45 protein-coding genes (2 of these 45 cut by a window edge) are annotated in these 57,671 nt (G+C 48.4%); 29 read left to right on the top strand and 16 right to left on the bottom strand.

Going from position 1 to position 57,671, the window contains the following annotated elements; all coding sequences use genetic code 11:
* Positions 1-2 carry a 2-nt sliver of a DUF4912 domain-containing protein gene (locus tag NC980_RS03240; RefSeq protein WP_190379693.1) on the bottom strand. Its footprint begins 2,443 nt before the window's first position, so only 2 of the gene's 2,445 nt are visible here; the start codon is cut by the window's left edge — 2 of its three bases fall inside, at positions 1-2; its stop codon lies off the left edge, out of view.
* 278 nt (positions 3-280) lie between these two features.
* On the opposite strand from NC980_RS03240, the gene NC980_RS03235 reads away from it, so the two are divergent.
* The 4 genes from NC980_RS03235 (at position 281) to NC980_RS03220 (ending at position 4,900) form a co-directional block, all read left to right on the top strand.
* A complete protein-coding gene (locus NC980_RS03235; protein WP_242027235.1) occupies positions 281-1,759 on the top strand; it encodes a bifunctional class I SAM-dependent methyltransferase/glycosyltransferase family 2 protein in 1,479 nt (492 codons plus the stop codon).
* A gap of 90 nt (positions 1,760-1,849) precedes the next feature.
* On the top strand, positions 1,850-2,704 hold the full coding sequence (locus NC980_RS03230; protein ID WP_190379692.1) for a glycosyltransferase: 855 nt from the start codon (positions 1,850-1,852) through the stop codon (positions 2,702-2,704).
* On the top strand, positions 2,704-4,161 hold the full coding sequence (locus tag NC980_RS03225; RefSeq protein WP_190379691.1) for a nucleoside transporter C-terminal domain-containing protein: 1,458 nt from the start codon (positions 2,704-2,706) through the stop codon (positions 4,159-4,161). Before NC980_RS03230 ends, NC980_RS03225 begins: the two co-directional genes overlap by 1 nt.
* Positions 4,162-4,165: 4 nt before the next feature.
* Positions 4,166-4,900, top strand: coding sequence for a hypothetical protein (locus tag NC980_RS03220; protein ID WP_190379690.1), 735 nt, complete (start codon positions 4,166-4,168; stop codon positions 4,898-4,900).
* Position 4,901: 1 nt separating this feature from the next.
* Here NC980_RS03220 and NC980_RS03215 read toward each other — a convergent pair whose 3' ends face one another.
* Both NC980_RS03215 and NC980_RS03210 read right to left on the bottom strand, forming a co-directional pair.
* Positions 4,902-5,231, bottom strand: coding sequence for a hypothetical protein (locus tag NC980_RS03215; protein WP_190379689.1), 330 nt, complete (start codon positions 5,229-5,231; stop codon positions 4,902-4,904).
* Between the two features lie 100 nt (positions 5,232-5,331).
* On the bottom strand, positions 5,332-6,291 hold the full coding sequence (locus tag NC980_RS03210; RefSeq protein ID WP_190379688.1) for an orange carotenoid-binding protein: 960 nt from the start codon (positions 6,289-6,291) through the stop codon (positions 5,332-5,334).
* 291 nt (positions 6,292-6,582) lie between these two features.
* On the opposite strand from NC980_RS03210, the gene NC980_RS03205 reads away from it, so the two are divergent.
* The gene (locus NC980_RS03205; RefSeq protein ID WP_190379687.1) at positions 6,583-7,602 is read left to right on the top strand and encodes an ABC transporter ATP-binding protein; all 1,020 of its coding nucleotides are present in this window, start codon (positions 6,583-6,585) and stop codon (positions 7,600-7,602) included.
* 37 nt (positions 7,603-7,639) lie between these two features.
* Complete coding sequence (locus tag NC980_RS03200; protein WP_190379686.1) at positions 7,640-8,515, top strand: ABC transporter permease; 876 nt, start codon at positions 7,640-7,642, stop codon at positions 8,513-8,515.
* A gap of 169 nt (positions 8,516-8,684) precedes the next feature.
* Here the strand turns inward: NC980_RS03200 and NC980_RS03195 are convergent, their stop codons facing one another.
* Positions 8,685-8,954 carry a GlsB/YeaQ/YmgE family stress response membrane protein gene (locus tag NC980_RS03195; RefSeq protein WP_190379685.1) on the bottom strand — a complete coding sequence of 90 codons (270 nt, stop codon included), beginning with the start codon at positions 8,952-8,954 and terminating at the stop codon, positions 8,685-8,687.
* Positions 8,955-9,263: 309 nt separating this feature from the next.
* On the opposite strand from NC980_RS03195, the gene NC980_RS03190 reads away from it, so the two are divergent.
* The gene (locus NC980_RS03190; RefSeq protein ID WP_190379684.1) at positions 9,264-10,172 is read left to right on the top strand and encodes a YihY/virulence factor BrkB family protein; all 909 of its coding nucleotides are present in this window, start codon (positions 9,264-9,266) and stop codon (positions 10,170-10,172) included.
* A gap of 3 nt (positions 10,173-10,175) precedes the next feature.
* On the opposite strand, the gene NC980_RS03185 is transcribed toward NC980_RS03190, so the two are convergent.
* Both NC980_RS03185 and NC980_RS03180 read right to left on the bottom strand, forming a co-directional pair.
* On the bottom strand, positions 10,176-10,526 hold the full coding sequence (locus NC980_RS03185; RefSeq protein ID WP_190379683.1) for a resolvase: 351 nt from the start codon (positions 10,524-10,526) through the stop codon (positions 10,176-10,178).
* A 50-nt stretch (positions 10,527-10,576) separates the two neighbouring features.
* Positions 10,577-20,137, bottom strand: a complete 9,561-nt coding sequence (locus NC980_RS03180) for a Calx-beta domain-containing protein (protein ID WP_190379682.1) — start codon at positions 20,135-20,137, stop codon at positions 10,577-10,579.
* A 195-nt stretch (positions 20,138-20,332) separates the two neighbouring features.
* Here NC980_RS03180 and NC980_RS03175 point away from each other — a divergent pair, with 195 nt between their 5' ends.
* Genes NC980_RS03175 through NC980_RS03165 form a run of 3 tightly spaced genes read left to right on the top strand, consistent with a single transcriptional unit; the run spans position 20,333 to position 22,556 of the window.
* Positions 20,333-21,436 (top strand): aminoglycoside phosphotransferase family protein, encoded by a 1,104-nt coding sequence (locus NC980_RS03175; RefSeq protein WP_190379681.1) that lies wholly within the window; start codon positions 20,333-20,335, stop codon positions 21,434-21,436.
* A complete protein-coding gene (locus NC980_RS03170) occupies positions 21,433-21,966 on the top strand; it encodes a DOMON-like domain-containing protein (RefSeq protein ID WP_190379680.1) in 534 nt (177 codons plus the stop codon). The genes NC980_RS03175 and NC980_RS03170 overlap by 4 nt, the downstream gene beginning before the upstream one ends.
* Before the next feature lie 47 nt (positions 21,967-22,013).
* Complete coding sequence (locus NC980_RS03165; protein ID WP_190379679.1) at positions 22,014-22,556, top strand: peroxiredoxin family protein; 543 nt, start codon at positions 22,014-22,016, stop codon at positions 22,554-22,556.
* Here the strand turns inward: NC980_RS03165 and NC980_RS03160 are convergent.
* Both NC980_RS03160 and NC980_RS03155 read right to left on the bottom strand, forming a co-directional pair.
* On the bottom strand, positions 22,553-23,551 hold the full coding sequence (locus tag NC980_RS03160) for a DnaJ C-terminal domain-containing protein (RefSeq protein WP_190379678.1): 999 nt from the start codon (positions 23,549-23,551) through the stop codon (positions 22,553-22,555). The genes NC980_RS03165 and NC980_RS03160 overlap by 4 nt on opposite strands.
* 296 nt (positions 23,552-23,847) lie before the next feature.
* Positions 23,848-24,552 (bottom strand): DedA family protein, encoded by a 705-nt coding sequence (locus NC980_RS03155; RefSeq protein ID WP_190379677.1) that lies wholly within the window; start codon positions 24,550-24,552, stop codon positions 23,848-23,850.
* A gap of 358 nt (positions 24,553-24,910) precedes the next feature.
* Between NC980_RS03155 and NC980_RS03150 the strand changes: the two genes are divergently transcribed.
* Positions 24,911-25,300, top strand: coding sequence for an STAS domain-containing protein (locus NC980_RS03150; protein ID WP_242027234.1), 390 nt, complete (start codon positions 24,911-24,913; stop codon positions 25,298-25,300).
* Between the two features lie 82 nt (positions 25,301-25,382).
* Here NC980_RS03150 and NC980_RS03145 read toward each other — a convergent pair whose 3' ends face one another.
* From NC980_RS03145 to NC980_RS03135, 3 genes are all read right to left on the bottom strand, one after another.
* On the bottom strand, positions 25,383-25,937 hold the full coding sequence (locus NC980_RS03145; RefSeq protein WP_190379953.1) for an Npun_F5560 family protein: 555 nt from the start codon (positions 25,935-25,937) through the stop codon (positions 25,383-25,385).
* Positions 25,937-26,953 carry an NAD(P)/FAD-dependent oxidoreductase gene (locus NC980_RS03140; protein WP_190379676.1) on the bottom strand — a complete coding sequence of 339 codons (1,017 nt, stop codon included), beginning with the start codon at positions 26,951-26,953 and terminating at the stop codon, positions 25,937-25,939. Before NC980_RS03140 ends, NC980_RS03145 begins: the two co-directional genes overlap by 1 nt.
* A 168-nt stretch (positions 26,954-27,121) precedes the next feature.
* Positions 27,122-27,811, bottom strand: coding sequence for a hypothetical protein (locus NC980_RS03135; RefSeq protein WP_190379675.1), 690 nt, complete (start codon positions 27,809-27,811; stop codon positions 27,122-27,124).
* Between the two features lie 195 nt (positions 27,812-28,006).
* Between NC980_RS03135 and NC980_RS03130 the strand changes: the two genes are divergently transcribed.
* The 4 genes from NC980_RS03130 to NC980_RS03115 all read left to right on the top strand — a co-directional run bounded on the left by NC980_RS03130 (position 28,007) and on the right by NC980_RS03115 (position 31,767).
* The gene (locus NC980_RS03130) at positions 28,007-29,044 is read left to right on the top strand and encodes an FAD-dependent oxidoreductase (protein ID WP_190379674.1); all 1,038 of its coding nucleotides are present in this window, start codon (positions 28,007-28,009) and stop codon (positions 29,042-29,044) included.
* A 4-nt stretch (positions 29,045-29,048) separates the two neighbouring features.
* Positions 29,049-29,408 carry a hypothetical protein gene (locus NC980_RS03125; RefSeq protein ID WP_190379673.1) on the top strand — a complete coding sequence of 120 codons (360 nt, stop codon included), beginning with the start codon at positions 29,049-29,051 and terminating at the stop codon, positions 29,406-29,408.
* Positions 29,409-29,797: 389 nt separating this feature from the next.
* Positions 29,798-30,445 (top strand): class I SAM-dependent methyltransferase, encoded by a 648-nt coding sequence (locus NC980_RS03120; RefSeq protein ID WP_190379672.1) that lies wholly within the window; start codon positions 29,798-29,800, stop codon positions 30,443-30,445.
* 338 nt (positions 30,446-30,783) lie between these two features.
* Positions 30,784-31,767 (top strand): SH3 domain-containing protein, encoded by a 984-nt coding sequence (locus NC980_RS03115; RefSeq protein WP_190379671.1) that lies wholly within the window; start codon positions 30,784-30,786, stop codon positions 31,765-31,767.
* A gap of 95 nt (positions 31,768-31,862) precedes the next feature.
* On the opposite strand, the gene NC980_RS03110 is transcribed toward NC980_RS03115, so the two are convergent.
* The 3 genes from NC980_RS03110 to NC980_RS03100 form a co-directional block, all read right to left on the bottom strand.
* Positions 31,863-32,804, bottom strand: a complete 942-nt coding sequence (locus tag NC980_RS03110) for a peptidoglycan DD-metalloendopeptidase family protein (protein ID WP_190379670.1) — start codon at positions 32,802-32,804, stop codon at positions 31,863-31,865.
* A gap of 213 nt (positions 32,805-33,017) precedes the next feature.
* On the bottom strand, positions 33,018-33,860 hold the full coding sequence (locus tag NC980_RS03105; protein WP_242027233.1) for an inositol monophosphatase family protein: 843 nt from the start codon (positions 33,858-33,860) through the stop codon (positions 33,018-33,020).
* A 13-nt stretch (positions 33,861-33,873) separates the two neighbouring features.
* The gene (locus NC980_RS03100) at positions 33,874-34,734 is read right to left on the bottom strand and encodes a sugar kinase (protein ID WP_190379668.1); all 861 of its coding nucleotides are present in this window, start codon (positions 34,732-34,734) and stop codon (positions 33,874-33,876) included.
* A gap of 10 nt (positions 34,735-34,744) precedes the next feature.
* On the opposite strand from NC980_RS03100, the gene rsmI reads away from it, so the two are divergent.
* Both rsmI and NC980_RS03090 read left to right on the top strand, forming a co-directional pair.
* Positions 34,745-35,578, top strand: a complete 834-nt coding sequence (gene rsmI / locus NC980_RS03095) for a 16S rRNA (cytidine(1402)-2'-O)-methyltransferase (protein WP_190379667.1) — start codon at positions 34,745-34,747, stop codon at positions 35,576-35,578.
* The gene (locus tag NC980_RS03090; RefSeq protein WP_190379666.1) at positions 35,575-36,111 is read left to right on the top strand and encodes a hypothetical protein; all 537 of its coding nucleotides are present in this window, start codon (positions 35,575-35,577) and stop codon (positions 36,109-36,111) included. The genes rsmI and NC980_RS03090 overlap by 4 nt, the downstream gene beginning before the upstream one ends.
* Here the strand turns inward: NC980_RS03090 and NC980_RS03085 are convergent, their stop codons facing one another.
* A complete protein-coding gene (locus tag NC980_RS03085) occupies positions 36,112-36,984 on the bottom strand; it encodes an EamA family transporter (RefSeq protein WP_190379665.1) in 873 nt (290 codons plus the stop codon).
* Positions 36,985-37,156: 172 nt separating this feature from the next.
* Between NC980_RS03085 and NC980_RS03080 the strand changes: the two genes are divergently transcribed.
* The 4 genes from NC980_RS03080 (at position 37,157) to NC980_RS03065 (ending at position 40,690) form a co-directional block, all read left to right on the top strand.
* Positions 37,157-37,606 (top strand): DUF393 domain-containing protein, encoded by a 450-nt coding sequence (locus NC980_RS03080; protein ID WP_190379664.1) that lies wholly within the window; start codon positions 37,157-37,159, stop codon positions 37,604-37,606.
* A 189-nt stretch (positions 37,607-37,795) separates the two neighbouring features.
* Entirely contained in the window at positions 37,796-39,160 is a 1,365-nt protein-coding gene (locus NC980_RS03075) for a glycoside hydrolase 100 family protein (protein WP_190379662.1), read from the top strand.
* Between the two features lie 284 nt (positions 39,161-39,444).
* Positions 39,445-40,056, top strand: coding sequence for a hypothetical protein (locus NC980_RS03070; protein ID WP_190379661.1), 612 nt, complete (start codon positions 39,445-39,447; stop codon positions 40,054-40,056).
* A gap of 31 nt (positions 40,057-40,087) precedes the next feature.
* Positions 40,088-40,690 carry a Uma2 family endonuclease gene (locus NC980_RS03065; protein ID WP_190379660.1) on the top strand — a complete coding sequence of 201 codons (603 nt, stop codon included), beginning with the start codon at positions 40,088-40,090 and terminating at the stop codon, positions 40,688-40,690.
* Here NC980_RS03065 and NC980_RS03060 read toward each other — a convergent pair whose 3' ends face one another.
* Entirely contained in the window at positions 40,691-40,975 is a 285-nt protein-coding gene (locus tag NC980_RS03060; protein WP_190379659.1) for a DUF427 domain-containing protein, read from the bottom strand.
* A gap of 196 nt (positions 40,976-41,171) precedes the next feature.
* Here NC980_RS03060 and NC980_RS03055 point away from each other — a divergent pair, with 196 nt between their 5' ends.
* The 8 genes from NC980_RS03055 to NC980_RS03020 all read left to right on the top strand — a co-directional run.
* Positions 41,172-43,073, top strand: a complete 1,902-nt coding sequence (locus NC980_RS03055; protein ID WP_190379657.1) for an AMP-binding protein — start codon at positions 41,172-41,174, stop codon at positions 43,071-43,073.
* Positions 43,074-43,172: 99 nt separating this feature from the next.
* Complete coding sequence (locus tag NC980_RS03050; RefSeq protein WP_190379656.1) at positions 43,173-43,622, top strand: YlqD family protein; 450 nt, start codon at positions 43,173-43,175, stop codon at positions 43,620-43,622.
* Positions 43,623-43,724: 102 nt separating this feature from the next.
* A complete protein-coding gene (glpK, locus tag NC980_RS03045; RefSeq protein WP_190379655.1) occupies positions 43,725-45,191 on the top strand; it encodes a glycerol kinase GlpK in 1,467 nt (488 codons plus the stop codon).
* 129 nt (positions 45,192-45,320) lie between these two features.
* Positions 45,321-48,044: a hybrid sensor histidine kinase/response regulator gene (locus NC980_RS03040; RefSeq protein ID WP_190379654.1), complete on the top strand. Its 2,724-nt coding sequence runs from the start codon at positions 45,321-45,323 to the stop codon at positions 48,042-48,044.
* Positions 48,045-48,051: 7 nt separating this feature from the next.
* Positions 48,052-49,308: a response regulator gene (locus NC980_RS03035; RefSeq protein WP_190379653.1), complete on the top strand. Its 1,257-nt coding sequence runs from the start codon at positions 48,052-48,054 to the stop codon at positions 49,306-49,308.
* 104 nt (positions 49,309-49,412) lie between these two features.
* Positions 49,413-55,250 carry a hybrid sensor histidine kinase/response regulator gene (locus NC980_RS03030; RefSeq protein WP_190379652.1) on the top strand — a complete coding sequence of 1,946 codons (5,838 nt, stop codon included), beginning with the start codon at positions 49,413-49,415 and terminating at the stop codon, positions 55,248-55,250.
* A gap of 3 nt (positions 55,251-55,253) precedes the next feature.
* Positions 55,254-57,284 (top strand): response regulator, encoded by a 2,031-nt coding sequence (locus NC980_RS03025; RefSeq protein ID WP_190379651.1) that lies wholly within the window; start codon positions 55,254-55,256, stop codon positions 57,282-57,284.
* A gap of 15 nt (positions 57,285-57,299) precedes the next feature.
* Positions 57,300-57,671, top strand: partial view of a response regulator gene (locus tag NC980_RS03020; protein WP_190379650.1) — the 5' portion only. 72 nt of this gene lie beyond the right edge of the window; the window shows 372 of its 444 coding nt (coding positions 1-372); the start codon lies at positions 57,300-57,302; its stop codon lies beyond the right edge, outside the window.

The following is a 57,671-nucleotide window of genomic DNA, read 5'->3' as shown; positions in this document are numbered from 1 at the left end:
ATATTTCTGTGACTCTGGTAGCAAAAACTTCTTTACACCGTTGCAGTCCAAAAAGACCGATGCAACGGAATTCGGATAACGGATACGGATGGGAACGGCAGCGACAAAGCTAGTGCAACGATCGCACTTATCCCGGAGAACGAAAACAACTAATGATTACAATACGGCGAATTGTACGGATTGAAGCATCCGTTAAGACTTTATTAATCAATATGAGAGAATAGATCGACTGAAATTATCAATATGCACCATCAAAGCTGTGATCAATGAAGGAATGCGGATGACTTATTCTGTTATGAAATCGTCAGAATCGAGCGCGAAAAATGCGTTCAAAACGCAGGTGAGATCGTATTTCGATCGCATTGCTGCTGATCTCGATTCCTGGAATCAACGCAACCGCTATTACTATCAAGATCTCGATCGTTTACACCAGTTTCTGATTCCACGGGGTAGCCGTGTTTTAGAAATTGGCTGTGGAACAGGAAGCTTGCTTGCTGCGCTCGATCCAGCCGTGGGAATCGGAATTGATTTTTCTCGATCGATGGTAGAAATTGCTCAGGTAAAGTATTCACAAAAGCATCCACAGTTGCAGTTTTACTGTTTAGACGCTGAGACGCTAATGCCCGAAGAGTTGCCGGAAATGCAGTTTGATTTCATCGTGCTTTCAGGCGTATTAGGACATTTGAGTGATGTGCAGCAAGTCTTGGCAAATTTGCAGCCATTTTGCCACCGTCGCACTCGCTTGATTCTGACGTTTCATAATTTTTTGTGGCAGCCTCTATTGCACTTTGCCGAAAAAATCGGTCAGCGCCGCCCGCAGCCGCCGCAAAGCTGGCTCTCGATGACCGATGTATCAAATTTGCTTCAGATTACTGGGTATTTGCCGCTGCGATCGAGTCGTCGTTTCTTGTGTCCGAAACCGATTCCCCTGATCGCACCGTTTTGTAATCGAGTGCTGGCACATTTGCCGATTTTGAATCACTTTTGTTTGACCCATTACATTGTGGCAAAACCGCAGTTTGCGCCAGATTCAGAAGCGTATTCTTGCTCGGTGATTGTGCCTGCTCGCAATGAAGCGGGGAATATTCGAGGCGCGATCGAGCGGTTGCCGCAGTTGGGCAGTCAGACCGAGGTGATTTTTGTCGAGGGGCATTCGCGGGATGGCACCTGGGACGAGATTCAGCGCGTGGTGCAGGAAGAACATCCCCGCTTTACGATCAAGGCGTTTCAGCAGACCGGAAAGGGGAAAGCGGATGCGGTGCGGTTGGGATTTGCCAAGGCGACGGGCGATATTTTAATGATTCTGGATGCGGATTTGACGGTGCAACCTGAAGATCTGCCGCATTTTTACGAAGTGATTGCTAGCGATCGCGGGGAGTTTGTCAATGGGTCGCGCCTAGTGTATCCGCGATCGGGCAAAGCGATGCCCTGGTTGAATAACTGGGCAAATAAATTTTTCAGCTTGATGTTTTCGTTTCTGTTGGGGCAATCGATCAAAGATACGCTGTGCGGAACAAAAGTATTGCGGCGCAGTGATTACGAGAAGATTGCTGCAGGCAGAAGCTATTTTGGCGATTTTGATCCGTTTGGTGACTTCGATCTTTTATTTGGTGCTACAAAATTAGGGCTACATCTTGTCGATGTGCCTGTGCGCTATCAGCCTCGAAGCTACGGAGAATCAAATATTGCTCACGTTCGAGAAGGGCTAATTCTATTCCGAATGTGTCTTTACGCTTCTCGAAAGATTAAGTTTTTTTAGGAGTTTGGCACTCGTCCGCCTGCTCTGAATCCTGTATGGTAATTGAAGTTTGCTTTCTCGGTGTATGGCGTGACGATTAGGGAAAATCGAATGAAGAAACCTTGGAACTCGATCGAGAGTTGGGTGCAACTCAAGAGCCAACGCCAGCCCCGTTCCCAAGCGACAGCCAGCCAAGCTCAAACCTGGCAAAAACCGACTTCCACCCGCTTGAATGCGATCGGGCAAGTTTCGATTATTCTCCCGGTTTATAACGAGCAAGCTTGTATCCGTCACACCTTTGAAGCAATTCTGCGCTACCTAGAAACCCATCCGAACTTTACGTTTATTTTCGTGAATGACGGGTCAAGCGATCGCACCAAGGAAATTATTACGGCGGGAATTCATCTTGCAAAAACGCGGCAGATTCAGTTGCTTTCTTACTACCCGAATGCGGGAAAAGGTTACGCCATTCGGCGCGGTGTCGAGTATGCCGATGGCGATTTGATTTGTTTTCTAGACAGTGATCTGGCGTATTCTTTAGCACATTTGGATCGCTTAGTTGAGAAACTACAAACTTATGATGTTGCGATCGGCAATCGCAGCCTCGCACGGGGCAATGAGAAAGATGTGAAACTCAACCGCAAAATTGCGGGCAAAATCTTTAACTTCCTGTCGCGTAGGATTCTTGATCTGCAATACAGTGATATGCAGGCGGGACTAAAAGGCTTTCGGAAATCGGTTGCAAAGAAACTATTCTTTTGTCAAACATTAACCGGATTTTCGTTTGATGTGGAGCTAATTTATTTAGCCGAAAATTGGGGATATTCGATCGGAGAAATTCCGGCAAAAGTCTCCGACAAGCATCAGAAAAAACTGTCAAAAGTTAATTTGATCCAGGACTCGATTAAAATGCTTCTGGATTTACTTAAAATTCGATTCAATGATCAGCTAGGTCGATATCAATAATGTCTTGGTTAAATTTCTTATCTTTTGCTGGAATCTTTGTGCTGTGCGGCATTGCATGGCTCGGTTCTGAAAATCGTCGTGTGATTCAGTGGAAGGTGATTCTCTGGGGAATTGCGCTGCAACTGCTAATTGGGTTGCTGGTATTTACGTTTCCGATAACGCGCTTTGTAATTAGCGTGATTAGTAACAGTATTAATGCGGTTTTAGATGCCACCGAAGCGGGCGCAAGATTTTTATTTGGATCGCTGCTGGTTCCAGATCCAAACACAACGCCAGGACCAATTTTAGCGGGACGCTGGATTGCGCGGGCAGTGACTCCGGCTTATGTTCCGGTTGCGGGCGATCGTCTCAGTCCTGAAAGTCTGAATTTAGGCTATACGTTTGCCTTTCGGGCATTGCCTTCGGTAATTTTCTTTTCTGCACTGATGTCACTGCTGTATTACTTGGGCGTGATTCAACCAATTGTTAAATTCTTTGCCAAGATCTTTCGGCGATCGATGAATCTCAGTGGTGCAGAAGCATTAAGCGGTGCGACGAATATTTTTGTGGGAATCGAATCTGCATTAGTGATTCGACCTTATCTCGCTAGCATGACTCGTAGCGAGCTTTGTGCGATTCTTACAGCCTGTTACGGTAGCATTGCCTCTACCGTTCTCGCTCTATATGCAGGTTTGTTACGTCCAGTATTCCCAAACATCACAGGACACTTAGTCTCAGCATCACTAATGGCAATTCCTGCCTGTTTCGTGATTTCTAAATTACTGGTTCCTGAGACAGAAGTTCCGAAGACTTTAGGCGCTTTGCCAGAAGAAGATGCGGAGAACGCTGCCTCTGGCACAGGCGAGCCTGCCCGCTTCGCTCAAGAGCGTCCAGCCGGGGCAATGGAAAGCATTATCGTGGGCGCAATGGATGGCGTGAAATTGGCAATTTCGATCGCGGCTTTGTTGATCGCGATTCTCGGATTGGTTGCGCTCGTGAATCTGTTTTTCTCGAATTTGGCTGGGCTTGCAGTGAGCAATAATCCGGCAATCAGACGCATTGGTTTGATTTTCCAAATCGTGACGCTGCAAAATATTGTCGGTGCGCTGTTTGTACCACTCACGTTTCTCACAGGCGTTTCTGCAAACTGGAACGAGATTTGGCAGGCATCGGTTTTAATTGGACGGCGATTATTGGAAACGGAAATCCCGTCTTATCAGCAATTAGGCGTATTAGCCAGTCAGGGAGCACTGAGCGATCGGGCGCTACTGATCATTAGCTACTGTCTAGCAGGATTCGCTCACTTGCCCTCGGTCGGAATCTTTGTCGGTGGCTTTTCCAGCTTGATTCCATCGCGCCGTAAGGATCTTGCAAGTTTGGGCTGGAAGGCGCTTTGGGCAGCAACCCTAGCCACTTTAATGATCGGATGTGTGGCAGGAGTCTTTTACTTTGGTAATCCGTCGGTTTTAAGGGGGTAGAACAATGAAACGACGCTGGCTAATTGGGTGTTTCGCGATCGCAGTTTTTGTATTTAGCGCGATTTCGAGCATGGCTCAGACTCCCGCACCCAGTCCGACTGGAGCGGTCGGAGTTCCGGTTGCCCCGATTCCGGTCGATCCCTCTTTGCCTGCAAATCGTCCACCGATTCCGACCGCTTCTCCGTCTCCCTCGCCCTCGCCAACTGCCTCTCCAATCGCGACGCCACCTGTTGTCCCGATCGTGCCGACTGCTCCGCTGTCTTTACCTGCGGCTCCGAGCGCTCCCACTCTTCCGGTAAGCGGCGATTACAAAGACCCGAACAATCGGTTTATCGTTGCCATTCTCAAAGATTACAAAGTGAGTCCCCTAGCGGGAACGGTACTGATTGAAGCGCCAGACGGCAATTTAGCCTACACGGTGCTGGCTCAACCGCAATCACAGCTTGGCATTGTGGGCGGTGTTGTGCCGAACGAGGCGCTTGTCACCGCCGCTCAGAATGCGTTTCGACAAGGCGAAAATTTTCAAACCGGACAGGTGCGATCGATTTCTGGTGGAGTGCAGATCGATTGGACGGGGAACTTAACGATCGCCGGAAACACGCAACCCGTCGGCGGTGTGATTTTAGCGCGGCAAGCGAATGAGAGTATTTTGCTCGTGTTGATTGCGGCGACGAATGCGGGGGGCGATCGCGTTTTGGGTGCAGCATCGACGCTGGCAAACAGTTTGCGGGTTAGTTGAATCACAACATTTTGACTAAGGCTGAGATTTTGGCAAGTTTCTCTGCTTCTAGTCCTTCAAGTTCGTCGATCGATAACCACTGCTCTCGCACCAACCGCGCAAACACAAAGATCAAACCGGAGTATCGCTCATCATACTTGCCATCGATTTCATGGCGTTTTGCGCTCAAAAAATCGTGCAGTTGCCAAACATCACTTACGTCTGCAATGGTTTTCGCTTTCGCAGTCACCGTTTGAATCAGAGTATCAATTTCTCGCTGATAAGCTCGATCGAAAGCCGAGCGAGAGATTTCTTTTTCGGTCTCAGACCACTGAATGTCACTCACTTGCATTTTTAAACTCGAATCACAGTCCCAAAAGATTTATACAATAATTGAGCGTTCTTAACTTAGAACGCTCATGAACATGATGAATGATCACTCAGCCAATTTTCTAGCGAACCAGGTTCATTAGTTCTTTGGGTGAAGCGAGCAAATCGATCGCCACAAAGAAAATTTTGCCTTGAGGATTCAGCAAAAATCTCCAAGCCATATTCATTCCAACCGCAGCACCAAACCAAGGAGTCTGTACTTTTCCGGTGACTTTGACTTGAGTGTATCCATCTTCTGCTGGCTCAGTCACGCCGCGCTCTGGCATCAGATTCAGGTTTTGACACTCTTCTCTGAAGAACTGCATCACTGCCTCTTTTCCAACGATCGGTCTTTGGAATGGCGGTTGCAGTGCGCCATCGGTTGCAAATAACTCGATCAGTGCGTCAAAATCATTCGCATTCATGTTGTCCATGTACTTCAACACGGTTGCATTGTTGATGCCTTCGATTTTGACCTGAGTGCGTTGAGACGGAGCTTTAGGTGCGATCACAGGTTCAGCCACGCGGGTAAACTCACCGAGCTTGTTGGGATCGTATCCCATGTCCACGACCGAACTGCGTAAGACGGTAATTTGCTGACCTTGATCCATTTCTCTCAAGGCTTGCAGCACTGCCGACGCATTTGCAGAAAGCTGATAGCCTGTCGGAATCGGAGCGACGATTCCTTGCTCCATCCATTCCCCAAGCTGGAACCAGAACCCCAGTTTGATGTTCGGCGACCAAGTTGCATAAGTGCGGCAAATCGGAGTGTCTGCGCGGTTCGCGAGGTCACACATCACTTGGGTTTGCTCTGGGAAGGACATCTTTTTGATTTGCTCTAAAGTCGGTTCCGCAAACTGCATACTTGCAGCACCCGGAGCCGCTACCGTCACAGTCTTACCCATTTCCAGGTAAGCGAACCAAGTCCATGCCAGTTGATCTTCCGCGCTGAGTTGATTAAACCGAGCAGTCGTCGCGGGGACAGCGTCCGCCGAGAGTGTGCTAGGGAAAATACTACGGGCTGAGTCAATGGTAATCGGCATAATTTATGACCTAGAGTGTTGGACGGCTCGCAGAAAACTCGATTGCTCTAATGCTGCACAACTAATGCTGTAGAACGCTACGTTTTCCTGCTACGGTACAAATTATCATATTTCTTAACAAATAAGTTAATTTTTGTTTACATACTTTCTCATAAAGACCAGCCACTTGAAATCTGGGTCTAAATTCAGGAATCTTGATAAATATCTCAAATGCGTGGGAGATTGCGGCTTACAGTTTTTAGAATAGAAAGAAGACATCTTAAAGATTTGTAGCAAACGAGGAGGAGCGATATGACTCCTGCAGTGTTAATCGAAAAATTACAGAAGCGCTATGGAGGCGTAGAAGCCGTAAAAGATGTGTCGCTGGAGGTTCGCCCCGGTGAGATCTTTGGACTTTTAGGTCCGAATGGAGCCGGCAAAACGACGACGCTGCGCTGTCTGTGTACATTAACTGAGCCAGATGCAGGCAGAATCGAGATTTCGGGCATTAGTGCGATCAACAATCCCCGTGCTGCCCGTCAGCGATTGGGCTATGTGTCGCAAGAAGTCGCGATCGATAAAGTTCTCACAGGTCGTGAGCTGCTTGAACTCCAAGCCGCGCTCTATCACTTGCCCAAAGCCGCGATTAAGTCTCGAATTGCTGAAGTTCTGGACGTGCTGGGACTCGATGAATGGGCAGATAAAAAGAGCGGTACATATTCCGGCGGCTTAAAAAAGCGGCTCGATCTGGCTGCGGGTCTCCTGCATCAACCTGATGTTCTCGTTCTCGATGAGCCGACGGTTGGACTTGATATCGAAAGCCGAGTTGTAGTGTGGAATTTCTTGCGCCAACTGCGCGAACAAGGCACAACCGTTTTAATCACCAGCCATTATCTAGAAGAAATTGATGCCCTTGCCGATCGCGTTGCCATTATCGATCGCGGCGTGGTGATCTCAGCAGGGACACCTTCTGAACTGAAAGATCGAGTCGGGGGAGAGCGGATTACTTTACGGATTCGGGAATTCTCGCCGATCGACGAAGCGGAAAAAGCGCGATTGCTACTCGAATCACTGCCAATGGTTCAAGAAGTCATTATTAATGGAGCGCAGGGCAATTCGCTAAACTTAGTCGTAACGCCAAATAGCGAGGCTTTAACCAGCGTTCAGCAAGCCCTAACTCAAGCCGGACTTCCCACCTTTGGCATCGCTCAATCTCGCCCAAGTCTAGACGATGTGTATCTTGCAGCAACCGGACGCACACTCATGGATGCCGAACTTGCTGCGGCTGGAAGTCGCGACCCGAAAGCAGAACGCAAGCAAAGTATGAGATAGCCGCCAACCCATTCTGAATGTCATTCACACTTTAACTATGAGTACGACCATTACCCCTCCGAAAACTGCACTGGAAGCTCGCCCAACGATCGCGCCCTCGAATTCGTTTGGAGAGTTTGTGCAAGAAACTGCGGCAATGACTAGACGGTTGTTTATTCAACTCCAGCGACGTCCCTCTACACTGCTGGCAGGAATTATCCAACCGTTGATGTGGCTGGTTCTGTTTGGTGCGCTATTTCAAAATGCACCCAAAGGATTGTTTGGCGATCAGGTGAATTATGGTCAGTTCTTAGGGGCTGGCGTGATTGTCTTTACCGCATTTGGTGGAGCGCTCAATGCTGGGCTTCCGGTGATGTTCGATCGAGAGTTCGGATTTCTCAATCGCTTGCTTGTGGCTCCCTTGGCTTCGAGGTTTTCGATCGTCATGGCATCGGCGATCTTTATTACAACACTGAGCTTGATTCAAACGGCAGCGATCGTCGCAACGAGTGCATTCTTAGGGGCAGGATTGCCGAATGCGCTCGGGCTTGCGTTAGTTGCGCTGATCGTGTTGCTGTTAGTGGTTGCGGTCACAGCCTTAAGTTTAGGATTGGCGTTTGCGCTACCGGGACATATTGAACTGCTTGCGGTGATCTTTGTCACGAATCTACCGCTGCTATTTGCAAGTACGGCTCTCGTTCCGTTGTCGTTTATGCCGAAGTGGTTGCAAGTCGTCGCCACGCTGAATCCCTTGAGCTATGCGATCGAGCCAATTCGTTACCTCTATCTTCACCCGGACTGGAGCTTTGGCAGTGTGATCATGCAAGCACCCTTTGGAAATGTGACCCTTGGTGGAGCATTGCTGATTCTAGTTGGACTGTGTGTAATCGCGCTGGTTGCAGTTCAACCGTTGATGAAGCGTCGATTAGCGTAGAACTTTTGATAAGAATGCGATCGGGCGGTTGTAGACTCAGAGCTACGATCGCCTGATTTTGTTTAACTCTGGTAGATTCCTTGAAAAAAACGGTGACTTGAATCACTTCAAATCACCGCTCGACTGACAGAACCACAATCTGAACCCAAAACGCGAATCGCCCTAACTGTTAGTAAGCCCGACGAGACAGTTTGTTGTAGATGAAGATTGCCAAAATTGCGCCCAACACGGCAACAAACACGCCTGGAATGCTCAAGGAGGCTGAGCCGATCGCCAGCGTTCCCGTTTCAAGCAGCGTCGCTACCGTTCCGCCGATGAATGCACCGACAATTCCCAAAATCATAGTGCCGAGCAGTCCGCCGCCTTGATGTCCGGGATAGATTGCTTTTGCGATCGCGCCTGCCAATAATCCTAAAACAACCCACGCTAGAATGTTCATAGTAATCTCCTTACCGATTAGTTGATTGAAAATAATAGCTTCACCCTAAGATTTCTAGAAACAATCAGTTCGATGCTTCAAATCTGATTTCTCAGAGCTATATTTCATGTGCTTAAGCTAACAGGGAAGTGATCGTGCGGGTACCGCTCCGAAGTTAGATTCGCAGTGCACACAAGCTAGACAATCTTTGCGATCGCTCCTCCCTCAAAAGACAGAAGCTTCTTCTCACTTGTGAGCGATGACGTGCGCTCAAATTTTGCAGTAGGGTCTTGCTGTTAAGGCTATTCTAAAACTCTATACTCTACGGCGATGAGATTTAAAACGATTGTGCGTTTGGTGCGCGATACGATCACTGAATGGAACGAAGATAATGTGCCATTACTTGCAGCAGCATTGGCATATTACACCATGTTTTCGCTAGCACCGTTGTTGATTATTGCGATCGCGATCGTCGGTGCGGTTTATGGTGAAGAAGCCGCGCAGGGGGAGATCGTGCGGCAAATTCAGGGGCTGGTCGGTAAGCAAGGTGCAGAATTCATTCAATCGATGATTCAGAACGCGAGTAGACCCGGATCAGGAGGAGGCGTTGCGACGCTGCTCGGGATCGGAGTTCTGATTTTTGGGGCATCGGGTGTATTCGGACAGTTGCAAACGGCGCTCAACACCATTTGGGAAGTCAAACCGAAACCGGGACGAGCTGTGAAAAGCTTTATTCAGGCTCGATTTTTGTCGTTTGCAATGGTGTTAGTGATTGGATTTCTGCTGCTGGTATCTCTGGTATTATCAGCCCTATTTGCGGGCGTGAGTGCTTACTTTGGTAGTCTGCTTCCCGAAGTGCTTCAGGTTGGACGAGTGCTTAATTTTGTCATCACATTTGCGTTAACCACTCTATTGTTTGCAGCCATCTACAAATTTTTACCTGATGTAAAAGTTCCGTGGAAAAATCTTTGGGTTGGATCTGCTGTTACCGCTCTGCTTTTTAACATTGGCAAACTCTTGATCGGTCTTTATCTCGGTAATAGCAGCATTGGTTCAACTTACGGGGCGGCAGGGTCGTTAGTCGTTGTGTTGCTTTGGGTGTTTTACTCGGCGCAAATCCTGTTATTTGGTGCGGAATTTACGCAAGTTTACTCTAAATACCGGGGAAGACCGATCGAGCCTTCGAGTCACGCCGTTTTAGTCAAAGAAGAAACCCTCGACCAAACTAGAAAAGGCTAACTGCTACGATCGCCCCTTTAATAACTCATGAATACTTTGCAGTTCCGCCAAAATCGCCTCTAGAACTTCCTGAGTCCGATTCGGTTGGGGTTCTTGAACTTCGATCGTCACCTGCTTAATTTTCAGCACCTCTTTGGCAAACCGCGCAACTTCATTCGAGTGAAACATCAGCGGATCGTTTGGTGATTGGCGCAACTCTGGATTCAGGCGCTTTGGGTCAAACGGCGGATTAAGCAACTCTAGATCAGTGTTGGCATAGCGGTACACCGACGCTCGCGATCGATTGAGCGTCTTTTGTACCGCATCTACATCCATTAATCCCGTCGTACCGCCGAATTCCGTATCTGCCCGCATGATCTGATTCTCGCAATTAGACGCAAAAATCTTACCATAAGAAGCACTGATTAGAAGTCGTCAACGCCTTCCACTTGCCAACCGATATCCGACAGCGACGGAATGAAAGTCGCAAAGGCAGTCGAACCATTGACCAAGTACCACACTGCATTCGCGCCTGTCGCACGATCGCGCCACAGTAGATCAAACTGGTTATCCCGGTTAAAGTCACCGACCCCAACGATATCCCAGTTCGTTGCCACCGTTAGTAGAAACTGACCCTGGAACTGTGATCCATTCATAAACCAGAGCGCTGTCTCTCCGGTGCTGTTGTTCCGCCAAACTAAATCCGTTTGACCGTCACGGTTAAAGTCAGCAAAGCCTTTAATCTGCCAGGTGGCATCGACTGTAGGCAGCAGAATGCGACGAGTAACATTCCTGCGATCGAACAGCCACAGCCCAGCTTCCCCAGTAGTCGGATTGCGCCAGATTAAATCGAGATTGAGGTCAGCATTCATATCTACCACACCCTGAATTTGCCAACCGGGATCAACGGTAGGCAAGAAGAATCTGGAGGTAACTTGAGTGCCATTGATCAGCCACATTGCCGTCTCTCCGGTGCGACGATTGCGCCAGACTAAATCGGGGCTACCATCACCGCTGAAGTCACCGATGCCTTGAATTACCCAGTCGATCGGAATCTCGAATCCGTCGGCAATTGTAATTTTGTCGCGAACTTGACCGTTCTGAGTCAGCCAGACCGAGAGTTCGCGAGTCCGTAAATTGCGCCAGAGAATATCTGCGCTTCGGTTGCGATCGAAGTCCGCTGTACCCTGAACTTCCCAATCGCGATCGAGTTGGGGATCTAAGACGGTGGAGAGATCGAACCAGTCGAGATTAATCCGCCAAACCCGATTTTCGCCGGTTTGGAAGTTCCGCAGCAGAATCTCGCCCTTGCTTTGATTGCTGAAGCGGTTGACGGCTTGAATTGACCAGTTACGATCGGGCAAGTTCGGAAGATTCGTCATGGTTCCCACTCGCTCTTCGTTGAGGAACCAGATGACCGTTTCTTGCGTGGTGCGATTGCGCCAAAGAATATCGAGGCTTTGATCGCCGTTGAAATCGAATAGGCTTTCGATGTGCCAATTGGTTGCGGCAACCGCTGGAAGGAAGATGCTGCGCTCAAACTGACCGTTTCGCATCAGCCAAACGCCATTTTCACCGGTGCGCTCGTTGCGCCAGAGCAAATCCACAAAGCCATCGCGGTTGATATCGCCCGTGGCTGCAATTCGCCATGCTAAGTCTGAAACCTTTTCTAAGCGAGCTTCCTTGATCGTCGCTCCGTCCATCAGCCAGAGTCCAACTTCACCGCTGCTGGAGTTTGTCCAAACAATATCCGCGCTGCCATCGTTATTGAGATCAGCCACCTGTGACACGCTCCAGCTTGGGTCGCTGACTCTGAAGGTGAAAGCAGTCGTGCTGAGCGTGGTATCGCGCATAAACCAGATGCCGTTTTCGCCCGTTTGAGGATTGCGCCAGAGGATATCGGCTTTGCGATCGCGGTTAAAGTCCCCAATGCCTACAATTTGCCAAGCTCCCATCACAGAGGGCAGAAAGCTTCCTTGAACCGTGAGATCAGCATTCATACACCAGATTGCGTTTTCTCCGGTGGTGCTGTTTCGCCAGAGCAAATCGCCCGCGCCATCGCCGTTAAAGTCAGCCGTTCCCACCACTCTCCAGCGGGGATCAGGAATGGTCATCAGTGGGACTTCTCGATCGAGCAGCGATCCCGCAGGTTGCCACAGTAGATTCTGCTCTGTGAATTGATTCCGCCAGAAGATGTCGTAAGGGCTATTGTTATTTAGGGTCGGTGGGGTGTCGTCTTCTGCGATCGTGGCGGTGGCGACACTGGCTTGAAGGATGGCATTCGTTGGATTACTGAGTGAAACCTGGAGCGTTTCATTTCCCTCAAATAGCGCGTCTCCTAAGATATTGACGATAACGGTTTTTTTCGTTTCGCCGGGTGCAAACGTGAGTGTGTCTGAAGCTCTTACATAATCGTTGTTTGCAAGAGTCGCGCTTCCATCTACCGTGGTGTAATTTACGGTGATCGGAGTCGGGCTTGCTTCGCTCAGACTGACTTCAAACGTAAACGGCGTAATGCCGCTGTTCCCTTCGGGTTTGCTGGTTTCTACGGCTGCGATCGACAGTTTCGGCAGTGGATCATCGTTCTGAATGGTTGCAGTGGCGCTACCGTCTGTGATTTGGGCGTTTGATGAATCGCTGAGTTCAACCGTGAAGGCTTCATCGAGTTCATAAACTGCATCGCCGATCGCTTGCACAGTAATGGTCTGTTCTGTTTGTCCCGGTGCAAACGTGAGTGTGGTCGGGGTGGTAACGCCAGCGTAGTCGGTACTATTTGCAGTTCCGTTCTTAGTGGCGTATTTTGTGGTGACAACTTCGCTGCTGGGATTAGATAGGCGGACGGTGAAACGGACTGGAGTTGCGCCTACGTTGCCCTCTAAAACTGGGGTGGCATCGTCGATCGACATTGTTGGTCGGAAGTCATCGCCAAGAATAGTTCCGATCCCTTGATTGGCAGCAGTGAACAAATCAGCGTTTGTCGGCGACGAAAGTTGGATTGAGAAGGATTCATCAGGTTCAAATTTACGATCGCTTCGGACTCGAACCGTAATTTGCTGACTGGTGACTCCGGGTGCGAACGTCAGCCTTCCTGCTGCGGTTTCATAATCGTTGTCTGCTGCTTGTGCAGTTCCATCAACGGTTGTGTAATTGACGCTGATCGCTTCGCTGCTGGAGTTTGATAGCGAGACGGTAAACGTTGCGTTTGTGAAAGTACCCTCGACATTGCCTTCTGAAACCACAACGTTACCGATACTGATCGTCGGTCGAGCATCATCGTTGTTAATCACACCTCGCGCTCGATTGACCGAGGACAAGTCTGCATTTGTAGGGTTGATTAACTCGGCAAAGAAGGTTTCATTCGGCTCGAATTTTGTGTCGCCGCGAACGACAACTGAGAATTGTTTCTCAACTTCACCGGGCGCAAAAGTGAGAGTCCCCGCTGTGGTTATGCCAATGTAATCGTTATCCGCGATCGCGGCTGTGTCATCGAGGGTGCGGTATTGGACGCTGACTGGATTGGTGGTTGCCTCTGAGAGTTTGACTTTGAAGGTATAGGTCGTATCTGCGCTGCCTTCGCTAGCAATTACATCCTCAATCTGAATGGTTGGACGAATCGCTTGATCGTCGTTGAGAATTGTGCCTCGCGCTTCGTTGCTGCCGGAAATGGTGGCATTAGTTGGATTGCTTAAGCGCACGAGGAAACTTTCTTCTGGCTCAAGCACTGTGTCTCCCAACACATTCACCGTGATCGTTTTTTGTTCTTCTCCAGGTGCGAAAATCAGCGTCCCATTTGCCGCTTCGTAGTCTGAACCTGAAGCCGTGCCATCAATCGTCGCATAGTTGACGCGAATCTCTTCGCTGCTGGGATTGTTGAGCGACACGACAAATTCAAATGAAGTCCTGCCGCTGTTGCCTTCGGCTTGCGTTCCAGTGCGCGACACGATCGACAATTGAGGTGCCGCATCGTCGTTGTTTAGAACGCCGAATCCATCGGTTGCAGAAGTTGCAAGATCGGCGTTGACGGGATCTTCGAGCCGCACGATAAAGCGTTCTGTGGGTTCAAACTTGCGATCGGAATTCGCTTTGACGGTGATCGTTTTTTCGACTTCGCCAGGGTTAAAGGTTACAGTTCCTTGAACTGCGACGTAATCGCTATCGACAACGGTTGCGGTATCGTCGATCGTGCGATATTTTACCGTTACGGTTTGAGTAGTGGGATTGGACAACCGAATGGTGAACGGATAAACGGCAGCTTGCGGATCATCTTCGCTCAAGGGAGTGCTGGCAATGCCGATCGTCGGGCGCTGGTCGTCGTTTCTGATCGTTCCGATCGCGCTTCCTGATCCTGCAAGTGTTGCATTGACCGGATTCGTTAATGTCAGCGCGATCGTTTCATCTTCCTCCAGCTTATTGTCGCTAGTTGTTTGTACAGTGATGGTTTTTGTTTGTTCGTTCGGTGCAAAAACCAGCGTTTCGCTTGTTCGTCCTGTGTAATCCGAATCGCTTAAAGTTGCGGTTCCATCACTGGTTGCAACGTTGACGCGAATTTCATCGCTGCTGGTATCCGAAAGCGAGACGGTGAATGATAGGACACCTCCTTCTGAAACGGTGGCAGGTGAAACGCTGATCGTCGGGAGTGCGGTGTCATCGTTTTGAATCGTACCGACCCCGATCGCTGTTGCGGGAATCGTGACTAAATTCGGTGTTGCGGTGGTTAGCTCTAGCGCGAAAGTCTCATCTCTTTCGCGTTTTGTATCTCCTTTTGCATTCACCGTAATCGTTTGACTTGTTGTTCCAGGTGCAAACTTAATTGTTCCAAAACTGGATTGATAATCGCTGTCTGAAGCGATCGCCGTTCCATCTTTCGTTTCGTAATTCAATACAATTTCTTGATCACTTGCATTCGAGAGCGTGACCGTAAATTGCAGCGGAGTATCACCGCTGTTGCCTTCTACTTGCGACACATTAGTAATCGCAACGGTGGGAACTGTATCATCATCTGCGATCGTTGCCGTTGCAGTATCGGTCGTAATTGTTGCGTTAGCTGCATCGGTTAATTTAACTGAGAAGGTCTCATTTTGTTCACGCTTGGTATCGTTGGTGACGGGGATTTCAATTGTTTTTTCCGTTTCACCTGCGGCAAAGGTCAGCGTGTTAGACGCAGCAGTAAAGTCTTCTCCTGCGGTTGCAGTGCCATCGATCGTGTCATATTTCACGGTGACAGGGCGACCTGATGCTTCTGAGAGCTTGACCACGAAATTGTAGGGACTTGTCGCTTCTGACTGTTGTGAAGCGGTTTCGATCGTGATGCTAGGCGCAGTATCGTTATCGGTAATTGCTCCAGTTTTTAGCTTCTGCTCGTCTGGAAGACTTGCCCCAACGGGATTAGAAAGCTCGATTTGGAACTGCTCATTGTCTTCGTACAGGCGATCGCCATTGATCAAAACCGTAATGGTTTGAGTTCTCACACCCGGCGCAAAAGTCAATGTGCCAGCCGGAACAGCCACATAATCAGTCCCGCTCACTGTCGTTAGATCGCGAAGCGCATAATCTACTTTGACTTCAGTACTGCTTGCCTCACTCAGCGATACGGTAAAGGTGTAAGCCTGCGTTCCGGTATCCCCTTCTGTAATTGAATCTGCACCTGCGATCGTAATCGTCGGGATCGTATCGTCGTTTGCGATCGTGGCGGTTGCTGAAGAATTCGTCGCCAGTCTTGCATTCGCACTCGGATCGCTTAACACAAGGCTAAATGTTTCATCCGGTTCAAACTGCGTATCGCCTTTGACCCGCACCGTTACCGTCTTTGTATCTGGATCACCGACATTAAACGTAAGGGTGTCGGATACGGCGGTAAAGTCAGTTGCATCCGCGGTGCCCGTTTGAGTTGCATACCGCACTGTTACCGGAGCGGTGGTTGCCGGAGCCGAAAGTTTCACTTGGAATGTAAATTCTTTCTCGCCTGCATTTCCTTCGGTACTATCGATTGTGACATTTGAAACCGAAACCAGGATTGGGATATCGTTATCCGTAATTTTCAGCGAAGTGGCTCCGAAGCTATCTGCGATCGCATACTCCGGTGCGGCAATCAAACTGAGATTTAATGTTTCTTCAGGCTCAATCTCAATGTCATCGATCGCGTTTAAGGTAATGACTCCCTCAGCAACTCCGTTTGCAAGTTTGATCGTGATCTCTGATTCATTACGCGTTAGGTTCAGACTTGGATCAGCCGTGAGTGTATAATCTCCGCCCGCCGTCGTGCTAGAGGGAGCGATCGCCAGCTTCACGGTCAAATCGCCATTGGTGCGGTTCCGACGAATCTTGTACTGCACGGTGTTTGCGGGAGTATTTTCTGCGATCGTCGGTTTGTCTAGCGTTAAACTAACCGTCGTTTCTAAATTCAATCCAAAAACATCAACGCTGCTATTGAGATCACGGGGCGTTAAATCAGTTGCAAGGCTGTTAAACGCGATGTAATTCCCGTTGCCGCTGAGAACAGGATTGAATGAAGCACCGCGTCCGCTATTCGTTTCAGATGGAATCTGGCTCACCAGGGTTGTAAACCCAGCATTCATATCTCGCACAAACGCATCTAACGCATTGTTCGCATCTCCGTCTGCAAGGTCACTAGAGAAACTATTGAAAATCACAAGCCGACCATCGGTGCTGATCATCGGATCAAGCGAACCTCGACCAGAACCGCTGCCCGTTCCCCCGTCTGCACCCGAAGCATTATTGCCGCTGCTCGTTCCCTCTTTGTTGACGCTGACCAGTTCTGTTACGCCTGTTGCCAGATTGCGGCGGAAAATATCGCTAACGCCATTCGCATCGTTGGCCACGAGATCGTCAAAGTCACTGGAAAATACCACAAACTTACCATCGCCGCTAATCATCGGATTTGAGGCTTTGAGCGGCGAGAACTCAGGACTGACGCTATATCCTCCCGATCGATTTGCGCTGACATGAATCGTTGCGTTGGTGTCTAAATTGCGAACAAATACATCTTCGTCCCCATCAGCATCGAGTGTCCCTGTGAGATTCCTCGCGGTACTGGTAAATGCGATCGTGCGTCCATCCTGACTGATGCTGACTTGGTACGAATCTCCATCCGAAACCGCACCGTTTACACCGCTCGCTCGGCTCACCAACGTCACCGCGTTTGTTTGCCGATCCCACACGAATACATCGCGCTGAGCATTTGTGTCACCGCTTACTAGATTCGTTGCTGCACTGACAAACGCCACATATCGACCATCCGCGCTAATTACAGGCTGTTCGGAAGCACCATCCCTCTGAGCGCTACCGCGGCTGACGATCGCGATCGAATCATCCTGGCTATTCCACAAGAACACATCCTGCTGATTGTTCGTATCGCTGCTCACCAAGTTGGATGCGGTGCTGGTAAAGGTGACAAACAAGCCATTGGCACTCAAGACCGGATTCACTGACTCGGCATTGGCGCTGTTTGCTTCACCGGCTGCACGGCTGACCAGACGGAGCTGCGACGTTTGCCGATCGACCCAGAAAATATCAACCGCATTATTGTTATCACCACCGACCAAGTTACTGGCTGCACTGGTGAACACCACATATCGCCCATCAGAGCTGATCATGGCATTGCCAGAAGCTCCGTTGGCGATCGTTGCCGCTTTGCTAATCAAGGTCGTTGTTCCAGTTTGTCGATCGCGCAGGAACACATCTGAAACACCATTCGTATCTCCATCGACAATCTCTGGAGCCGCGCTGGTGAAGACAATGTAGCGCCCATCTGCACTGAGCGAATGGGGCGCGATCGTCGAACTGCCGCTGCCGGTGCGAGAGGCGAGATCAGGATTATCATCGCGCCGGCTGATCAAGGTTGCATTGCCACTCGTCACTGGAATCACAAAGCCATCGGGCAAAGCATTGGTATCTTCCGCATTAAGATTTTTGGCAAGACTGACAAAAGCAACGATATTGCCATCCCCACTAATCACCGGAGCCGAAATCGACGAGAAAACTTCACTCGAATTCGTACCTGACGCATTATCACCGACAGTCCCTGCGGGAGTGCGGCTAATCAAAAAGGTTTTCTCAGAGTCCGGTTTTCCGATTGAAATATCGCGCACAAACACATCTTGCTGAGCATTGGTATCGGCGGCAACTAGATTTGTAGCATCACTGGTAAATGCAATGCGAGTCCCATCTTCGCTCAAACTCTGATTGCCTGAATCCCCATTTCCAATACCGTTTGCGCCACGACTGACCAAGACCGTTTGATTGCTGACTAGGTTTCGCACAAACACATCAATCTTGTCATTGGTATCTCCAGCAACCAGATTGGTAGAAGAACTGGTAAAAGCGATCGCGTCACCATCGCGACTGATAACGGGATTTTGCGAACCCGGATTGTTACCAAAGCCCTGAGCACTGTCGCCAGAATTATTCCCTGCACTGTTAATGCTCACCAGTTGGATGCTGCCTTGTGGCGCACCGAATTCATTAAACCCAGAGCGCGTCCACACAAAGACATCTGAAACGCTGTTGGTATCTGGTGCGAAATTGCTGGCATCACTGGTAAACGCAACGCGCTTGCCGTCACGACTAATCACCGGATTACGGGAGTCAGCGTTGCCCGCAACCTGGGGATTCATCGTCAAGTTGTAAAGGGTGTTATCGGACTGCTGCCACAAAAAGATATCTTCAGAGGTGTTTGAATCCCCAAAGCTCAGGTTTGAATAAAGGCTGGTAAATGCGACATACTTTCCGTCGCCGCTGATAACTGGAGACTCGGCACCCTCAGTTGTGCTGAACAAACCCGTGCGATTGTTGCTGATGTGCGTCAGAGCGCTGGTCGATCGATCCCAGACATACACATCTGGAACGGAGCTTGAATCTGAGCCGAGCAGTTGGGCTTGGGTCTGAAAAGCAATTCGGCTACCATCGTCGCTGATGCTGGGGGCGGAGGAGTCGAACAGTCCGCTTTTTCCGTCGGCACCACGACTCACGAGGGTAATATTGCCCGTCGATCGCTCCCAGACAAAGATGTTGCTTGCCTGAGTTGTGTTGCTCGTCATCGAGCTAACCAGATCATTGGCATTACTGACAAACGCTACATAGTTACTGTCGTAGCTAATCACCGGGTTTAACGAGGCTCCGGTGGCACTACCAGTATTCGTTGCGTTGCGGCTGACGAGCGTAACGGTATCAGCTTGACGATCATATAAAAAGACATCTGTGACCCCGTTTGCGTCATTGGCTGAGAGCGTGGCGCGACTGGTGAAGACGATATATCGACCGTCTCCGCTGACCGAGTTCTGCCCGATGCTTTCGAGTCCGACGCTGCCTTTTGCGAGGGTCGGATTGCCAACAGAAATTAAATCTACAGGCAGAATTGCTGCATAGTTGGAGCGTGTTTCGGCGGTGAAGGCAATCTGCGTTCCGATGTCGCCCGTATTCACTTCGAGCGTCCAATCGCCGTTAAGGGCTGCGTTTCCAGTGAGATCGTCCGAAGCAGCGATGTCTGCACCCGTAAGACGGCTAAATTGTGTGATCAAAGTGCGTCCTGCGTCCCCTTGAGCGACATCACAGCCGTAAATCAGAATATCTGCGTCTTCGGTGAGAGACTTCGCCCATTGTTGAAAGTCGGACTGGTAGCGATCGAGGGCGGTACGATCAAGCCAGGTTTCACCGAGTTGAATTGCGCCTGATCTTCCGTGTGAGACGAGATGCAAACTAGAAATTTCGGTCTGTCCCAGAAGTGCCTGTGTAATTTGTGCGATCGCGTCTTGTGCGGGATCGAGAATTAGCACATGGGTATCCGGCTGAATTCCGGTGGCTAACTCCTGATAATTCGGCACGGTTGGATCAATCACAACCAACGATGAAGCTCGATTGTGAAGCTGAGAGAATTGATTTAAGTAATTCTGCGGAACCGCGATCGAGGAAGGTGTACCGTTTTCGAGTGAGAGTGGGCGATTCCAGTTGGGTAATCCCGCGAATTCCATAAAGTTCTCCAGGAGGACAGGGGTTCTAGTTTGCTCAATGCGTAGGTTTCCCAAGCAGGCTGATAGAACACGCATCAGGGAGTACAAATCAGTAATATCGCGGATTTCTCATTGGCAAGGAACTCACTAAATCGTCATATTCACGCCGAGCGGACAAAATATTGCATAATAGCTTGCACCACATTCGATTGCACAATGACTCATCAACAAGCTAAATCGAAAACCAATTTAGGTAAAATTGCGGCTCAGTTCGCGCGAGACACAATTGGAAACATTCAACCGTTTGGTAGTGGTAATATTAATGACACATTTTTAGTAACACTAGATAAATCAAAATTTGTATTACAGCGAATTAATACTCAGGTTTTTCATCAACCTGAATCTGTAATGCGAAATATGTGCCTTTGCACACAACATATTCAGAAACGTCTATCAGAACTAGAACTCGATCGTAGATGGGAAACGCCACAGGTAATTTTTACTTGCGATCGTCGAGATCACTATGTTGATGAAAATGGAGCGTTTTGGAGAGCAATCAGTTTTATTGAAAATTCTCGATCGTACGACACGATTCAAAATCTCGCTCATGCTGAAGAAATCGGCTACGCTTTGGGAATGTTTCACAGCTTAATTAGTGATTTATCTGCCACAGATCTAACCGATACGCTTGAGGGCTTTCACATCACACCACTTTATTTGCAGCAGTTCGATCGAACGCTTGCAGAGACAACGATAGAGCGATCGTCAGAAGTGAATTACTGCTTGAAATTTATTCGCGATCGACAAGCTTGGGCACATATTTTAGAGAATGCAAAACATTCAGGAAAGTTAGCAGTCCGATTAATGCACGGCGACCCAAAGATTAATAACATTCTGATGGATGTAGCATCTGAAAAGGCAGTGAGTGTGATTGATCTGGATACGGTGAAACCTGGATTAATTCATTACGATATTGGGGATTGCTTGCGATCGGGATGTAACGCGATCGGAGAAGAAACCCGGCAGTGGGAATCAGTTCGATTTGAGCCAGAGTTATGCCAAGGAATTTTACGCGGCTATCTCACGGTAGCAAAGGCATTTCTAACAGATGCCGATTACTCCTACTTGTTTGATGCAATTCGTCTCATTGCGTTCGAGTTAGGTTTGAGATTTTTTACCGATTACTTGGCTGGAAATGTTTACTTCAAAACAACTTATCCAGAACACAATCTGATCCGGGCATTGGTGCAATTCCAGCTTACTCAAAGTATTGAATCTCAAGAATCCTTGGTTCGCAGTATTATCTCAGACTTACGATGAGCGTTCAAAACTTCACCCTCTATCCATTTGATGCAGCATTTGATCCAGCGATTCTGAGTCTTTCAGGTAGCGTTGATCGAAGTGATAACCGCTTGATTCTCCAATATGACCTAATCGATTATCAATCTCAGGTTCTCATTCCTGCTAAAACGCTTCCTAACCGCAAACATAATCTATGGGAAGCGACTTGTTTTGAGTTCTTTATCGGAGCGCAAAACGATCGCACCTATTGGGAATTCAATCTTTCTCCCAGCGGTGATTGGAATGTGTACCGCTTTGATGATTATCGTTCCGGGATGCAGGAAGACACGGCATTTTCATCGCTACCCTTTGAAGTCGAAACCCGATCGCACCATACAACACTCACAGTCGAGCTTGATCTAGAGGTCATTAAACTGACCGAGCCCCTTGAAATCAGCGTAACGGCTGTGAGCGAACAACTGAATCACAAGGTTACGTATTGGGCGATCGAGCACTGCGGTACCGAAGCCGATTTTCATATTCGAGACAGCTTTAGGCTGAAACTCTAGGCGCGATCGCTTCATAATAAGAAGTGCGTTTTGCTGAAATTCACTTTATGTTGACCTCTACCGACTTTAGCGGCTTAATTAATCAGCGATTTTTTCAAAATTTCATGCCGATTCCAGCGACGAATTCCTTAACGCTGGGACAAGCCACACCAGAGTTTAATTTGCGAGATGTCAAAAACGATCGCCGCGTTAAACTCTCCGATTACCGCAACGATCGTCCTGTGATTTTAGCGTTCACACGAATTTTTACCGAAAAGCAGTATTGCCCGTTTTGCTATCCGCATATCAAGGCTTTGAACGAGCAGTATCAGGAGTTTGTTGATCGACAAGTTGAACTCTTAATGATTACCAGCACCGACGAACAGCAAAGCAAAAAAGTCGTTGAAGATTTAGGGCTAAAATTCCCGTTACTGAGCGATTCAAGCTGTAAAACCTTTCGCGACTATCGCACAGGTCAAGCCCTCGGCGCACCCCTACCCGCCCAATTTTTGCTCGATCGCCAAGGCATCCTGAGATACAAGCATCTCTTTTCGTTCCTCGATCACAATGCCAGCATTACAACGCTGTTAAACGCGATCGATTCGCTCTAAAGCGCCACAGACTTGATCGCACTGCGCGGATCATAGCTGCGATTGTCGCGGATCTTCTCGTATGCCTCCCGCTCGATCGCGCTCAGTTCCTTCGGCGGTGCGATCGTGATCTTCACCATTTGATCGCTACGTTCGCCCCTCTGATTCTTCCAACCTTTGCCGCGTAAGCGCAGCGACTGCCCCGATCGCACCCCTGCTGGCACATTCACTTTCACCATTCCGTCTGGCGTGGGTACGTCAATTTGCGCTCCTAAAACCGCTTCATCGGGGGCAATCGGCACTTCACAGACTAAATTGCCATCCCCATCAAACTGGAAGAACGAATGCGGCAACAACTCAACCGTCAGATATAAGTCCCCGCGCTGACTCGTATAGAACCGACTAGAGCGCCCTTTACCGCGCACTCTCACGCGACTTCCAACCTTTGCACCTGCGGGAATGCGGACATTAATTTCCTCGTTATTCACGCTTAGTCGCTTCTCTGTGCCGTTAAACGCCTCTGAGAAAGTGAGCTTGATCGCAGCTTCAATGTCAAGATTTTCTCCAGCAGTGGCGCGATCGTCGGTCGTGAATCCACCCGGAGCGCGGTAAGTGGCATTGCGAAAGGGATCGCGTCCACCGTAAGGCGATCGACCCAATAAATCGTTGATAAATTCCTCAAAGTTGTCGTAGCGCCCAAACTCGACATCATCAAATCCAGCCGTATTATTAAAGGGCGATCGAGAACCGGAGGTCGATCGAGGCGCACCCGCTTGATCCGCTTGTCGCCAGTATTGTCCGAACTGGTCATATTTCTTACGCTTGTCGGGATCAGAGAGAACCTCGTTCGCCTCGTTGACTTCTTTGAATTTGGCTTCTGCGGCTTTATCGCCCGGATTCACGTCGGGGTGATATTGGCGTGCGAGTTTGCGAAACGCTTTCTTAATGTCGTCAGCGCTTGCGGTTTTGCTCACCCCTAAAATTTGGTAGTAATCTTTGAAGTTGGTTGCAGCCACTCGCTCATCCCCTCGTAAAAAATAGCGTCTAGGTTTATGGACATCCTACTCAATGCAGAATGCCCGATTTCATGTATCTCTAGGCTAACAAACTTGCTTCTCCCACTCAGAAAAATTTGATGCGAATTTCCGAACTCTTACTGTTGGGGTGTTTCACCTAACGATATGAGAATGAGAAGAACGGGCAGACCGGGAGAAAGTGAAGCAAGTACAAAAGAGAGCAAATAGAATTGCGCGATCGTCGGCTTATGATTCACAAACAGACGACCGCGCGAAGTGGATCGTTCACTTCTTGATTAATCTTTATTCAGATTAGTTTCCTTGTCCTGCTGGTCCATCGCCTCATTGATCGCGATCGCCTCACCCTTCGCGCTCTCTGCGACTAACTGCTTCGACTTACGCGACTCCAACCAGAACGGCACTACAATCCAAGCTGCCACCAGTAGAAACGCAACGACACCAAACTGAGAAGCCAACGTAAATAACTTCTCCAATGGCACAATCTGACCTGCAAAGTATGCCAACGATACCATCACCGTTGCCCAAGTTAACGCGCCCACAGTGTTATACAGCGTAAACCTCCAATACGGCATTCCGGCGATTCCTGCCAACGGACTGGCAAAGATTCGCAATAGTGCAATAAACCGACCGAAAAACACTGCCTTACCTGCATTCTCGCCAAACTGCCGCCGCAGATCTTCGATTTGCGCTTCTTTAATCCGAAACAGTTTGCCAAGATTCAGCAGCAGTGCCCAGCCGCCATACCGACCAATCCAGTAACCGAGATTGCCACCGATCGTCGCACCTAGCGCGGCATCGCCAACTACCCACCAGTAATTCAACTGGTCGCTACCTGCCAGAAAACCGCCCGCAAGCGTCACTGTTTCACCGGGAATGGGCAGCCCCAAATTCTCTAGCAAAATTCCAAGAAAAATCGCCCAATATCCATACTGTTGAGCAAGTTGCTCGATCGCTTCCGGCGAAATCAGCTCTAGTGACATTTTAACAACCTTTACAAAGCTTAATCCCTGCCTTGATCTTGACGTGGTTTCGCTCCAAGTGTCAACGAGAAACCGCATGAAATTACTAGAATGCTTGGACTGAGCCGAAGAAACATCCGTAATTTCCCATACAGATCAAATAATCTTTACCGAACTGAAGGGTCAGTGTCTGCCAACATAAAGTTTCAATGAAAGTCGCGCAATCGCTGATGGTATCCGGAAATAAAATTTTTATAGTTGAATTGCTTAGAGTAAGTACAACTACTGAGCTAATGAGGAACCCTGATTGCGATCATCGTCGAATCAACGGTACTTTATCTGAGCTTTAAGTGTCAAAGTTTGAGATAGGTGATTTGAGATGCGATCGGACGAAATGTGTGAGGAGAGTGGGATGGCGTTAATTGAGCAGCATGAAGTGATTGTGCTACGACCTCAAGGTCAGCTAGATACGGCAGGCGGTGAAGCGTTGCAGCAACAATGGACAACGCTAGTGTGTCGCCGCTACAAACTATGGGTCGTTGATCTATCGAGTATTGAATTTATCGACAGTGCAGGATTAGTGACCTTAGTAGCCGGGTGGAAAACAGCAGCACAATCGGACGCAAGATTGGTGTTTTGTGGATTACGCCCCCCAACTCGATTGATTTTTGAGATTACGCAGCTCGATCGCGTGTTTGCGATCTACGAGAATGACGAGGCGATTTTGAGATCGATCGTTCAACCTCAAGCAGTGCTGCAAGCTGCTTGAGCCGCGATTGCTAAAAAAGCAAAAAGCCCTCACAGTCTTGAATCTGTAGGGCTTTATGAATGAATTGCGTTAGAAACCTACTCTAAGCATTCCCAAAACTGGGCAGCGAAATCTCACCCTCTTCCCGTGGAAAAGAAGGCAAATCTAGGTGTCCGTTGCGGCGATTTTTCACTGCAAGACGGTAGTTGACGCTCTGCAATTCGGCGTGAAGTTGACGATTTTCGCGCTGAATCATTGCCACTTTTTCCCGCACAGGCTGCATTCGCTCGGCAAATTTTTGGCGGTAGACTTTGGGTAGCTCTTGTACGACTTGCTCCAGCATTTTAGAACGCTCCGTTAATTCCTGGGTGGTCTGCCGCAGTTCGTAAATCTCGCGATCGCGCTCTGTAATCTGCTCTTGGTAAAACGTCACTTGCTGTTCTACGGTTTGAAGCTCATCCCGCAGCGATTGGACTTCTGCAAGATGGCGATCGCTCTTGTCGTCATCTTCCGGAGCAGGTGCGGTCGCGTTGCCTTTGACTAAGCGAAACAGTTCTTGAGACAACTGCTGCACGAGCTGATCGCGCATTTGCAGCTCTTCTTGGAGGCGAAGATTTTCCGCGTGGATCTGTTGGGCGTGAGAAGCATCGATTTGAATCACGAGACAGGTACTCCCTTTGGGGTAATCAAGTTGAGGTTTTCCTCCCATAATCGCGGAGGAGACGAGCGGCGAATGTCTCGCCAGATTGCAGTTGCCGCCAATGTACCATCTGCAACCGCAATTGATACTTGATTTAACCCCTCTTTTAAGTCTCCGATCGCAAAAATTCTGGGATGTGAGGTACGGCACATCTCGTCTGTGACCAAATTGCCGCCTTTCCACTTAAGATTCAAGCCTTGTAAGTAAGCATTGTAATAATGCGAACCCATTGCCACGAGCCCGGTCTGAAGCTCGATCGTGCTGCCATCTACCAGTTCAACTCCGGTCATTTCGTGGTCGTGTCCGATAAATCGCTTCAGGGGTGTTTCGATCAATGGGTAACCATGTGATCTGAGCTTCTCGCGCATCTCATCACTGACCTCAAATAAGCCCTGAGTGAACACGGTAATGTAGGGCGTGAACCAGTTGAGCACGAAAGCGGTATTGATTGCGCCTTCTGTCCCTGCAAATAAGCCGCATTTCGTATCTGCCATTTCCCAACCGTCGCAGATCATGCAAACGTGCAGATTATGCCCTGCATAGTCAAAAACGTTCTGCATATCTTCGAGTCTGGGCAGATGATCAATGATGCCACTGGCAGCGATGACGTATTTCGATCGAAACACGGGATAGCTGCTTTCTTGTTTGCCGACCTTGGCTTTTACCGCGAAGGTGTCTCCTTCGTCTTGGACTGCTTCGACATAGCCCATGAGGTAGTCGCCACCGAGCGAGAGAAAGTGATTTTGACCCTGTTGCAGCAGCGTTCGTCCGGGAGTTCCCGCAGGAAGACCAAGATAGTTTTGCAGCTCTTGCATCCAGAACGATCGACCGCGACCTTTTTCGATGACGAGGCAAGAGAGTCGATAGCGTTGGAGATAGATGGCTGCGGAGAGCCCACCTGCACCTCCACCGACAATGATGACATCGTAAACGTGATCGAGCTTTTGTTCGAGCGTCTTTCTGGAAAGCTTCATATCTGATCTCTTGAATGTGGCATTCTCAGTGTAGAGTTATCGCCTAACTCTAGATGCTTTCAATGTAGCAACTCTGCGAACAAGGCGAGGGTTGGAGACCCCCATTGCGAGGTTTAGGGGTTGTTCGGTGTCGGGCAAGATATCCGCACTACCAGGTTTTTGGTTCGATCAGCTTTCAGCCTGACCGACCAGTTTTGTGAGTTCTACGCCGTTTTGCACCAGCACGACCGATGGATTTCCGGCTGGGTTGAGATTGATTCGTTTAACCGTGACTTGCCCATTTGCCAGACTTTCACCGACTTGAACATAACGGGAATTGCCGTCTGTGTCTTGCACGATCGCGCTTAACTGGCTCCCAGCTTGAATGACACCTGTGAGTGCGATCGCGTCTGCTAGGTTTGTTCGCGATACCGGGGGTGCGGGTGGCGCGATGTTTGCAGTCCCCGCGATCGGCAAAGCGGGGAGCGGCTGAGCACTTAGAGGGGCGGGTTGCGGGATCGGACGATAGGCGATCGACGGTTGCGGGATCGGGGCAACAGGTTGATTGCGATTTAAGGGGGTTGCAGATTGGGAAGCGGCAGGTTGAAGTGTGGCTTTGAGATTCGTCGGGATAGTAGCTGCGGCGAACGGATCGCGAGTGCTAGAAACTGCGACTGGCATCAACGGAGTTTTGGTTTCTGAAGTTGGGATCATGCCGGGGACTTTGAGTGTGGGTAAAGCTTTGGGCTGCGGCGGCACGATCGGTTCGGCAAATGTCTGCGGAGAAGGTTGTATGGTTGCTTGTTTAGAACGGTTTGGCTGGCAGCTTGATAACAGCAAGAGTCCAATTCCAGCGGTGATCCAGTAACGGTTTCTCATACAGACTTTCCAGGTAGCGACATGGTTTCAGAATAGACAGAGTTTTTCGGAACGCACGCTTTTCTGGGCAGTTCTAGCTGCGGGTTTTGACGGATTTTTTGCATTGATTGTATCTCTACGTCGGTGTTCTTACAGTCGTCGGTGCCTGCGGCTAGGCGAAGCCACTGTTAAACTGAAGAAAGTGCACGAATTAACATGAAAAATTTAGTCTTAGTCGGAGGAGGACACAGTCACGCGATCGCATTGCGTCAGTTTGGGCTGAATCCGATCGTTGGGGTGCAAATTATCTTAATTTCTGAAGCAGAAGATACGCCGTATTCGGGAATGCTGCCGGGTCATGTAGCAGGATTTTATTCATATCAAGAATGTCATATTAATCTCAGATCGCTCTGTGAGTTTGCTAATGCTCGATTGATTGTCGATCGAGCAGTTGGTTTAGAGCGCAATCAAGTTATGTGTCAGCACCATCGGATTGAGTTTGATTGGGTGTCGATTGATATTGGCAGTACCCCAAACATTCCTTCAGGAGCGCAAGGAATTGGGGCGAAACCGATCTCGAAGTTTCTCAAGTGGTGGGATGAGTTTGCCCAGAAGAATCCTAAACAGTTAGCGATCGTCGGGGGCGGAACGGGCGGTGTTGAGCTTGCGTTAAATATGCAGCATCGTTTGCCAAACACCACGATTCATCTATTTCAGCGCGATCGTGAGATTATGCCAAAACATAACGCTTGGGTGCGTCGTCAGTTAAAACAATTGCTGATTCAGCGAGGCATTCAGTTGCATTTAGGCGCAGTGGTTGAAGCAGTTGAGGGATTTGATGCAGATGCGATCGTTTGGGTGACGCAAGCCTCTGCACCAGGTTGGCTTCGGCAATCTAGACTCAAGGTAGATGAACAAGGATTTATTTTAGTGAATGATGCTTTGCAGTCGGTGTCGCATCCTCAAGTGTTTGCGGCGGGTGATATTGCCACCATGATTCATTATGAGCGTCCAAAAGCAGGGGTGTTTGCGGTGAGGCAAGGAAAGCCATTGTTTCAGAATCTATCTGCTGCGCTGAACCATCAACCTCTGAGAGCCTATCATCCGCAGAGCAATTATCTTAGCCTAATTGGAACAGGGGATCGATCGGCAATTGCATCGTATGGCAAATTTGGAGTGCGATCGCGATTGTTGTGGCGGATGAAAGATGTGATCGATCAAACTTTCATGAATCAGTTTCATAACCTGGGTTAGAACTATGCAGTTATCTATCTCCAATGATCAGTTAAAGATTGACTTAGATTGGGCAGAGCGGTTCTGGGCGTTTTACTACAATGCCGATTTGTACATTCCATTGAGCCATATTACAAAAGTGACGACTGAGGAGCCACCGAGTAGTTGGACAGATGTGAGGCTTCCGGGTACGTTCTTTCCGGGGATTATTAAAGCAGGAACTTATTACACCGATCGAGGTAAGGAATTCTGGTATACGACTCGTTCTGGTCAGTATTTAGTTTTGGAGCTAGAGAACGAGTTTTATAAGAAAATTGTGTTGACCCTGGAGCAAAGCCAGGTTTGGGCAGAGCGAATTCAACAGCACAATGGGAAAGTCTTCTAATTTACTGATTAAGCTCAGTCGTCAATTGTTCTCAGATGCAAATGAGCAGGTGATTGGATTTTAGACAAGCTTCCGCAGTTTGAATCTGCCGAAGTTCCGCAGTTAAGGGAGTACTGATCGCACTTATCCGATCAATTCTGTTATCGCATCTTTCCCCAAGATCGTTTAGGGGCAGGAGCGTTTACGGCTTTGCTAAGAAATACACAGCCTGGAGAAATGTAAAAAATCTCTGAGGCGTTTTTTGAGCGATCGGGCATGGTATTTCTCTAAAATTAATCGCTTGTATCATTAAGGTTCCTTCTTAGTGCGAGCTGCTGTAGTTCTTAAGGCAGAGAATGAAGCAAAATTATTTGTTAACATAACTTCATTGATGTCATAGTGCTGCGATCATGTTGCTTAATCCGAATCAGCGCGAAAAATTAGATCCTTCTAACGATGCTCTGTTTTATGAGTCTCCTCGCTTCGTTACGCACGTTGATGAAGGGTTTATTCAGCAGTTGACAGATCTGTATCGCGATCGCTTAAAGCCAAACGCCCGCATCTTTGACATGATGAGTAGCTGGGTGTCGCATCTTCCGGACGATGTGCAGTTTGAGCATGTTGAAGGACATGGACTCAATGCAGAAGAACTCGCCCGCAATCCGCGACTCAATCATTACTTTGTGCGGAACTTGAACTTAGACCCGAAGCTACCTTTGCCGGATCAGTCGTTTGATGCAGTATTGAATACAGTTTCGGTGCAATATATCCAGTATCCCGAAGCGATCTTCACCGAGATTCATCGAATTCTAAAACCGGGCGGAATCGCAATTATTAGCTTCTCGAATCGCATGTTCTACCAAAAAGCGATCGCAGCCTGGCGCGATGCGAGTGAGAGCGATCGCGTTAACTTGGTGAAACAATACTTCAAAGCTGTTCCCGGATTTTCGCAACCCGAAGTGATTACAAAACAGTCACAAACCCCGGCAATATTTCAAATGTTTGGGCTGTCAGGCGGCGATCCATTCTATGCTGTGGTTGCAACTCGGATCGATTAGGACGCGGTGATTACTCCTATTTTCTCAACAGTTCAGGATGATCGCAATCGCCGTTTTTCGCCCTGGTAAACAAGCGATTTGTTCGATTTTTCTGAGCGAAAATTTAAGTTTGTTCTGAACTTGATGTACATTTATTCACAAACGTAGAAAAATGTAACAAACGACCAATTCGACTAAAAACCGCTAGTAAAATTGCAATGACACAGAGTCGAATTATTCGGTTTGGTAGTGGGTCTGCCTGTGTCTGGGTAAGACCTAAACGACCCAGCAATATAACTGCTTAAACTTGGCTCCGGGTCAAAAATAAAACTACTTTGTTTCAGATCATCAGGAGAACCATGGAAGAATCTATTTACGCTGGAACTATAACGACTGGCACAACCTCAAAGCTGGTGCGCTTAGGACGATCGCTCAAAAAGTGGTGTTTAAACATCCCTAGTTCTGCCTGGGTCGGCTTTGCTGGGTTTATATTAGCAACTTCGGTGCTTGTTACTCACGTCCCATCGGCTCAAGCGGCACAATATGTCAGAGTGAGCAATAGCATTTCTGCACTCAACGTTCGTAACGGCCCTGGATCGCAATACGGTTTAAACGGCAGACCGTTGTATCCAGGCGAAACCGTGCGCGTAGTTGCTTCATCGAATGGTTGGTATCAGCTACCCGATGGTGGCTGGTTCTCTTCCGCTTACACCACCAGCTCCAACATAGGGGGGCCTGGCCCAATTGGAACTCCGACCAACCAAACGGTGAGAGCAACGACTACGGTGAATGTTCGTAACGGCCCTGGAGTGGGATACGGCTTGAATGGCAGACCGTTGTATCCCGGTGAAACCGTGCGCGTCATCCGGCAGTCTGGCGGTTGGTATCAGTTACCCGATGGTGGCTGGTTCTCTTCTGCTTATACCACCAGTCCGAACACGGGTGGTCCTGGCCCAATTGGAACTCCGACCAACCAAACGGTGAGAGCAACGACTACGGTGAATGTTCGTAACGGCCCTGGAGTGGGATACGGCTTGAACGGCAGACCTTTGTATCCTGGTGAAACCGTGCGTGTCATCCGGCAGTCCGGCGGCTGGTATCAGTTACCCGATGGTGGCTGGTTCTCTTCTGCTTATACCACCAGTCCGAACACGGGTGGTCCTGGTGTCTCCTCAGCAACCGTTTCGACGAATGGCGGTAGCTTGTTGATTCGATCGAGTCCTTCGGGCAGCGTAATTGGCAGCCTCTCAAATGGTTCGGTTGTACGGCTATCGGGTCGAGTCAGTGGTGGGTATTCTCAACTTTCGAGCGGTGGTTGGGTGTCTTCAAGCTGGCTTCGATAATTCAAATCCGAGCGTTTAAAAGAGAAAGGTTCAGGCAGCATCCTCTCCTGAACCTTTTTCTTTAAATCGCGCAAATAGAGCTAGAACTGAAGCGGCTATCGGTATTCAGTCGGCAGGATGAGTCCAGCTTGTGAACCGTCCGCCTGTCGAACAAGTGCGAGAAATGGCATGGGGTTAATCGCGCTTTGATAAGTATCTGCCCCTTGACGAATTTCGTAATGCAGATGCGGCCCCGTGGAATTTCCATTGTTGCCGATCGCTGCGATTAACTGACCCGATGTAACAGTCTGTCCTACCTTGACATAGGCTTTACTGATGTGAGCGAAGAGATGAATCTTCCCTTCGCTGTCGCGGATTTTGACGTGCCAACCATAGCCCCATTCGTAACTATTTCCGTCTTGTTCCCGTCCGACGTAAAACACAGTTCCACAGACTGGACTGTTAATTGGAGTGCCAATCTTGCCATCGAAGTCTATGCCTGTATGAAAATGGCTCTGTCTAGCGTTGAAGGGATCGCTGACTCGTCCAAAGCCTTGATTCACGACAGGAGGCCGGACTGGATAGACGGGAGCACAGTTGGAGACTTGCGGAACGGGAATGAACAGATTCTTTTCTACGGCTGCTGTTTTCGCGGGCGTGAAGACTTGAGGTTGAGGAGCTACAACGGGTTGAGCGGCTGAGATCGAGGGGGCTACCGTTCGTCGGGCTACTGCACCAAAGGGTCTCACTAAATCGCCCCGTACCCAGCCGACGATTCCAGAACGGTTAGACTGCATCTGATACCAGGTAAACCCGTCTCGGCTTTGGGTTGTGCTGAGAATTTGAACCTGATCGCCCGGAAAAGCAATGCCTGCTAGTGGAGCAGTAGTAGACGGACTGGTGCGGACGTTAATCTGGGTCGAGGGGTTGCTTGCGAATAGTTCGCCCGTTTGAACGGCGATCGAGGGACGAGACCACCCTAGCATGACGAACACACCAAGGCTGAGCACAAACAAAACTAGGCTACGAGATAGCCGCCCTGTACGATTTAGTTTCATCGGGATACGTTGTAGGGTTGAGGAAATGCAAGCGAAAACAAGCTCCTTTCGTAGAGGCAAACTGAAGGGTGAGAGTTCCTTCTTTGCTCTATGAGCCGGATTATTTTTGAGCGGTTAGTACGTTAATACTATACAGCCTGATCGAACCTGACTTTCACTCACACCTCTGCATTCAACCTTAAATCAGGAAAAGTGATGAAACTTAATAGATAGTTATCGCTTATCAATCTCTCCAAGTAGTGCGATCGCGGTGTCACAAAGCTGAGCGTGTATTTTTCCGTTACTCGCGAGAATTCCGCCCCATTGATTCACATCGGCGCGATTGTACTGCACGAGAGATTGATCAAAATAGGTAAATTGTCCGCCTGCCTCGGTGAGAATGAGTTCGGGGGCCGCGAAATCCCAATCCTTCGCGGCAGACTTACCCGACAAAGAAAGATAAAGATCCGCCTGCTGTTCGACGATCGCCGCAATCTTACAGCCGACGCTACCAATTTGACGCTGTTGTTTGACGGGGAATTGTTCCATTAATTGATTGAACCGCACGTCGCGATGGCTGCGACTGGCAACGACGGTTAAATCGGTAAAGTCTGATTTATTTGAAACTTGGATGCGAGTGCGATCGCCGTTTTCAGTTTCGACCCAGGTTCCGCCCTTTAAGGTGGCAGAATAGAGCTTGCCGAATGCAGGACAAGCGACGATCGCAACAACGGGACGACCTTGATAAGCGAGAGCAATGTGCATTGCATATTCCCCGGTGCGATTGATAAAGTCTTTTGTGCCATCAAGTGGATCAATAATCCATACCCAAGGACGATTTAAGCGCACTTCGGCAGGCTGAGACTGATAAGTTTCTTCGCTGAGGTAGGCGAAGGTTTGTGGGTCGAAAACCGATTGTAGTTTCTCTAGGATGTAGGTGTTGGCAGCAATGTCCGCCGAAGTGACAGGACTATCGCCAGATTTTTCTACCTCAAAGCTACGCGATTGTTCTATCAGAATGTTCGCGGCTCCCCAGCCAACTCTTCGTGCAATGGTACAAATTTCTTCAAAATTCATCGCTCTTACCCGCTCAATCGGCTTCATTATTATAGGTCTGGTATTTTCTCCATTCGCGAGTACCGAAGAATTGACAGGAATAAGCAGCAATTTGGGCGGCTTTAGACAGTGCAGTGTGAAAATCACACATTAATATATAGTGGCAAAACGCACCGTGAAAGATATCTCCTGCACCCAGCGTGTCAACCACAGGAACTTGGGGGACATTGATTTTATGATTTGGTAGTTCAATGGCATTCTTTCCGTGTGTGATTGCCATGTGTGGGATTCCAAACGATCGCAGATATTCAAATACTGTTTGATCGGTCGGGGGATGAAAGCTCGCAGAACAAATTGCATAATTCACCCAAGGTAAAACGGTTTCAAATCCAGGCTTCCAACTGCCTGCATCAATTACAACTGGAATGCTGCGATCGTCTGCCATTTTCGCAAGCCTTGCCCCGATCGCCATTTGATGTCCATCAATTAATACAACATCAATATTGTCGAGAATATCTGGTGAAATGCGGTCTGGATCAATCTGCGATCGTACTGCGTTGATCGAAACGACTGAACGATCTCCCGTGGATTTTGTTACGACGATCGAAGAGACAGGCGGCAATTCGGTTTTAGCTGGAGCGAGATCCACAATCTGAACACCGCAGGATTGTAAATCAGATTGAATCAAATGACAGATGGGATGTGAGCCGATCGCACCCATTAATGTGGCGGAATTGCCCAACTGTTGAAAAGCGATCGCAGCATTGGTGGCAGGGCCTCCAGCCGCGATCGTCGTGTCTTGTGCCACGATTTTTTGATTTGCGATCGGGGGTGCATCTGCAAGATAAATTAAATCCAGCGTCACTAAGCCCACAAACAGTCCATGTTTTGCCATAATTCACTTCATGACAGCAACTCTATATATTGTGGGCACACCACTGGGCAACTTAGAAGACATGACGTTTCGGGCAGTGCGAATTCTGCAAACGGTAGACCTAATCGCCGCAGAAGACACGCGCCACACCGGAAAACTCTTGCAGCACTTTCAAATCAAAACCCCGCAAGTTAGCTATCACGATCACAATCGCCATTCTAGAACTATCGAACTGGTCGATCGTCTTCAGCAAGGGACATCGATCGCGCTTGTGACAGATGCAGGAATGCCCGGAATTTCTGACCCAGGGTATGAACTGGTGAAAGCGTGTGCAGAAGTAGGAATTTCAGTTGTTCCAATCCCCGGCGCAACGGCAGCGATGACAGCTTTGAGTGCTTCAGGGTTAAAGTGCGATCGGTTTGTGTTTGAGGGCTTTCTCCCTGCTAAAGAAACAGAGCGGCGTGAACATCTCGAACGGTTAATCACCGACGATCGCACCTTAATTTTCTACGAAGCGCCTCATCGAGTGCAAAAAACACTCGCTGACATTGCAACAGTTTTAGGAGACGATCGCTTGATTGTCTTGGCGCGTGAACTCACCAAACTACACGAAGAGTTCTGGCGCGGGACAGTGAAAGCAGCGATCGACCATTACACCAAGCATGAGCCAAAGGGCGAATTTACGCTGATTGTTTCTGGAGCAGAGCCAACCGAAGTTCCCCTCACAGAAGAAGTCTTAAAAGCAGAGTTGTTGTCATTATTGAAGCAAGGGATTTCCCGATCGCAAGCGAGTCGCCAGTTGTCTCAGCAAACCACTTTACCTCGTCGTCAACTGTATCAACTCGCCTTACAGATTGAACTATGAGCGAATTCGACTTCGATAGCTTACTGCAAAAAGCGTTCGAGCAGTGTGAACGCCTCGGCCATCCGCTAGATGCAGACCAAAAAGAAATCTTGCGATCGACTTTGCAGCAAGAAACGCGATCGAATCCGCTCACACAACTGACTGAGGAACAACGACAAGCCGTTCTACAGTTTGCCCAACAGTCCGATTGGAAAACATCGCTTCTAAACGATTGGCTGCAAAATCGTAATTCTGGAGCAATGCAGTTTATTCGAGATCAATATGGATTATCGTGGCTCAATTCTGTGACGGCTGAAGATTTAGCAGCCTACCGCGATCAAGAAACCCGACTGAATATTGGTGATCGCATTGAAGTTTCCAATGCTCTATGGGAATGGGTGCAAGCCGATGATCAAGAATGGTACACCTGCACAGTCATCGGACTGAGTGAATCAGACAATTCACAACAAACGCGCTGCACAATTCGCTTTGACAATGGGCAGGAATATGAAATTCAAGGCGTGTACGACTGGAATCGATCGAACTGGCGATAGCTACTTGCGGTTTACGATCGAAGTCAGAATCAATGCACTCACCACACAGCCCATTCCAATCAATTCATGAAATTGCGGAATTTCTCTAAGCTGCAATGCTGCAAACGTCACTCCTAACACCGGAGTCATCAGCATTCCTAACCCCGATAGTCCGGCGGGAAGCTGTCTTAGCACATACATCCATAACAGCATCGGAATCGCGTTTCCGGGCAAGACACTATACGCCAAAGCACTCTTAAAGGTCGAATTCCACTGAATCGGGGGAGGCGACGAAAAGAGCGCGATCGCAATCAGGGGTATAGTTCCAAACAGCGTTTGCCAAGTTGTCAGCGACAATAGATTGACTGACTTTGGATTAATTTTCTTTGCCACGATCGAGCCGCCTGCCCAACTTAATCCCGCTAACACGGCAAACAATCCACTGATCAACGAACCTTGCAGCCGAAACGGATCAAGAATCAGCAACAATCCAGAGAAGGCAACTGCGATCGCGATCCATTGCACTCCTCGAATCCGCTCACCCAAGAAGTACCATGCCAACAACAATGTCCAAAACGGCATTGTGTAAACCAGAATCGAAGTTTTCCCGGCTCCCCCACTGACCAATGCCCAAGCTGCAAAGCCACTAAATCCTGCGGTTTGTAGCAGCCCTAACAAGAAAGTCATTGGTACAGCTTTCGGAAGGATCGGTTGCTTGGTTGCGATCAGGGCAATCAGAAGTGCTAAGCCGCCCCCCACATTTCGCAGTGCTGCAAATGTAAACGCCGAGGAATATTGCACCCCTAGCTTCATCTGCGTCCAACTGTAGCCCCAGAGAATTGCGATCGCTAGCAATGCCAGCACCGCCGTTTTTGGAAAACGAGATTCAGTCATGTCGTTACCTCTGATACTCGCATCGCAAGTTCGCGCCCCAATATAAATAATCTCAAACAATAAATAATCTCAAACAGCAAATCTCAAACAGCTTAAAACCAAAGTGAATCACCTATAGTCCACCGCAAGCGTTACAAACTGTTAAATTAAAGAAAATTAGATTGAACCTGCAATGTCTGCTACCCCAACCTGGAAAATTAAGCTGCTCTACGATAGTGAATGTCCGCTTTGTATGCGCGAAGTGAATTTTTTGAAGAAGCGGGACAACGATCGTGGTTTAGTCGCGTTTGTTGACATTGCCGACGAGAACTATTCACCAGACGAGAACGGCGGGATTGATTATGAAACGGCAATGGGTCGGATTCATGCCGTATTGCCCGATGGCAGCACGATCAAAAATGTCGAGGTGTTTCGGCGCGTTTACGAAGTTCTCGGCATGGGATGGGTCTATGCGATTACAAGAATCCCAATCTTCGGTTGGATTGCGGATAAGCTGTATGAGATTTGGGCAGATTGGCGACTGATGCTGACGGGAAGACCGGACTTAAGGGCGATCGTGGCTGAGCGGCAGAAACGATTAGATTGTGCAAACGAAGGACGTTGCCGAGTCGAAAAGAGCTAGGGCAACAATATTGAATTGAAACCGTCCAGCGACGAGGGCAGGCTTTACCAGACGTTGACTTAGCGATCGAGAAAATCAAAACATTGAGCCAATAGCATCAGTTCACACAGATAAATCGATCGTAAACTCCCATACCATGCTAGAAGAATTGCTCTAGGATAGACCTTTGTTGATTTCGAGGTCAGAACGTTGAGCATCGAAGAGAAAGCCTGGGAACTGTTAGAAAAATCCGTTCTGTATTATCAAGGTCGAGAGATTGGCACGATCGCAGCCTGTGACACAGATCTAATCGCCTTAAACTACGATCAATGTTTTGTCAGAGACTTTATCTCCTCTGCACTCCTGTTTCTGATGCGTGGCAGAACTGAGATTGTTCAACACTTTCTCGAAGAAACCTTAAGGCTCCAACCCAAAACCACGCAATTCGACTCTTCTAAACCCAGCCGCGGCTTGATGCCTGCAAGCTTCAAAGTCATTCCCTACGAAGGCGGGGAGTATCTCAAAGCTGATTTTGGTGATCATGCGATCGGTCGCGTGGCTCCCGCCGATTCAGGACTGTGGTGGATCATTCTGCTGCGTGCTTATGTGATTGCCACCGGAGAAACCGATTTTGCTCATCGGCCCGATGTTCAAGAAGGCATCCGCTTTATTCTCGAGCTTTGTTTAGTGACTCGGTTTGATATGTATCCAATGGTGCTTGTGCCGGATGGAGCTAGCATGATCGATCGTCGCATGGGAATGTATGGGCATCCGCTCGACATTCAATCGCTGTTTTATGCTGCCCTGCGCTCTAGTCTGGAACTGCTCGTCGAAAATGAGGACAATCAGAAAATGATTCAGGGCATTCACAGCCGCCTCATTCCCCTCAGACGACAACTCAGAGAGCATTATTGGCTCGATCCAGACCGCTTAAACGTAATTTACCGCTATCGGGTCGAAGAATACGGCGAAGAGGCGCTGAATCAGTTCAATATCTATTCAGATTCAATTCCGTTCTATCGCCTTGCCAAATGGCTCCCTGAAGCAGGCGGATACATGGCAGGCAACTTAGGGCCTTCTCAGCTTGATGTCCGCTTCTTCGCGCTGGGGAACTTAATGTCGATCGTCTCTGCACTCGCCACCGAACGACAATCCCACAAAATTCTCAATCTGATCGAACTTCGCTGGAGTGATTTGGTCGGACAGATGCCGATGAAGCTTTGTTATCCTGCACTCGAAGATGTGGAATGGCGGATTGTTACCGGAGCCGACCCGAAGAATCGTCCTTGGTCTTATCACAATGGCGGAAGCTGGCCCGTATTGCTCTGGATGTTAACCGCAGCCGCGAAAAAGATGGATCGCGGAGAACTCGCACATCATGCGATCGCCGTTGCAGAACGTCGCTTATTAGAAGATCACTTCCCCGAATACTATGACGGCCCCGATGCTCGATTGATCGGCAAAGAAGCGCGGAGGTATCAAACCTGGACGATCGCAGGGTATCTACTGGCAAAAGAACTGTTAACCCATCCGGAACATCTAAAGCTGATCAACTTCGATTGGGAATCTAAGTAGTCAACTCATCCGGGTACTCGTAAAATTTTGGACAGACAAACCGCAGTACCCGATTTCTCTGAAACCCTTGCCGCTGGACTTACAGGCAAATTTTTCAATACTGTGATCAACTATCAAAATGGCTGAAAGACTGAGATAGTAAGCATTGTAGGATCTGATAGTTGATCAACAATCGTCGCTTGAACTAAAAAAAGGCAAAATAAACACAGAAAATTGCAAATTTATTGTTCTGATTGATCAAAGAAGCACTACAATCAGAAACATTTACAGTGAGGTTCACAACAATGCCCTACGCAGTTTTAGATCAATCAGTCAGACAGAACTTAGAACAAGAACGCGATCGTCTCACCAATGACCGCGAAGCGATCATCAAAGAAGCAGTTGCAGCAGCAACCTCTGAGATTGATAAAACCTTGGAGTACCTCAATGGTTTGTTAGGTGGAGAAATTGCCCCTTCGACCAATGGTAAGAAAATCGAGATCGAAGTGCCCGCGATCGCAGAAGTAGCAGAGGCAAAACCGAAGCGCAAAGGACGCGGCAAAGCAAAAGCAACAGAAGAAACGACAGTTGCTCCTGAGAAGAAAACACGCGGCAAAAAGAGCGAAGATGCACCCAAGCAGAAGCGCAATGTTAAACCGCCTGTTCCGTTTGATGCCACAATGAAGCGAGACTTCAAAGGAATGACTCCGGCAGAAGCGGTTTACAAAGTGATGAGCGGCTCACCTAGCGATACCTACACGACTGATGAGATGATTGAAGTTCTCTACGGTTCATTGCCCAGTGTGAACATGCCCGAAGCGCGGAAGCGGATTGCATTGATGATGGCGCATGGCATGAGAAAAGGAACTTATGAGAAAGTTGGAGAAAACCCCAGTCGCTTCAAAATCGCAGGCTAACTGCATTCCCTGTTCTACTGCAAGGCTCACAATGACAACACTGCTGGTTCACTCAGAACACACTCCTTTAGCCGTTCACTTTCCCGCCCTAGCTCAGATGACGACTGAACAGTTCTACGAGTTCTGCATGGCGAATTCTGAGCTACGGATTGAACGGACTGCAACCGGAGAAGTGATCATTATGCCCCCAACTTTTTCTGATACTGGAAACCGCAACTTTAACCTTGCGGTACAGCTAGGAGTCTGGGCAGAGCAAGAGGGTACTGGAATCGGGTTTGATTCTAGTTCAGGCTTTACTCTGCCCAACGGTGCAACACGCTCTCCTGATGCCTCCTGGATTCGGCTCGATCGTTGGAATGCACTGAGCGATCAGCAAAAAGCTTCGTTTGCCCCGATTTGCCCGGATTTTGTGATTGAGTTGCGCTCAGCTAGTGATAGTTTGAGCGACCTTCAACTCAAGATGCAGGAGTACATCGACAATGGTGCGAGATTGGGATTTTTGATCGATCGCAATCCGCGCACTGTTCATGTCTATCGCCCGAATACGATGCATCAGATCATACAAAGCCCGGATTCGGTCAGTGCTGAACCAGAATTACCGGGCTTTGTGCTTCAAATGGCGAAGATTTGGTAGCTAGGCTTCGACTTTGACTCCTTTCCAGAAAGCAATGTAGCCTGCGATGTTCTTCGCGGCATCTTTGGGGGTGGGATAGTACCACGCCGCATCTTTGTTTGTTTGCCCGTTGACGACGATGCTGTAATAGCTGGCAACGCCCTTCCAACCGCAAGTGGTATGGGTGCTGCTGTCTTGAAAATATTCAGAATGAATTGAGTCGGGTGGAAAGTATTGGTTCCCCTCGACTGTTTCGGTGCGATCGCTCTCGGCTAAAACAACGCCGTTCCAAACTGCTCTTGGCATGGTTCAATCTCCAAACGCTTCGACTCACAGCCTAGCACTGATCTGGAACGAAGAAGACCCCGATCGCACTCGGCAAATTTTTTCAGCAAGAGGGGCGCTCATCAGCCACAATGAATTCTGTCTGCCCTCAATGGTTTAACCTGCGATTTAAGCAATATCGTTAGTATTAGACACTCATCCCACAGGAGTTTTGCTCATGAGCCGCGCCTACCCCTCTGTGCCGTTTGAACAAGCCCCTTATCGTAATGTGCAGTCGCTCCCCGAACTTTGGTCGATCGCTGCCAAGCGATTTGCTGATGTTTTGGCAGTTCATGATCCGCATAGTCAGCCAGAGGTTAAGCTGACCTATGCTCAACTGTATGAGCAGATGCAGCTTTTTGCGGCGGGGATTCAGGCGCTAGACATTCACACCGATGCAAGCGATGAGCTTCCAGCCCGAATTGCGCTGTTTTCGGATAACTGTCCGCGCTGGCTGATTGCCGACCAAGGCATTATGCGATCGGGTGCGGTGGATGTGGTGCGGGGTTCACAGGCTGATCCGCTGGAGTTACGCTACATTCTGGAGCATAGCGGCTCAGTGGGAGTAGTGCTGCAAGATGCGGAACTATTGAAAAAGCTGCGATCAATTCTGGCAGAAGTTCCGATCCAATTTGTGATTTTGCTGACCGATGAAACGGCAAGTTCGGACACTTATAAAGTGCTGAAGTTTTCAGAAGTGATTGAGCTTGGTAAAACTCATTCGATTCAGCCTGTGCAGCAAGACCGAAACACTTTAGCGACCTTGATGTACACATCGGGCACATCAGGAATGCCAAAAGGCGTGATGCTCAGCCACGGCAACTTGCTGTATGAAGTGAACGGTGCGTATGATGTGGCGCTGTTGCAGCCCGGAGAGCGTGTGTTAAGCATTCTTCCGATTTGGCATTGTTATGAGCGCACCTTTGAATACTTTGTGTTCTCCAACGGCTGTACTCAGATTTATACCAACATCCGCTTTGTGAAGAAAGATATCAAAGAATACCAGCCGCACTATATGGTTGGGGTTCCGCGTTTGTGGGAATCGATTTACGAAGGCATTCAGAAGCAGTTCCGCGATCAGCCTGCAAAGAAACAGAAGCTTGTGAAGTTCTTTTTAGGACAGAGCCAAAAGTATATTTTGGCGAAACGCACCGTTGAGAATTTGAACTTAGATAACCTCAATCCGTCGAGTGCGGAACAATTGAGCGCAAAAATGCAAGCCGCACTCCGCTATCCGTTTCACAAATTAGGCGATCGCTTGGTTTATGAGAAAGTTCGACAAGGTACGGGCGGCTGTTTGAAGTTTGTGGTCAGTGGTGGTGGCTCGATCGCAGAGCATTTAGAAGACTTTTTTGAAATTGTGGGCATCACCATTCTGGGAGGTTACGGGCTGACAGAAACGGCTCCGATTACCCATGCGCGTCGTCCGTGGCGGAATGTGCGTGGAGCCGATGGCGAACCGCTTCCCGGCACCGAAACCCGGATTGTTGACCCGGAAACCCACAAAGATTTACCCGTTGGGCAGCGCGGCTTAATTCTGCTGCGGGGCGCACAAATTATGCAGGGCTACTACAAGAACCCAGAAGCCACTGCCAAAGCGATCGACCCCCAAGGCTGGTTTGATACTGGAGATTTGGGCATGGTGACGCAGCACAATGATTTAATCATCACCGGACGAGCGAAGGATACGATCGTCTTAACCAACGGTGAGAACATCGAACCACAGCCGATCGAAGATGCCTGTCTCCGGAGCGCTTACATTGATCAGATCATGCTAGTTGGACAAGATCAGAAAATGCTGGGCGCACTGATTGTGCCAAACCTCGAAGCCCTAGAACAGTGGAAGGGCGGCAGCGTGGATTTGAATGATCCAGCCGTTCAAGAATTGTTCCGGCAAGAATTAGTGCGACTGGTAAAAGCGCGTCCGGGATATCGTCCGGACGATCGCATTGGCGTTTTCCGCTTGTTGAGCGAACCGTTTTCGATCGAAAACGGCTTCCTAACGCAAACGCTGAAAATTCGGCGCAACGTTGTGATGGAGCGCTACCACGGTATGATTAACGAGATGTTTTCGCTATAGCGCGATCGTCGGGAGCTAAAGCGTTTAATAGCGTTTAATATAGTCAACCTAGCTCCCGATTCCCATCGTTCAATTTTTGATCAATTTCTGAGTCACCGTATGGAAATCTCTAAGTCTCATCTGTTGTTGCAGCGTAATGTCAATATAAAAGCGGTGGTTACTCCTCGCTGGAAAGACGAAGCGCAGCAAACTCTACAGGCGCAGTTGAACCAGATTGATAGCCAGTTGCAGCAGCTTGATTTGCAGATGCAGCAGGTACTGACTGAAGTTCAACGGCAGACGCTCCAGCCGGGTAGTCCGGAGGCGTTGCAGCAGAGCGAAAACATTCGGATGCAGTTTAATCAGCGCAAAAGCGAGTTGCTAGAGCAAAAAAATCAAAGTCTACAGCAGCTTCAGCAAATCCAAATGTTGGAACTTGATCAAGAAGTGCAGCAGGGACAAATCGGCAGCGTGTTTCGGATTGAGCCGGGTGATAATTTGATTGAGAAGATGAATGTTGAAGTGCTGCTGCGCGATGGCATAGTTGAAGAAATTCGCGGCATCATTTAGGGTTCGGTGGGTCGATCGCTCTCAGTCAATATCTACAAAATGTCACGATCGACCCGCTTCAAGGAGCGCTATTGTCTGAGTTAGACGACCTCACCGCGATGTATGACCACACGATACATTCTGGCACTTGATCTGGGCACGACGGGCAATCGCGCCTTTTTATTTGACCATTCTGGCAACATTGCTGGACAGGCCTATCTAGAACTGACGCAATACTATCCGCAACCAGGATGGCTAGAGCATGATGCCGAAGAGATTTGGAATGCAACTCAATCAGTGATTCAATCCGCGCTCCAAGCGGCACAAATCGAACCGTCTGAGATTGCTGCGATCGGGCTAACCGTTCAGCGCGAAACTTGTTTACTCTGGGACAAGAACACTGGGAAACCTCTACATCGGGCGATTGTTTGGCAAGATCGGCGGACGGCTGAATTTTGTAATCAACTGCGCACTCAAGGATTGGCGGCGGAAATCTACGATCGTACTGGCTTAGTAATTGATGCTTACTTTTCTGCAACCAAGCTGAGATGGTTACTCGATCAGGTGCAGGGAATTGATTTAAGCACTGTGCTGGCGGGAACGATCGATACTTGGATTTTGTGGAAGCTCACAGGCGGTAAAGTTCACGCGACCGATCACAGTAACGCCAGTCGCACTTTATTAATGAACTTAAAAACGCTGGAATGGGATGATCGATTGCTGGAGTTGTTTGGCATTCCCGCACAGATTCTTCCCTCAATTCAGCCCAGCTTAGGAACATTTGGGATTACAAATCTGCTCGGTGTTGAGATTCCGATTACAGCAATTTTGGGAGATCAACAAGCGGCATTGTTTGGGCAAGGCTGCGATCGACCCGGTTTGATGAAATGCACCTACGGAACCGGAAGCTTTCTGGTGGCTCATACGGGATCTGAAATTGTGCGATCGGATCAGCAATTGATTTCGACGATCGCTTGGACACAAAACCATCAAATTGGCTATGCGCTTGAAGGTAGTATGTTCACCAGTGGCGCTTGCATTCAGTGGCTGCGAGATGGCTTGGGATTGATTGCGACCGCTCAGGAAACAGAAGCGATCGCCGAGCAGGTTTCAGATAGTGGCGGAGTGTACTTTGTGCCTGCCTTGAGTGGACTTGGGACACCGCACTGGGATATGAGTGCGCGGGGAGCATTTTTGGGGATTACAGGTGGAGTGCGGCGAGAACATTTAGTTCGGGCGGTACTCGAAGCGATCGCATTTCAAGTCAAAGAAGTCGTAGACGAAATTACAACCCATAGCCCGCTCCTCCTGCAAAAGTTATCGGTGGACGGCGGCGCTTGTGAGAATAACTTTCTGATGCAGCTTCAAGCGGACTTATTGGGCATTGCGATCGAGCGTCCTGCAATCCGAGATACAACCGTTCTAGGTGTTGCATTTGCGGCAGGACTGGCAGCAGGATTTTGGCAAAGTTATGATCAATTAGTTCAGCAACGAGTGATCGATCGCGTGTTTGAACCCCAATCATCCGCCATTCACGTAGACTTCAGGCAATGGCAAAAAGCAGTTGATCGCACGAAAAATTGGTCGTAGCTTCTTTAGCTATCAGATAGTTCGTAGAAACAATCCTCTGAGTCTCCAGCGATCGTGCTTTGCTGTCGCCTAATTCCTCCAGTGGGGAATGATAAGAGTGATCTTCGTCATTGCCAGCCACTTCTTGTCATGTCTCTCCGAGCTAACCACCATCGCATTCCTCTACGAACAGTGCTAATCCTGCCATTTGTTCTACAAATTTTTGCGGCAGTAGGGCTGACCGGACACGTCTCGTTAGCGAATGGACAAAAAGCAGTTCATGAATTAGCTCTGCAAATGCTGGAAAAAGTGAGCGTTCAGACGAATCAGCACCTTGATGGTTATGCCTCGAAGACACGCTATCTCACTCAAATTAACGGTGAACAAATTGATCTCGAACTGCTGAATCTGCAAGATCCCGATCGTCTCGCCCGCTTCTTTGCCAAACAAGTCAAAACCTACAACGTCGGCTACATTCTGTACGGTGCTCCTTCGGGTGATTTTGTTGCGTCCGGGTACTATCGCGAAGCCACAATTCCCAAGAACGGGAATCCAGATATCAGCGTTGTCTTACCAAAGAAGTACGGGAATCTTGACTTACATAACTATTCAACTGACGCTCAAAGCAAGCCGATCGCACGATTTGAGACGGTCAAGGATTACCAATTTCAAAAAGAAGGATGGTACGCCAAGAGTGCAACTACAGGAAAACTGGGCTGGAGCGAAATCTATCAATGGGAAACCAATAACTATCCGTTAGCGATCGCCACAAGTCGGCCAATTTACGACCAGCAAGGAAAGTTTGTGGGGAGCCTGGGTGTAGAACAGCGCCTCTCGCAAATTGGTGACTTTCTCAATCAGATTCGCGTCAGTCAGGCCAGTCAAATCTTTGTCCTAGAGCGTAATGGATTACTGGTAGCAAACTCTGGTCAATCGCCTGTTTTCTCAGTGACAGACGGCAAGCCCCGACGATTACGCGGCTCAGAAAGTTCAGATCTGTTAATCCGATCGACCGCTCAACATCTAGGCGATCGCCTTCGCAACTTACAAACCAGTCAGCAGCTAGAATTTGACTTTCAAGGAGAACGGCAGTTTGTGCAGGTGTCTCCCTGGCGCGATGAGTGGGGTTTGGACTGGATTGTCGTGGTGACTCTGCCGGAATCCCATTTCATGGGGCAGATCAACGCCAATACTCGCAGCACCGTTCTACTATGTTTGGGCGCTTTGGCAATTACCACAGTTCTCGGTATTCTTACGGCTCGTTGGATTACGCGCCCGATTCTAGAACTGCAAGCCGCGAGTGAAGCCATTGCGGCTGGAAACCTCGATCGCACCGTCAAAATCAAAAGCATTAGCGAACTTCAAGCTCTGGGGCGATCGTTCAATCAAATGGCGGCACAACTTAAAATGTCGTTTACCCAACTCGAAGATCGCGTAGCAGAACGGACGATCGAACTTCAGCAGGCGAAAGAACTGGCAGACGAGGCAAACCAAGCCAAAAGCGAATTTCTTGCCAATATGAGCCACGAACTGCGAACGCCGTTAAACGGAATTCTCGGTTACGCGCAAATTTTAGGACGATCGAGAGCACTGCCTGAAAAAGAACGCCATGGAATTAACGTCATTCACCAGTGCGGCTCTCATCTTCTGATGTTAATCAACGACATCCTCGATCTATCTAAAATTGAAGCCCGCAAACTAGAGCTGTCCCCCCAAGCGATTCACTTTCCCGCTTTTTTGCAGGGCATTGTTGAAATTTGTCGCGTTCGAGCCGAGCAAAAAGCGATTCAGTTTCATTTTGAGCCAGATCCTGACCTGCCTGTAGGAATTGCTGTCGATGAAAAGCGCTTGCGTCAAGTTTTGCTCAATCTTGTAGGAAATGCGATCAAGTTCACCGATCGAGGTCGCGTTACTCTCAGCGTCTGTCAGATTGCAGCGGCACCTGATCAAACGGTTCAACTCCGATTCGTTGTTGCAGATACCGGAGTGGGGATTGCACCAGAGCATATCAATCGGCTCTTTCAAGCCTTTGAGCAAGTCGGGGAACAACAACGCAAAACCGAAGGAACGGGTCTTGGACTCGCGCTCAGTCAGCAGATTGTGCAACTTATGGGGGGACAGATTCGCGTCAAAAGCCAGCTAGGCGTGGGGAGCGATTTTTATTTCGAGGTGAAAGTTCCGATTGCTCTGGACTGGAGTCAACAGCAAACCGCTACAGCAGGCAATATTATTGGCTATGAGGGCGCAAGACGACACATTCTGGTGATCGACGATCGCTGGGAAAATCGTGCGGTTCTGCTGCATTTATTAGAACCTCTGGGATTTGTGGTGACAGAAGCGGAACATGGGCAAGCAGGCTTAGCGCAACTTTCTCAAGCCGTTCCTGATTTGATCATCACGGATTTAGCTATGCCCGTGATGGATGGCTTTACGCTGTTGCAACAGATTCGGCAGAACGATCGACTCAAATCGCTGACGGTGATTGTTTCCTCTGCTTCCGTTGCCCCCTCAGAGCAGCAAAGCAGCTTTGAGGCAGGCGGCGATGACTTTCTCGCAAAGCCTGTGCAAGTTCAGGAATTATTAAGCTTGCTCGAAAAGCATCTCAATCTCACCTGGACATCCGAAGCATCTCAGCCAAAATCGCTAACCTCACTAACCGAACGACTTGCCCCACCTACGGCTGATTTACAAGTCTGGCTAGAACTCGCGCAAGAAGGACGATTGAAAAAACTCATTCGGCTCGCAGAACAATTGCAGCAGCAAGACGATCGTTATCAGCCCTTTGTGCAACAGGTGATCCAGCTTGCAAAACAGTTTCAGAGCGAGCAAATTGAAGCATTTATACAGCAATATCTCCCATCATCTCTCCCATAATCATCCTATGTCTGACCTCACAGGTTTAATTTTGATTGTTGATGATACACCGACGAATTTAGAAGTGATTTCAGAGGCACTGAGCGATGCCGGATTTGATATCGCGATCGCCACTAGCGGCGATCGTGCCCTTCAGCAGCTAGAACGCCGCTTACCTGACTTAATCTTGCTCGATGTGATGATGCCAGGAATTGATGGCTTTGAAACCTGCCGTCGGATTAAGGCGAATTCTCGGACTCACGACATTCCGATCATTTTCATGACTGCGCTTGCTGATACAGATAGCAAAGTTAAATCTTTTGATCTTGGAGCCGTAGACTTCATCACTAAACCATTTCACGAAAGAGAAGTCTTAGCACGAGTTAGAACTCATTTACAGTTGCATTGCCTGACTCAGAACTTAGCCGAGCAAGTCGCCCAAAAAGCCGAAGCGCTCGAAGCCTCACAGCTACAACTGATTCAAAACGAAAAAATGTCAGCCCTGGGTAATTTGGTTGCAGGAGTGGCGCACGAAATCAATAATCCGATCGCGTGTATTGTTGGCAATGTGAATGCGATTCACAATTCAGTCACAGAATTGTTTGAGGTTATTGATCTCTACTGCAAAAAATTTCCTGAGCCTGGAGCAGAAATCGAAGCGGCACTGGAAGATCTAGACTATCTGCGCGAGGATTTACCAAAGCTGATTAGAACGCTACAAGACAGCGGCGATCGCATTACCGCAATTAGTAGAAGTCTTCGCACGTTTTCCCGCGCGGATACCGATCAAAAGCAGCAGTTTAACCTGCACGAAGGCATTGATAGTACCCTTTTAATTTTGCGGCATCGGCTCAAGGCAAATGCGCGGCGACCAGAGATTCAGGTGGTTACAGAGTACGGTCAACTGCCGATGCTTCAATGTTTTCCGGGACAACTGAATCAGGTGTTTATGAATCTGCTGGCGAATGCGATCGATGCGCTTGAAGAATCGAATCGAGAACGCAGCTACAGTCAGATTCAAGCTAATCCGAATCAGATTATTATTCGCACGGCAATCGAGCAAGATCAGGTAAAAGTTTCGATCGCGGATAATGGCGTTGGAATTCCAGAGACGATTAAAGAGAAAATATTTCACCAGCGATTCACCACAAAAGCAGTCGGTAAAGGCACAGGATTAGGCTTAGCGATCGTGCAAAAAATCATCGTAGACAACCATCGTGGAACGATTCAGATGAAGACTGAGAAAAACAAAGGGACAGAATTTGTGCTGACATTACCGCTTTGATACATTACAAATTTTCTAGATGTCGCAAAATTAATTTAAGTACAATTTAAGAATATTTATCTTTCATCTGTTTTAGAGTGTTAAAACAGCACTGAAAGAACATTATGGACATTGAGGACTGTAAGCTACTAGAAGTCCTGCATCAAGGCACCTACACCATTCTCTATCGTGCTGCTATCGCGCAAAACTCCGATCAAGTGGCACTTAAAGTTTCAAAGACAGACCATCCGAAAGTTGAAGAGCTGACTCGCTTAAAACACGAATATAAGATTCTTCAGGGCTTGAACATTCCCGGAGTGATTCAACCCCTTGCTTTAGAAAATTACCGCGGCGGATGTGCGATCGTTTTACCCGACCTTCAAGGACAGTCCCTTGATACCTTTCTGGCACAACAGCCTTTAGCTTTAGAGCATTTTTTGCGGCTTGCGATTCAACTTGCAGCTATCTTGGTGCAGCTTCATCAGAACAAAATTATTCACAAAGATCTCAATCCCCACAATATTCTGATCAAGCCTGACTCGCTTGAAGTTCAGATTTTTGACTTTAGTGTTGCTTCTTGTCTTTCAAAAGAGGAGAAAACCGATCGTACAATTTCCCTCATTGAGGGCAATTTAAGCTACATTGCACCAGAGCAAACCGGAAGAATGAATCGATCGATTGACTATCGATCGGATTTCTACAGCTTAGGTGTCACCTTTTATCAAATGCTCACCGGACAGTTGCCCCATGAAACGACTGATCCTCTAGAACTCATTCATTGCCACATCGCCAAAAATCCGGTTTCTCCATCGAGCCTCAATGCTGATATTCCTGCAGTGGTATCAGACATTGTGATGAAGCTTTTAGCGAAAACCGCAGAAGAGCGATATCAGAGCGCGCTTGGGCTACAAGCGGATTTAGAAACCTGTTGGCGATCGCTCTCAACCGTCGGCAAAATTGCTGAATTCAAAATTGGAGAACTGGATTTATTCAGTCAATTTTCAATTCCACAAAAGCTTTATGGACGGGAATTAGAAGTTCAGGCATTGTTGGCGGCATTCGATCGCGTTGGTGCTTCAAAGGGTCACACCGAACTGCTGTTAGTCGGTGGTTATTCTGGGGTTGGTAAATCTTCATTAGTCAACGAAGTGCATCGGTCGATCGCATCACGCGGCAGGGGATACTTTATTTCGGGTAAGTTTGATCAGTTCAAGCGTAGTATTCCTTATGCTGCATTGATTCAGGCGTTTCAGGAATTAATTCGGCAGCTTCTGACTGAGAGCGATCGAGAGATAACGGACTGGCGATCGCGATTGATGAGTGCGATCGGGGTGAATGGTCAAGTCATCATTGATGTGTTTCCTGATGTAGAGCGAATTATTGGAAAACAGCCTCCTGCTCCTTCACTCGATGCCGTTCAATCCCAGAATCGATTTCATCGCGTTTTTCAGCAATTTATTCAGGTCTTTAGTCAGCCACAGCATCCTTTAGTGGTGTTCCTGGATGATTTGCAGTGGGCGGATTTATCCTCACTGAAGCTGATTGAACGAATCATTAATACGTCAGAGCATCAAGGACTACTGCTGATTGGAGCTTATCGAGACAATGAAGTCAGTCTGTCTCATCCTCTGATTCAGACCTTAGAGCAGATTCGACAAGCGGGAGCGACGATCAATCAGATTGTGCTGCAACCCTTGAATCCAAAACAGGTTACTCAACTTATCGCTGAAACTTTGCACACTGGATTAAATCTAGCTGAGCCGTTAGCGGATCTGGTATGGCGTAAAACGCAGGGGAATCCATTCTTTGTGACGCAATTGCTAAAATCGCTGCATCAAGACGATCGCCTGAGATTTGACTTTCAGCAGCGCTGCTGGGAATGGAACCCCGATCAGCTTCAAGACATTGATATGACTGAGAACGTGGTGGAGTTGATGGTCAGCCGAGTGCAAAAACTCTCACAGACCACTCAATCGGTTTTAAAGTTAGCGGCTTGTATTGGAAGTACGTTCAATCTCAATGTTCTATCCATTATCTATCAGCGATCGATCCCGGAAACCGCCCAAGATTTGTGGGAAGCCCTGCAAGCGGGATTCGTGTTGCCCCTGTCTGAGTCTTACAAAACTCCACTGGTCTTCGATCGACTCGATACAGTTCAGAAAGAGATTGGCTATAAGTTTTTGCACGATCGGGTGCAGCAAGCTGCTTATTCTCTGATTCCAGAACCAGAACGCGAAGCAACGCATCTAAAAATCGGTCGATTGCTACTGCAAAACACATCTCCCGATGATCGCCAAGAAATGATTTTCTCACTGGTGAATCATCTCAATGTGGGTCGAGCCTTGCTGACTTCAAAAGCAGAACGGGATGAGTTAGCAGAACTAAATTTAATTGCAGGTGAAAAAGCAAAAGTTGCGATCGCCTACGAATCTGCGCTGCGTTATCTCAAGATTGGAATTAGTTTACTGAGTGAAGAATGTTGGCTTCAGCGCTATGACTTCACGCTGAAGCTGTATGAAACTGCGATCGAAGTTGCTTATCTACAAGGCGACTTTGAACAGATGGAGCAATGGGCGGCGATCGTTTTGCAGCAGGCAAACAGCGCGACCGACAAAATGAAAGTCTATGAGATCAAAATTCAAGCGCGGATGGCGCAGATGAAGCAGCTTGAAGCCGTGGAAATTGGCTTACAAGCTTTGGCGCAATTAGGCGTGGAATTCCCGATTTCACCGACTGCGGCACAGGTGCAACAGACGATCGCTAACACAGCCGCGAACTTAGCTGGAAAAAACATCGAAGCTCTCATCGATCTGCCGTTAATGAGCGATCCAGAGCAGTTAATGACCATCCAAATGCTCGCCAGTTTAGGTTCTCCGACTTATCAATCCGCACCGATGCTGTTTCCACTGGTGATTTGTGAGCAAGTCAATTTATCGCTGCAATATGGAAATTCTTCGTCTTCAGCTTATAGCTATGTGTGTTACGGGGTCATTCTGAGTGGCATTGTTCATGATCCAGAGTCGGCTTACCAGTTTGGACAGTTGGCGCTCAGATTGCTCGATCGCTTTGGCACTTTAGCTCCGCAAGCTCAAACTCGGTTCGTGGCTGGAGCCTGTACAATGCACGGAAAAGTCCATGTCAGAGACATCTTGCCGCTATTGCTTTACACCTACCACAGTGGAGTCGAACAAGGACACTTAGAATATAGTGGTTATGCTGCGATGCAACGAGGACAATATGCTTATTTGAGCGGAGAAGAACTGCCTCAGCTCGCCCCCGAACTGGCAACCGTGAGCGCTGCACTCACGCAACTCAAGCAGGAAAACGCCTCAAGCTGGAATCGTATCTTTGAACAGAGTGTACTGAATCTGCTGCAATCGATACCGCATTCTTGTCGATTGCTCGGTGAAGCGTACAACGAAGAAGAGTTTTTACCGCTCCTACAAGCAGCAAACGATCGCACCGGACTGCATTATTTATATTTCAATAAGCTGCTGCTCTGTTACTTGTTGAACTGCCATCGGCAAGCTCTAGAATATGCAACTCAGGCTGAAGCTTATCTAGACGGAGTGCAAGCATTTTTGGTTGTGCCTGTGTTTTATTTCTATGATTCTCTGGTGCAGATGACGATCGCTCAGCCTGATTTAGAGAAAGTCAACTGCAATCAAGCCAAGCTAAAGATTTGGGCAACTGCCGCACCGATGAACTTTCAGCATAAGTACGATTTGGTTGAAGCAGAGCGATCAAGATGCCTGGGAAATCGCAGTGAAGCGATCGAGCGATACGATCAAGCGATTTCTGGTGCAATTACACACGGCTATCTGCACGAAGCCGCGATCGCCAACGAACGCGCCGCAGAATTCTACTTCTCACTTCACAAAGACAAAATTGCTCAAGCCTATCTAAGGGATGCTTATGAGGGATATCAGCGCTGGGGGGCGATCGCCAAAGTCAGACAGCTCGAACAACAGTACCCAACGCTTTTCACCCGCTCTTCTGAACCGAATCAAACGTTAGACTTGGCAACCGTGATGAAAGCAGCGCAGGTGCTTTCGAGTGAAATTGTGCTCGATCGCTTGCTTACGAAGTTGATGCAGCTTGTAATCGAGAATGCAGGGGCAGAATCTGGATTGCTCTTGCTCGAAAAGACGGGATCGCTCCAAGTCGCAGCATCGCAAGGAATGCAGCTTTATTCAGCTGCAATCGTGAATTATGTTGCGAGAACTGGTGAATCGATCGTCCTCGATCAAGCTGCCGTGCAGGGCGCATTTACAAGAGATGGCTATGTTGTGGAGCATCAACCCAAATCCGTTCTATGTGCGCCAATTCTGCATCAAGGAAAGCTCACAGGCGTTCTATATCTAGAGAACAATCTCACGATCGCGGCATTTACCCCAGAGCGGCTTGAAGTGCTGCAATTGCTGGCGGCGCAAGCAGCGATTGCGATCGAAAATGCCCGACTCTATGCAGATTTAGAAGAAGCAAAGCGCACCCTCGAAGGCAAAGTCATTCAGCGCACTAGAGAACTTCAGTTTAAAAACATTCATCTACAGCAAGAAATGAGTGAGCGCCAACGAGCAGAAAGAGCGGCGGCAGCAGCAAACCAGGCAAAGAGCGAATTTCTTGCCAACATGAGCCACGAACTCCGCACTCCATTAAATGGCATTCTCGGCTTTGCTCAGATTCTCAACAAAGATGCAACCTTCACAGAGTCCCAAAAGAATGGAATTCGCATTATTCATCGCTGCGGTGAACATCTATTGACGTTGATCAACGATGTATTGGATTTGTCGCGGATCGAAGCTCGAAAAATGGAGCTTCACTGCAACGATTTCTATTTATCTGAACTGTTAGAGGGAGTTGTTGCCATCTGTGGCATCCGGGCCACTCAAAAAGGAATTACGTTTCGCGATGAAACTCAGTCTCCGCTACCGAGATTGATTCGAGCCGATGAAAAACGACTAAGACAAGTTCTGATCAACCTATTAGGCAACGCGGTGAAGTTTACCGATCGCGGTCACGTCACCTTTAAGGTCGGCTATGTTTCTGCATTTGAACCGACTGCTGAAGCGGCAACAAAGGTGCGATTTCAAGTTGAAGATACGGGAGTCGGAATGTCTCCAGACCAGCTACAGGAGATTTTTCAACCGTTTAAACAGGTGGGTGAACGTCGTCATCAAACCGAAGGGACGGGGCTTGGACTTGCAATCAGTCGGGATTTAATCCGGTTGATGGGCAGTGAGATTCATGTCCGCAGCACACCCGGAGAAGGCAGCGTCTTTTGGTTTGATTTAGATTTAGTGGAGGTGTGTTACTTACCTGGCACGATCGAACAATCTCGGATTCGTGGATTTAAGGGCGATCGAACCATTCTTGTGGTAGACGACAAAGCAGAAAATCGCGAGGTTTTAGTCAATCTACTGAAGCCCTTGGGATTTGAGGTGATTGAAGCGATCGACGGACAAGATGCCCTAGAAAAAGCACAACAGTTTCACCCCGATGCGATCTTGCTTGATTTAGTCATGCCTAGGATGGATGGGTTTGAGACGACTCGCCAACTTCGCCTGTCTGAAAATCTGCATGAAACCGTGATTATTGCGACTTCAGCTAGTGTGTTTGCAATGGATCAACAAAGAAGCCGAGAGGTAGGCTGTGACGGCTTTTTATCGAAACCGATTCGTGAGATAGAGCTATTAGAGCAGCTATCAGCTCATCTCAAGCTAGACTGGATTCAAGAAGCATCTCCTCAACCGAGCTTGCAATCCGAATTGGTTGCGCCACCTGCCGCAGAACTGTCAATGCTACAAAATCTCGCGATGATGGGCGACTTAAAAGCGATCGTACAGCGCTCTGAGCAATTAGAGCAGCAAAGGCCGGAGTTTACAGCGTTTACGACTCATCTCCGCCAGCTGGCAAAATCCTTTAAGAGAAAACAAATTTTAGAGTTCATCAACTCATTCTGATAAATGATTGATCAGCGAGGCAGTATGTCTGAGCCAGGCGTAATTTTAGTGGTCGATGATACTTTGACCAATTTGGAAGTTTTGTTTGAGTCTTTGAACAATGCAAACTTCCGAATCTTAGTTGCAGAAGATGGAGAAAGCGCAATCTCTATTGCAAACTACGCGCGACCCGATCTGATTTTGCTAGATATTCTCATGCCTGAGATGGATGGCTTTGAAACCTGCCGCCAGCTAAAAGCAAATCACACAACCGCAGAAATTCCAGTCATCTTTATGTCAGCCCTGACTGAAACGACCGATAAAGTGAAAGGTTTCAGCTTGGGCGCTGTCGATTACATTACAAAACCCTTTCAGCAAGAAGAAGTTCTTGCCCGTGTGCAAACACACCTCCGGCTTCAGCAACTGGCGCGCCAGCTCAGGGAGCGAATGACACAGGAACAAGCCGCTAGAGCCGAAGCTGAAACCCAACGCAACCGCGCCAACAATATTCTCGAAAGCATTACCGATAGCTTTTTTGCGTTGGATCAAAACTGGCACTTCACGTATGTCAATAGTCAAGCAGAATTGACGTTGCAAAGAAAACGAGAAGACTTAATCGGCAAGAACATCTGGGACGAATTTCCTGAAGCTGTGGGGGCCGAGTTTTATCAGCAATACCATCGGGTTCGGACTGAGCAAGTTGCGGTTAAGTTTGAAGCCTTCTATGCTCCTTTGAACGCCTGGATGGCGGTTCATGCTTATCCAGCCAAAGATGGAATTTCAGTGTATTTTCAAGACATCAGCGATCACCATCGCAAACAACAAGAACTCGATCGTCTGTATCAACGATCGCAGCTTTTTGCGGATGTCACGCTAAAGGTGCGCCAATCGCTCAATGTTGATGAGGTGATGCAAACGGCAGTCGCTGAGGTGCAGGAACTTTTGCAAACCGATCGCGTTTTAATCTATCGCTTGTGGGCAGATGGAACGGGCAGCGGAGTGGCTGAAGCTGTTTTACCCGGTTGGACACCCGTACTGGGACGAAAGTTTCCTGAAGAAGTGTTTCCACTCACCCACCGGGAGCGATATCGCCAGGGCAGAATTGCCAAAATCTCGGACGTGAAGAATCAGCAGGAGAAAGTGGCAGGATGCCTAATCGAATTTGTGCAACAGTTCCAGGTTCGAGCCAAGTTAGTTGTGCCCATTTTGATTAAGTCAGAACTCTGGGGATTGCTGATTGCTCATCACTGTCGATCGCCGCGAACCTGGACAGAGTTTGAAACTGAATTGCTTCAGCAACTTGCCGATCAAGTCGGAATTGCGTTGAATCAAGCACAGCTTCTAGAGCAAGAAACCCGCAACTCGCAGGAACTAGCGCGATCGAACGCAGATTTGCAGCAATTCGCTTACATTGCCTCTCACGACTTACAAGAACCGCTAAGAATGATCACCAGCTATCTGCAATTGTTGGAGCGGCGCTATAAAGACCAATTAGACGAAAGCGCTAACGACTTTATTAGCTATGCGGTCGATGGTGCGGCCCGCATGAAGACGCTGATTAATGATTTGCTCGCATATTCACGAGTGCAAACCCGTGGTAAGCCGTTTGAGCTAGTGGACTGCAACGAAAGTGTCGAGCAAGCGATCGCCAATCTGAAACTTGCGATCGAAGACAATCAAGCAACCCTGATTTGTGATCCTCTGCCTGAAGTGATGGCAGATCGAACTCAGATGATTCAGCTCTTTCAGAATTTAATCAGCAATGCGTTGAAGTTTCGTTGTGCTGAGGTTCCGATTATTCGGATTTCAGCCGAGTTGCGATCGGAAGAATGGCTGTTTCGGGTTCAGGACAATGGCATCGGCATTGAAGCGCAGTACGCCGAGCGAATTTTTGTGATTTTCCAGCGATTGCACAACCGCACTGAATATCCAGGGACAGGCATCGGACTTGCAGTTTGTAAAAAAATTATTGAGCGGCATGGTGGAACAATATGGGTAGAGTCTCAGACTGGAAAAGGTTCAACGTTCTGTTTTACCATTGCAGCCCAACCTTAAACGGAGTCACCCGCCTTGAATAGTTCCCTTAATCGACAAATCGAGATTTTGCTCATTGAAGACAACCCTGGCGATGTCAGGCTCACCGAAGAAGTTTTGAAAGAAGGAAAAATCTTCAGCCGTTTAAGCGTGGTTGAAGATGGGGTGCAAGCGATCGACTTCTTGCACCACCAAGGAGGATTCGCCCGGGTGCCTCGCCCAGATTTGATTTTGCTAGATTTAAATTTGCCGCGCAAATCCGGGCGAGAAGTGCTAGAAGAAATAAAGCTGAGTTCTGACTTTAGACGGATACCAGTTGTTGTCTTAACCACTTCTCAATCTGAGGACGATATTCTCCGCGCTTATGACTTTCACGCCAATTGTTACATTACAAAACCAATCGACCTC

This window comes from Leptolyngbya sp. AS-A5 (assembly GCF_039962495.1).
Classification (GTDB): Bacteria; Cyanobacteriota; Cyanobacteriia; order Leptolyngbyales; family Leptolyngbyaceae; genus Leptolyngbya.
Note: the sequence above shows the minus strand (reverse complement) of the source record. Positions and strands in the feature narration are given on the sequence as shown.

What these genes read in the sequence shown, in the direction of transcription:
- NC980_RS03050 (WP_190379656.1), top strand. Translation starts at nt 43,173, where the DNA reads ATGGAAATCTCTAAGTCTCATCTGTTGTTGCAGCGTAATGTCAATATA.
- NC980_RS03155 (WP_190379677.1), bottom strand. Translation starts at nt 24,552, where the DNA reads ATGTCACTAGAGCTGATTTCGCCGGAAGCGATCGAGCAACTTGCTCAA.
- NC980_RS03025 (WP_190379651.1), top strand. Translation starts at nt 55,254, where the DNA reads ATGATTGATCAGCGAGGCAGTATGTCTGAGCCAGGCGTAATTTTAGTG.
- NC980_RS03185 (WP_190379683.1), bottom strand. Translation starts at nt 10,526, where the DNA reads ATGCGGGCAGATACGGAATTCGGCGGTACGACGGGATTAATGGATGTA.
- NC980_RS03060 (WP_190379659.1), bottom strand. Translation starts at nt 40,975, where the DNA reads ATGCCAAGAGCAGTTTGGAACGGCGTTGTTTTAGCCGAGAGCGATCGC.
- NC980_RS03080 (WP_190379664.1), top strand. Translation starts at nt 37,157, where the DNA reads ATGTCTGCTACCCCAACCTGGAAAATTAAGCTGCTCTACGATAGTGAA.
- NC980_RS03235 (WP_242027235.1), top strand. Translation starts at nt 281, where the DNA reads ATGACTTATTCTGTTATGAAATCGTCAGAATCGAGCGCGAAAAATGCG.
- NC980_RS03115 (WP_190379671.1), top strand. Translation starts at nt 30,784, where the DNA reads ATGGAAGAATCTATTTACGCTGGAACTATAACGACTGGCACAACCTCA.
- NC980_RS03090 (WP_190379666.1), top strand. Translation starts at nt 35,575, where the DNA reads ATGAGCGAATTCGACTTCGATAGCTTACTGCAAAAAGCGTTCGAGCAG.
- NC980_RS03180 (WP_190379682.1), bottom strand. Translation starts at nt 20,137, where the DNA reads ATGGAATTCGCGGGATTACCCAACTGGAATCGCCCACTCTCACTCGAA.
- NC980_RS03110 (WP_190379670.1), bottom strand. Translation starts at nt 32,804, where the DNA reads ATGAAACTAAATCGTACAGGGCGGCTATCTCGTAGCCTAGTTTTGTTT.
- NC980_RS03035 (WP_190379653.1), top strand. Translation starts at nt 48,052, where the DNA reads ATGTCTGACCTCACAGGTTTAATTTTGATTGTTGATGATACACCGACG.
- NC980_RS03125 (WP_190379673.1), top strand. Translation starts at nt 29,049, where the DNA reads ATGCAGTTATCTATCTCCAATGATCAGTTAAAGATTGACTTAGATTGG.
- NC980_RS03220 (WP_190379690.1), top strand. Translation starts at nt 4,166, where the DNA reads ATGAAACGACGCTGGCTAATTGGGTGTTTCGCGATCGCAGTTTTTGTA.
- NC980_RS03085 (WP_190379665.1), bottom strand. Translation starts at nt 36,984, where the DNA reads ATGACTGAATCTCGTTTTCCAAAAACGGCGGTGCTGGCATTGCTAGCG.
- NC980_RS03225 (WP_190379691.1), top strand. Translation starts at nt 2,704, where the DNA reads ATGTCTTGGTTAAATTTCTTATCTTTTGCTGGAATCTTTGTGCTGTGC.
- NC980_RS03130 (WP_190379674.1), top strand. Translation starts at nt 28,007, where the DNA reads ATGAAAAATTTAGTCTTAGTCGGAGGAGGACACAGTCACGCGATCGCA.
- NC980_RS03040 (WP_190379654.1), top strand. Translation starts at nt 45,321, where the DNA reads ATGTCTCTCCGAGCTAACCACCATCGCATTCCTCTACGAACAGTGCTA.
- NC980_RS03150 (WP_242027234.1), top strand. Translation starts at nt 24,911, where the DNA reads ATGCGATCGGACGAAATGTGTGAGGAGAGTGGGATGGCGTTAATTGAG.
- NC980_RS03230 (WP_190379692.1), top strand. Translation starts at nt 1,850, where the DNA reads ATGAAGAAACCTTGGAACTCGATCGAGAGTTGGGTGCAACTCAAGAGC.
- NC980_RS03215 (WP_190379689.1), bottom strand. Translation starts at nt 5,231, where the DNA reads ATGCAAGTGAGTGACATTCAGTGGTCTGAGACCGAAAAAGAAATCTCT.
- NC980_RS03165 (WP_190379679.1), top strand. Translation starts at nt 22,014, where the DNA reads ATGTTGACCTCTACCGACTTTAGCGGCTTAATTAATCAGCGATTTTTT.
- NC980_RS03100 (WP_190379668.1), bottom strand. Translation starts at nt 34,734, where the DNA reads ATGGCAAAACATGGACTGTTTGTGGGCTTAGTGACGCTGGATTTAATT.
- NC980_RS03135 (WP_190379675.1), bottom strand. Translation starts at nt 27,811, where the DNA reads ATGAGAAACCGTTACTGGATCACCGCTGGAATTGGACTCTTGCTGTTA.
- NC980_RS03140 (WP_190379676.1), bottom strand. Translation starts at nt 26,953, where the DNA reads ATGAAGCTTTCCAGAAAGACGCTCGAACAAAAGCTCGATCACGTTTAC.
- glpK (WP_190379655.1), top strand. Translation starts at nt 43,725, where the DNA reads ATGACCACACGATACATTCTGGCACTTGATCTGGGCACGACGGGCAAT.
- NC980_RS03070 (WP_190379661.1), top strand. Translation starts at nt 39,445, where the DNA reads ATGCCCTACGCAGTTTTAGATCAATCAGTCAGACAGAACTTAGAACAA.
- NC980_RS03195 (WP_190379685.1), bottom strand. Translation starts at nt 8,954, where the DNA reads ATGAACATTCTAGCGTGGGTTGTTTTAGGATTATTGGCAGGCGCGATC.
- NC980_RS03030 (WP_190379652.1), top strand. Translation starts at nt 49,413, where the DNA reads ATGGACATTGAGGACTGTAAGCTACTAGAAGTCCTGCATCAAGGCACC.
- rsmI (WP_190379667.1), top strand. Translation starts at nt 34,745, where the DNA reads ATGACAGCAACTCTATATATTGTGGGCACACCACTGGGCAACTTAGAA.
- NC980_RS03190 (WP_190379684.1), top strand. Translation starts at nt 9,264, where the DNA reads ATGAGATTTAAAACGATTGTGCGTTTGGTGCGCGATACGATCACTGAA.
- NC980_RS03065 (WP_190379660.1), top strand. Translation starts at nt 40,088, where the DNA reads ATGACAACACTGCTGGTTCACTCAGAACACACTCCTTTAGCCGTTCAC.
- NC980_RS03205 (WP_190379687.1), top strand. Translation starts at nt 6,583, where the DNA reads ATGACTCCTGCAGTGTTAATCGAAAAATTACAGAAGCGCTATGGAGGC.
- NC980_RS03055 (WP_190379657.1), top strand. Translation starts at nt 41,172, where the DNA reads ATGAGCCGCGCCTACCCCTCTGTGCCGTTTGAACAAGCCCCTTATCGT.
- NC980_RS03210 (WP_190379688.1), bottom strand. Translation starts at nt 6,291, where the DNA reads ATGCCGATTACCATTGACTCAGCCCGTAGTATTTTCCCTAGCACACTC.
- NC980_RS03105 (WP_242027233.1), bottom strand. Translation starts at nt 33,860, where the DNA reads ATGAATTTTGAAGAAATTTGTACCATTGCACGAAGAGTTGGCTGGGGA.
- NC980_RS03170 (WP_190379680.1), top strand. Translation starts at nt 21,433, where the DNA reads ATGAGCGTTCAAAACTTCACCCTCTATCCATTTGATGCAGCATTTGAT.
- NC980_RS03175 (WP_190379681.1), top strand. Translation starts at nt 20,333, where the DNA reads ATGACTCATCAACAAGCTAAATCGAAAACCAATTTAGGTAAAATTGCG.
- NC980_RS03200 (WP_190379686.1), top strand. Translation starts at nt 7,640, where the DNA reads ATGAGTACGACCATTACCCCTCCGAAAACTGCACTGGAAGCTCGCCCA.
- NC980_RS03120 (WP_190379672.1), top strand. Translation starts at nt 29,798, where the DNA reads ATGTTGCTTAATCCGAATCAGCGCGAAAAATTAGATCCTTCTAACGAT.